The organism is Streptomyces bungoensis (assembly GCF_001514215.1).
Taxonomy (GTDB): Bacteria; Actinomycetota; Actinomycetes; order Streptomycetales; family Streptomycetaceae; genus Streptomyces; species Streptomyces bungoensis.
Window position 1 is genome coordinate 542,116 of sequence record NZ_KQ948853.1, and the last position, 44,394, is coordinate 586,509.

Sequence of the window (44,394 nt, forward strand, 5' to 3'; positions counted from 1 at the left end):
CTGGACTCCTCCGCCGAGCGGATCGGGCGCATGCTCACCGCCGAGCGGCGCCTGGCCGCCGATGCCTCCCACCAGCTCCGCACGCCGCTGACCGCGCTGTCCATGCGGCTGGAGGAGATCACCCTCACCGACGACCCGGACACGGTGAAGGAGGAGGCGAACGTCGCGCTCACCCAGGTCGAGCGGCTCACCGACGTCGTCGAGCGGCTGCTCACCAACGCCCGCGACCCGCGCACCGGCTCCGCCGTCACCTTCGACCTGGACGAGGTCATCCAGCAGCAGCTCGCCGAGTGGCGCCCCGCCTACCGCAGCGCCGGCCGGGCCGTCGTCAGCTCCGGCAAACGGCACCTGCAGGCCGTCGGCACGCCCGGCGCGGTCGCCCAGGTGCTGGCCGCGCTGATCGAGAACTCCCTCATGCACGGCGGCGGCACCGTCGCCCTGCGCACCCGGGTCACCGGCAACCAGGCCGTCGTGGAGGTCACCGACGAGGGGCCCGGCGTCCCCGCCGACCTCGGCGCGCGGATCTTCGAGCGCACCATCAGCGGGCGCAACTCCACCGGCATCGGCCTGGCCGTGGCCCGCGACCTCGCGGAGGCCGACGGGGGCCGCCTCGAACTGCTCCAGGCCCAGCCGCCGGTCTTCGGTCTCTTCCTGTCCCGCACGCCCCCGGCCCGCAGGTCGGAGGAGGACCAGCCGACGGTCCGCTGACGCCCGCCGTCAGCGGACGTGCTGCCTCGGCGCGGGCCGGTGCGGCTCCAGGGCCGGCTCCCCGCTCGCCACCACGGCCTCCCGGGCGGGCATCGCCCGGAACACCCAGCTGCGGTAGGACCAGAAGCGGAACAGGGTCGCCACGCCGATGCCGATGAACTTGAAGACGTTGCTCTGCAGCGGGGTGTCCCAGCCGAACCCGTAGGTCGCCAGGTACAGCAACCCGTTCTCGATGACCAGGCCGATCGCGCTGAACAGCAGGAACAGCGTGAGCTCCCGGGTGCGGCCGCCCTTGTCGCGGTCCCGGTACGTCCAGTAGCGGAAGCCGACGTAGTTGAAGGCGATCGCGACGACCGTCGCGATGATGCTGGCGCGCACCACCGGCAGCTCGGAGACGTGCCGGACCAGGTTGAACACGCCGAGATTGACAAGGACGCCGGCGCCTCCGACGGCGCCGAACTTGGCCACCTCGCGCACGAGACGTCGCAGCCCCGAGGAACGCCGTTCCATGGCTGTACCGCTCCCGTCCGTAGGTTTCGTCACCCGGCCATGCTAGCCAGGCGCCCGCGCCGATGCCTGCGCACCAGGCCACAGCTTGGGAACAGGTCGGGAAGAGGGGGGAAAGTCCCGGGTAAGAGCCGGTGAGAGGGACGCGATCGGGGCAGGCCGGCGCGGCCGATACGCTAGAGGGGTGACGTTCCCGGTAGTCGGCATGGTCGGCGGGGGGCAGCTCGCGCGTATGACGCACGAGGCGGGCATCCCGTTGGGCATCAGGTTCAAGCTCCTCAGTGACACTCCTCAGGACTCCGCGGCTCAGGTCGTGAACGATGTCGTCGTCGGCGACTATCGCGATCTGGAGACGCTGCGCGAGTTCGCGCGCGGGTGCGACGTGATCACCTTCGATCACGAGCACGTGCCCACCGAGCACCTCAGGGCCCTGGAGGCGGACGGCATCCCCGTGCGCCCCGGGCCCGACGCGCTGGTGCACGCCCAGGACAAGGGCGTGATGCGCGCGAAGCTCGACGCGATCGGCATCCCCTGCCCGCGCCACCGGATCGTGACCGATCCGGCCGACGTGGCGGCCTTCGCGGCGGAGGGCGACGGATTCCCCGTCGTGCTCAAGACCGTCCGCGGCGGCTACGACGGCAAGGGCGTGTGGGTCGTGGACTCGGCCGAGGAGGCCGCCGAGCCCTTCAGGGCGGGCGTGCCGGTCCTCGCCGAGGAGAAGGTCGACTACGTCCGCGAGCTCGCCGCCAACGTCGTACGCTCCCCGCACGGCCAGGCCGTCGCCTACCCGGTGGTCGAGTCCCAGCAGGTGAACGGCGTCTGCGACACCGTGATCGCCCCGGCTCCCGGCCTGGACGAGGACCTGGCGCTGAAGGCCGAGCAGATGGCCCTGACCATCGCCAAGGAGCTCGGCGTCGTCGGGCACCTGGCCGTCGAGCTGTTCCAGACCCGCGACGGCCGCATCCTCGTCAACGAACTGGCGATGCGCCCGCACAACTCCGGCCACTGGACCCAGGACGGCGCGATCACCTCGCAGTTCGCCAACCACGTCCGCGCGGTCCTCGACCTGCCCCTCGGCGACCCCCGCCCGCGCGTCCGGTGGACCGTCATGGTCAACGTCCTCGGCGGCGACTTCCCGGACATGTACTCCGCGTACTTGCACTGCATGGCCCGCGACCCGAAGCTCAAGATCCACATGTACGGCAAGGACGTGAAGCCCGGCCGCAAGGTCGGACACGTCAACACCTACGGCGACGACCTGGACGACGCACTGGACCGCGCACGTCACGCAGCCGGCTACCTGAGAGGCACGATCACCGAATGAGCCCCGTTGTTGGCATCGTCATGGGGTCGGACTCCGACTGGCCCGTCATGGAGGCCGCGGCCAAGGCCCTGGACGAGTTCGAGATCGCCTACGAGGTCGACGTCGTCTCCGCGCACCGCATGCCCCGCGAGATGATCGCGTACGGCGAGCAGGCCGCCGAGCGCGGGCTGAAGGCGATCATCGCCGGGGCCGGGGGCGCCGCCCACCTGCCGGGCATGCTCGCGTCCGTCACCCCGCTGCCGGTCATCGGCGTGCCCGTGCCGCTGAAGTACCTGGACGGCATGGACTCGCTGCTGTCGATCGTGCAGATGCCGGCCGGCGTCCCGGTCGCCACCGTCTCCGTCGCCGGCGCCCGCAACGCGGGTCTCCTGGCGGCTCGCATGCTCGCCGCGCACGACGAGGACCTGCTGCAGAAGATGCGCGACTTCCAGCAGGACCTCAACGACCAGGCCACCGAGAAGGGCAAGCGGCTGCGCTCCAGGACCGAGGGCGCGGGCGGCGGCTTCGGTTTCGGGAAGTGAGGCCGGTGACCTCGCTGGACGACGCCCGCGCGCTGCTGCGCGAGTTCCCCGTCGTGGACGGGCACAACGACCTGCCGTGGGCGCTGCGCGAGCAGGTCCGCTACGACCTCGCCGCCCGCGACGTCGCCGTACGGCAGGACGCCCACCTGCACACCGACCTGCCCCGGCTGCGCGAGGGCGGGGTCGGCGCGCAGTACTGGTCGGTGTACGTGCGCTCGGACCAGCCGGGCGCCGTGCCGGCCACGCTGGAGCAGATCGACTGCGTCCGGCAGCTGATCGACCGGTATCCCGGGCAGCTGCGGGCCGCGCTGACGGCGGCCGACATGGAGGCGGCCCGCGCGGAGGGCCGGATCGCCTCCCTCATGGGCGCCGAGGGCGGCCACTCGATCGAGAACTCCCTCGGCACGCTGCGCTCCCTGTACGCGCTCGGCGTGCGCTACATGACGCTCACCCACAACGACAACGTGGACTGGGCGGACTCGGCGACCGACGAGCCCGCCGTCGGCGGCCTGTCCGCGTTCGGCCGCGAGGTCGTCCGCGAGATGAACCGGCTCGGCATGCTCGTCGACCTGTCCCACGTGGCGGCCACGACCATGCGGGACGCGCTGGACGCCTCCGCCGCGCCGGTGATCTTCTCGCACTCCTCGGCCCGCGCCGTCTGCGACCACCCGCGCAACATCCCGGACGACGTCCTGGAGCGGCTGCCCGGCAACGGCGGCATGGCGATGGTGACCTTCGTGCCGAAGTTCGTGCTCCAGGCCGCCGTCGACTGGACGGCCGAGGCCGACGACAACATGCGCGCGCACGGCTTCCACCACCTCGACACCAGCCCGGAGGCGATGGCGGTCCACCGCGCCTTCGAGGAGCGCACCCCGCGCCCGGTCGCCACGGTGGCCACGGTCGCCGACCACCTCGACCACATGCGCGAGGCCGCGGGCGTCGACCACCTCGGCATCGGCGGCGACTACGACGGCACCGCGTTCACCCCGGACGGCCTGGACGACGTCTCCGGCTATCCGAACCTGATCGCCGAACTCCTCGACCGCGGCTGGTCCAGGGCCGACCTGGCCAAGCTCACCTGGCAGAACGCGGTCCGGGTGCTCGGCGCGGCGGAGGACGTGGCCCGTGACCTCCGGGCCACCCGCGGCCCGTCCCACGCCACCATCGAGTCCCTGGACGGCGAGGGGCGCTAGCCGCGCGTCACTCCTGCCCGGCCGGACGCTCGATGCGGCACAGGCAGAAGGGGTGCCCGGCCGGGTCGGCGTACACCTGGAAGTCCTTCTTCTCCCGGTCCTCCAGGTCCAGCGGGCGGGCGCCCAGCGCCAGCACCTTCTCGTGGGCCGCGTCGACCTCGTCCCAGGTCGGGCCCGCGTCGAAGTCCAGGTGGAACTGCTGCGAGTCCCGGTCGGCGCGGGGCCACTGCGGCGGCGTGAACCCCTCGGCCCGCTGGAAGGCGAGCCGTGGCCCGTCCGGCACCTTCAGCACCACCCAGTCGTCGTCCCCGGCCTCGGGCGTGCCGCCCGCGACCGCCGCGTAGAACGCGGCCAGCGCGTGCGGGTCGGGGCAGTCGAGGACGACGGAGCGCAGACGCGCGACCGCAGGCATGGGCCCTCCCGGTATCGGTTCGTCAGCAGGCGCAGAGGCAGAACGGGTGCCCGGCCGGGTCGGCGTAAACCCGGAAGGTGGCCTGCCGGTCCAGCGGCTTGGCGCCCAGCTCCAGCACCCCCTTCTCCGCCGCGTCCAGATCCTCCACCACCAGGTCCAGATGGAACTGCTGGGAGGCGTCGGCCGCGGGCCACTTCGGCGGGACCAGCCCCGGCGCGCGCTGGAAGGCCAGCGCCTGGCCACCGGGCACCTTCAGGTCCACCCATTCCCCGTCGCCCTCCACCGTGCCGCCCAGCACCCCGGCGTAGAAACCGGCCAGCGCGCGCGGATCGGGACAGTCCAGGACGACGACACCCAGCTTCGCGAGAGCCATGACTCCTCCTCGGGTCACCTGTGCAGTTACCCCTAGATGCGGGTAACCAGTAACGGTTACTGCATGCTGCCGTATAAGAGGTAACGTCGCAAGCATGAGTGAGAGATCGGCCGCGCCCGGAGGCCTCGCGCTGGTCGAGGCGCTGGTGAACACGCTCGACATCGAGTCCGGCCACGACTCGCTCGACACGCCGGAGGGCCGCGCCCGCTTCGGGCTCACCGAGGACGAGGTGCCGGCCGCCCGCACCCTGCGCGAGTCGCTGCGCGCCACGCTGCTCGCCCACGCCGGCCACCCGCCGCACCGCCCGGTCACCCCGCTCGGCGCGCTGCTCGCCCACGCCCCCCTGCGCATCGCCGTCGACGAGCACGACGGCTCCGCGACCCTGGCCCCCGCCGACACCGGCCCACTGCTCTCCCGGGTCGCCGCCGCCGTCGCCGAGGCGCTGGTCGCGGGCACCTGGACCCGGCTGAAGGCCTGCGAGGCGGAGACCTGCCACTGGGCCTACTACGACCGCAGCCCCGCGGGACGCGGCCGCTGGTGCTCGATGCAGGTGTGCGGAGCGCGCGCCAAGATGCGCCGGTACCGGGCGAAGGAGGCGTGAACCACAAGGAGTTCACCGGCCACCTGTGTGCCCCGTGGTGCAGAATGCGGGAAGACGCCGGTTCGGCCGACTGAGCCTCGGCCGAACCGGCGTCCCCCGCGATGCGCTCTGCGAGTCGCCCCAGGCCCTGCCGGGCCGCCGTCCCGCCCCGCGCCCGGGCACGCGCGGGAGCACCTCCACCGCCCCGTCCCGGGCCGCGACCGCCCGCGGGCCGCCGACCGCCGGCTTGACCAGGCTCGTGCGGCCACGCAAGGGAGCCTCCGTCGCCCCGGCCCGGGCAGCGACAATCGGCCGGCGTCGCTTCTCCCGCGCTCCGATCGGCCGGTCAAGCCGCGGACGTGGGGTCCGGGCACGGGCATCCGCCCGCGGGCCGTGGGTCGTTGGCTCGGCCAGGCTTGTGCGGGGCCGCCGTCGCGTCCAAGCAAGGGGAGCGTCCACCGCCCCGGCCTGGGCCGGTCGGCCGCCGTAGTTTCTCCCGCGATCTGATCGGCCGGTCAAGCCGCGGACGTTGGGTCCGGGCACGGGCATCCGCCCGCGGGCCGTCGGTCGCCGGTTCCCCAACGCTCGGGTGGGGCCCCGTGGCGCCCGCGTCAGGGCGCCCCCACCGCGCCGGCTCGGGCCGGTCGGCCGCCGTCGCCTTCCCGGGCAGGCCTACGCGTTGGGTCGGCCCATCGCCCGGTACGTCCAGCCGGCCCGGCGCCACAGCTCCGGGTCCAGCGTGTTGCGGCCGTCCAGGAGTACCCGGTCCGCCACCAGCTCGCCCAGCGCCGCCGGGTCCAGCTCGCGGAACTCCCGCCACTCCGTCAGGTGCAGCACGACGTCGGCGCCCCGGACCGCCTCCGACGCCGTATCCGCGTACCCCAGGGTCGGGAACACCCGCCGGGCGTTGTCCATCCCCTTCGGGTCGTACACCGTCACCTGGCCGCCCTGCAGATGGATCTGCCCGGCCACGTTCAGCGCCGGCGAGTCCCGCACGTCGTCCGAGTCGGGCTTGAAGGTGGCGCCCAGCACCGCGACCCGCCGGCCCAGGAACGAGCCGCCGCCGAGGGCCTCGCGCGCCATCTCCACCATCTGCCCGCGCCGGCGCATGTTGATCGAGTCGATCTCCCGCAGGAACGTCAGCGCCTGGTCCGCGCCCAGCTCGCCGGCGCGCGCCATGAACGCCCGGATGTCCTTCGGCAGACAGCCGCCGCCGAAGCCGATCCCGGCCCGCAGGAACTTCTTCCCGATCCGGTCGTCGTACCCGATGGCCTCCGCCAGCCTCGCCACGTCACCGCCGCCGGCCTCGCACACCTCCGCCATCGCGTTGATGAACGAGATCTTCGTGGCCAGGAAAGAGTTCGCCGCCGTCTTCACCAGCTCGGCGGTCGGGAAGTCGGTCACCACGAACGGCGTACCGCCCGCCAGCGGGGTGGCGTACACCTCCCGCAGCAGTTTCTCGGCGCGCTCGCTGCGCACGCCGACCACGATCCGGTCCGGGTGCAGGGTGTCCTGCACCGCGAACCCCTCGCGCAGGAACTCCGGGTTCCACGCCAGCTCCGCGTCCGCCCCAGCGGGCGCGTGCTCGGCCAGGTACGCGGCCAGCCGCTCCGCCGAGCCCACCGGCACCGTCGACTTGCCGACCACCAGCGCGGGACCGCGCAGGTGCGGGGCGAGCGAGGCGACGGCCGCGTCGACGTACGACATGTCCGCCGCGTAGTCCCCGTGCCGCTGCGGCGTGTTCACGCAGACGAAGTGCACGTCGCCGAACTCGGCCACCTCGGCCCAGTCCATCGTGAACCTCAGCCGCCCCGAGGACCCCTCGAAGCCCGCCACGTGCCGGCGCAGCAGATCCTCGAGCCCCGGCTCGTACATCGGGGTCTCGCCGCGCTCCAGCATGGCGATCTTCTCGGGCACGACGTCGAGCCCGAGCACCTCGAAGCCGAGCTCGGCCATGGCCGCGGCGTGGGTGGCGCCGAGATAGCCGGTGCCGATCACGGTGATCTTCAGGCTCATGGGTGCTCCAGAGGGTACGCGTCGGGTGCGAGGGCGAGCATAGCCAAGGCATGCGCGAGGCCTTGAGCGGGCAACTTTCCCGCTGTCGCCAACCTCACGTAGGCGCGTCCCCGGGAGACCCTTAAAATTTGAGTTACTTAACGGTAATTAGCGTCAGTAATCACTGCGTCTTTGGAGCGTGAGAGACCGTGGCCGGATCGGCTGACTTCGACCTGTACCGCCCGTCCGAGGAGCACGACATGCTCCGCGACGCCGTCCGCTCCATGGTCGAGGCGAAGATCGCGCCGTACGCCGCGGCGGTGGACGAGGAGGCCCGCTTCCCGCAGGAGGCGCTGGACGCCCTCGTGGCGGGCGACCTGCACGCGGTGCACGTACCCGAGGAGTACGGCGGCGCGGGCGCCGACGCCCTCGCCACCGTCATCGTGATCGAGGAGGTGGCCCGCGCCTGCGTCTCCTCCTCCCTGATCCCCGCGGTGAACAAGCTGGGCTCCCTGCCGGTGATCCTCTCCGGCTCCGAGGACCTGAAGAAGAAGTACCTGGCGCCGCTCGCCAAGGGCGACGCGATGTTCTCGTACTGCCTCTCCGAGCCGGAGGCGGGCTCGGACGCCGGCGGCATGAAGACCAAGGCCGTCCGCGACGGCGACCACTGGGTCCTCAACGGCGTGAAGCGCTGGATCACCAACGCGGGCGTCTCCGAGTACTACACGGTCATGGCCGTGACCGACCCCGAGAAGCGCACCAAGGGCATCTCCGCCTTCGTCGTCGAGAAGTCCGACGAGGGCGTCTCCTTCGGCGCCCCGGAGAAGAAGCTCGGCATCAAGGGCTCCCCGACCCGCGAGGTCTACTTCGACAACGTCCGCATCCCCGCCGACCGCATGATCGGCGCGGAGGGCACCGGCTTCGCCACGGCGATGAAGACGCTGGACCACACCCGCATCACCATCGCCGCCCAGGCCCTCGGCGTCGCCCAGGGCGCCCTCGACTACGCCAAGGGCTACGTCCAGGAGCGCAAGCAGTTCGGCAAGCCGATCGCCGACTTCCAGGGCATCCAGTTCATGCTGGCCGACATGGCCATGAAGATCGCCGCCGCCCGCGCCCTGACGTACCAGGCCGCGGCGGCCTCCGAGCGCGGCGACGCCGATCTCACCTTCCAGGGCGCGGCCGCCAAGTGCTTCGCCTCGGACGTCGCCATGGAGGTCACCACGGACGCCGTCCAGCTCCTCGGGGGCTACGGCTACACCCGCGACTACCCGGTGGAGCGGATGATGCGGGACGCGAAGATCACGCAGATCTACGAGGGCACGAACCAGGTCCAGCGGATCGTGATGGCCCGCAACCTGCCGTAACGGCCGCGGACTCACGCTCATCGGGAAGGCGCCCTGCGGGGCGCCTTCCGTCCGTTGCGGGCCCTCCTGACCGGTCGGTCACATGCGGGCGGAGGCGGGGCGGCGTAGGACGGAAGCACCCAGGGCCCGCTCCGGGCCCCTGAGCCCCGAGGAGGAGCCATGACCCAGCCCGCAGCCATGACCCCGATGAGCAAGGAGATGCAGGACTGCGTCGAGGCCTGCATGGCGGCGCACACCGTGTGCGAGGAGACCATGAGCTGCTGCCTGCAGATGGGCGGCCAGTCCCAGATGCAGATCATGCGCGCGCTCATGGACTGCTCCGAGACGACCCGGATGTGCGCCGACATGATGATGCGCCGCTCACCCATGTCCCAGGAGATGTGCGCGATGTGCGCCAGGGCGTGCGACATGTGCGCCGAGGCGTGTATGTCCATGCCGGACGACCAGCAGATGATGCGCTGCGCGGACGCGTGTCGGCGCTGCGCCGAGATGTGCCGGACGATGGCGGGCGCCACGATGTGACCCCGCGCGTGTGAGAGCGGTCGAGGGCACCCCTGCCGGGTGCCCTCGATCGTTTGTGCGGCATGCTGGTGCCGTGAACGGGGCGGAAGCGACAACGGCCTTCGACGCGGCCGAGCGGACCATGTGGGCGGGGCGGACCGAGGCGTACGCCGGGAGTTTCGGGCGGCTGTGCGCGTATCCCGTGCCCGCCCTGCTGGACGCCGCCGGCGTCGGCGCCGGGACCCGGGTCCTCGACGTCGGCACCGGCACCGGCACGGCCGCGCTCGCGGCGGGGGAGCGGGGCGCCCTGGTGCGGGCCGTGGACGCCGACCCGGGCATGGTCGCCGAGGCGTGCCGGCGGGGAGTGGCGGCGGAGGTCGCCGTCCTGCCGCGGCTGCCGTTCGCGGACGGCGCGTTCGACGCCGTGGTCGGGAACTTCGTGCTCAACCACGTGGGCCGGCCGCGCACCGCCCTCGCCGAGCTGCGCCGGGTGCTGCGGCCCGGGGGTCGCCTCGCGGTGACGCTCTGGGGTGCCCGGCGCGGGGCCGGGCAGGAGCTGCTCGGACAGGCGTGCGCCGCCGGAGGGGCCGTACCGCCGGCGTACCTGCCGCGCCTCGCCCCGGACGAGGACTTCACCCGGACCCCGGACGGCCTGGCCGCCCTCCTCGCGGAGAGCGGCTTCGGCGGTGCCGAGGCCGCCGAGCTGGAGTGGGACCACCGGGCGACCGTCGAGGAGTGGTGGAGCGGGGTGGCCGCCGGCGTCGGCAACGTCGGCCTGGTCGTCACCTCCCAGGATCCGGAGACCGCCGGCCGGGTCCGGCGGGAGTACGAGCGGCTGAGCGCCCGGTACGACGAAGGGGAAGGGCTGCTGGCCCTTCCCCATGTCGCGCTGCTCGCCTCCGCGGCGGCCTGAGCCGGACCCGAGACCCTAGTTGCCGGAGACGGTGACCTTCTGGTCGTTCTTCAACTCGTCCACCAGCGTCTTCACCTTCGCCTTGTCCCAGACGAGGTTGCCGCCCGTGGAGCCGGAGACCGGCATGTTCATCGAGGTGCCGCCACCGCCGCTGACGCCCTTCATCGCCCAGAACATGGACGCCAGGTCCCACAGGCTCATGTCCTTGTCGACGGTGAGCGTGTCCAGACCGGCGCTCATGGTCGGGTAGAACTTGAAGGGGTTCAGCACGGTCGACGGGGTGGCCACCTGGTGGGCCAGGGCCGACAGGAACTTCTGCTGGTTCTTGGTGCGCTGCAGGTCGGAGGCGGCGAAGGCGTGCCGGGTGCGGACGAACGCCAGCGCCTCCTCGCCGTTCAGGGTCTGCTTGCCGGCCTTGAAGTCGGCGCCCGAGTACTTGTCCTTGAAGCCCTTGTCGATGGTGATGTCGACTCCGCCGACCGCGTCCACGATCTTGGCGAAGCCGGCGAAGCCGATCTCCACGTAGTGGTCGATGTGCAGGCCGGTGTTGTACTCGACGGTGCGCACCAGGAGGGTCGGGCCGTCCTCGGCGTAGGCCGCGTTCAGCTTGGTGTGCCGGCCCTGGTTCGGGTAGACCTTGCCGGACGTCGACCCCTTGTACGAGGGGATCACCACGTCCGAGTCACGCGGCAGCGAGACCAGCGTGTCGCCGTTGTCGCCGACGTGCAGGATCATCATCGAGTCGGTGCGCTGGCCCTGGGCGGAGCCGGTGTGCAGCTTCTTCTTGTCCTCGGCCGTCATGCCCTTGCGGCTGTCGGAGCCGACGATCAGGTAGTTCGTGCCCGCGCCGGCCTCGGGCCGGTCGATGACCTTGGACAGGTCGACGTCCCGGTGCAGCTTGGAGTCGGCCCAGAAGTAGGTGGCCACCGATGTGACGATCAGCACGGTCGCCAGCGTGATCGCGGTCCACTTGATCCGGCGCCGCCAGTTCGGGGCGGGGCGCGGACCCCCGCCGCGGGGCCCCTCCGGGCCGCCGCCGTAGACCTGGCCCGTGTTGTAGCCGCTGTCGTAGCCGTCGTCGTAACCGTCGTGGCCCTGGCCGTCGACGTACGTGGGCTGCTGCGGGACTCCGCCGCCGTACGCCGGCGCCGCCGGGCCGGGGCGGCCGTGGGAACGCTGCCCGGGCGGTACCGGCCCGCGCTGCACCTGGCGCATCACGCGCGGACCTTCCGGCTGTGCGCCGGCGCTGCCGCGTCCGTAGCGCGGGCCGCGGTTGTCGTCGGACCATCCCTGGGGCCAGTCATTCATGGGGCCCAGTGTGCAGGGCGCCGCTACGGGTCTTACAAGGGATGTCGGAAAATCAGAGCGCCGCTGTTGCGAAGCCGACACAAATTCCGCGATTGTCGCTTCGGCATAGGGTGGGGGCCATGACAGACCTGGCCCCCGACGCGGAACCGGACATCCCCGGCAAGCCGACGTCCGCCTCCCGCACCACGCTCAGCCACATCATGACCCACAACGACACCAACCTCCTGGGCACGGTGCACGGCGGAGTGATCATGAAGCTGGTCGACGACGCCGCGGGCGCGGTGGCCGGCCGGCACTCGGGCGGCCCCGCCGTCACCGCGTCCATGGACGAGATGGCCTTCCTCGAGCCGGTCCGCGTCGGTGATCTGGTCCATGTGAAGGCCCAGGTCAACTGGACCGGCCGGACCTCCATGGAGATCGGCGTCCGGGTCCTCGCCGAGCGCTGGAACGAGTCGGCGCCGCCCACCCAGGTCGGCTCGGCCTACCTGGTCTTCGCGGCCGTGGACGCCGACGGCAAGCCGCGCCGGGTACCGCCGGTCGTCCCCGAGACCGACCGCGACCGCCGCCGCTACCAGGAGGCCCAGATCCGCCGCACCCACCGCCTGGCCCGCCGCCGCGCCATCCGCGAGCTGCGTGAACGGCGGACGGCGGAGGGCTTCACGGACTGAGGCCGGTGTGATCCGAACGACAGGGCCTGGCTAGACGGTCCCGGGGCACACCACGTCGGTGCCGCGCACCGCGCCCTGGTCCGGCCTGGCCGGGTCCTCGGCCTTGACCCGGCGCACCTTGCGCGCGTCCTGGAAGTCCGCCCCGGTGGTCACCCTCAGCGTCTGGCCCTGGCCCGGTACCGCGCGCAGTTCGCTGCCGGGCAGGGCCGCCGCCAGGCTGCGGGCGGAACGGTCCCAGCGGGGGTCGTAGGAGATCAGCGTGCGCCGGACGTCGTGGACGGCCGCGGTGGTCGGCCTGTGGGTGACGGCGAAGCCGGCCGTGCCGAGCGCCGCGTCGAGGCGCTTGGCGACACCTTGCGTCGCGGTCCCGTTCTCCACCTGGACCCGGATCCGCCGCGGGTCGACCTCGACCGGCACCGCCACCGGGCCCCGCGGCCGCGGTCGGTCCACGGTGAGCGGCCTGTCGTCGCGCAGGGAGGCGAACAGCCCGGCGGCCGCCGCCTGGTCCCACTTCAGCGTCGAGCCGACGCCCTTGACCGGGAAGTCCATCTGCCCGATGGGCACGGTGGCGAACTCGGAGGACGACAGGGAGAAGTTCCGCATCGCCCGGCCGAGGTCCAGCAGCTCGTCGGTGCCGAAGCCCTTGTCCGCGCGGACCGAGCCGAGCACCGCCCGGGTCACGTCCCGGAACCTGATCGGGTTCAGCAGCACCCCGGAGGAGGTGGCCCGCTCGATCAGCGCCGCCAGGAACCGCTGCTGCCGCTTCATCCGGCCCAGGTCGCTCGCCGCGTCCACGTGCCGGGCGCGCACGTACTGCAGGGCCTGGCCGCCCTTGAGGAGGTGGGTGCCGGGGGAGAGGTCGAGGCCGGTGTAGCTGTCCTTCAGCGGGGCCGGGGTGCAGATCCGCACCCCGCCGAGCACGTCCACCGTGCGCATGAAGCTGGTGAAGTCGACCTCCAGATAGTGGTCGATCTTCAGATGGGTCAGGCCCTCGACGGTGGCGATGGTCAGCTGGGGACCGCCCTCGGCGTAGGCCGCGTTCAGTTTGACGGCGTGCGCGGGGTGCCGCCGCCCGGTGGCCGGGTCGACGCGCTCGGGCACCTCGGCGTAGGAGTCGCGGGGCAGGCTGATCACGCTGGCCCGCTCCCGGTCCGCCGAGATGTGCACGATCATCATCGTGTCGGTGCAGTGGCAGGGCTGACCGCCGAGCCGGAACGCGCGCCGCTCCTCCTCGCTGATCTTGTCGCGGCCGTCGGTGCCGACCAGCAGGACGTTCGTGCCGTGGCCCGCGCGGGGCCGGTTCTTCATGTCCTTGAAGGCGTCGACCCGGGCGATGCCGGCATCCAGGCTGGAGACGACGGCGTGGCCGATGCCGGCCGAGGCGAGGACCACGACGGACAGCGTGGTCACCGCCCGCATGGCCCAGCGCGGCCGCCGGCGCGGCGGGCGCGGTGCGGCCCGCTCGGGCGGCCGTGGCACACGGCGGGGCGGCTGCGGTCGGCGCTGCGGCCGGGCAGGGGACCGTGGCGGGCTGGGCAAAGGGGACACCTCCGGACGACGGCCGTACGTGGGATCCGTGAGCACGGTAGGCCGATACGACCTTCATCCCGCGCCTCCGCCCAGGCGGCGCGCACCGGTGTCCCCCGTTCGCGGTAACGTGATCCCCCTATGAACGCCAAGCCCGACGTGCGGCTCCCCGCCGTTTCTGTGATCATGCCGGTCCTCAACGAGGAGCGGCATCTGCGCGGGGCCGTCCAAGCGATCCTCGCGCAGGAGTACGCCGGCGAGATGGAGGTCGTGATCGCCCTCGGTCCGTCCACGGACCGCACGGACGAGATCGCCGCCGAGCTGGTCTCCGAGACCGCGTCCCGTGCGAACAAGCGCGTGCACACCGTGCCGAACCCGACCGGCCGCACCCCCGCCGCGCTGAACGCGGCGATCAAGGCCTCCCGGCATCCGGTCGTGGTCCGGGTCGACGGTCACGGCATGCTCTCGCCGAACTACATCGCGACCGCCGTCCGGCTCCTGGAGGAGACCGGCGCGCAGAACGTCGGCGGCATCATGCACGCCGAGGGCGAGAACGACTGGGAGCACGCGGTCGCCGCCGCCATGACCTCGAAGATCGGCGTCGGCAACGCGGCCTTCCACACCGGCGGCCAGGCCGGCCCGGCCGAGACGGTGTACCTGGGCGTCTTCCGCCGTGAGGCGCTGGAGCGGCAGGGCGGGTACAACGAGGAGTTCATCCGCGCCCAGGACTGGGAGCTGAACTTCCGCATACGCGAGGCGGGCGGCCTGATCTGGTTCTCGCCGGAGCTGCGGGTGTCGTACCGGCCGCGGCCGAGCGTGCGCGCCCTCGCCAAGCAGTACAAGGACTACGGCCGCTGGCGCCACGTCGTCGCCCGCTACCACGAGGGCTCCATCAACCTGCGCTACCTCGCCCCGCCGACGGCGGTGTGCGCGATCGCGGCCGGGATCGTGGCAGGCGCGGCGCTGACCCCGTGGGCTCTCGTGATCCCCGGGGGCTACCTCGCGGCGATCGTCCTCGGGTCCGTCCCGGCCGGCAAGGGCCTGCCGCTCAAGGCCCGGCTGCAGATCCCGGTGGCCCTGGCCACCATGCACATGTCGTGGGGCTGGGGCTTCCTGACCAGCCCGAAGTCCCTGGCGAGGAAGGTCATCGCCTCACGCCGGCCAGCCGTCCTCGAGCCGCACTGAGCCCAGAGGGAGCACCGGCACAGGGCCCTCCCTCCCCGTCCGCGAGGACGGGGAGGGAGGGCCCTGTGCGTCGGTTCACCACTGGTAGGGCTTGTACACCGGCATGCACGGCGACGTGTCCGCGCCGTTGATGGCGTCGGCGTCGCTCGGCAGGTCCCCGGCCTTCGGGGCGGACGCCTTCGGGTAGGCCGTGCCCGTGCGCCAGTCCGCGCCGACGACCAGGGTGACCCCCGAGACGTCGGTCGACTGCTTGACCTGGTCCATCGGGATGCCCAGCGCCTTCGCGACGGCCTGCGCGTCGCCCTCCAGGTCGGCGCTCGGGTAGCGCACGACCGTCCGGTCCTCGGACAGGGCCGCCGAGGTGTCGGCCGCGGCCCGGCCGTACCCCTTGCCCGCCAGCGCCTGGACGATCGCCCCGGCCCGGTGGGGGACGGGGGCGTCGGTGGCGGACCGCGTGGCGTTCTGCACCAGCACCCCGAGCCGGGCCGCGTCGACCGAGGGCGCCTTGGCCGGCGCGGCCGAGCCCGCCTTCTTCGCGCCGGAGCCGGACGACTTGCCGTTCTTGTCGAGCGCCACGTCGTCGCGGAGCATCTGCCAGATCCGGTCGGCGCCCTTGGCCGGCACCACGTGCTCGCTGTTGCTCGGGTCGTCGACGTTGGGCATCGTCACCGACGTGATGCGGTTCGACGGAACCGACTTCATCTCCATGCCCAGGTCGTACAGCTTCTTGACCGTGCCGATCTCCTCGGAGACCTTCAGCGACTTGGTGGCCGCCTCGGCCAGGTCCATCAGCCGGCCGGTGTCGGTGAAGACGTTCTGCTGCCTGAGCGTGCGCATCATCGAGTTCAGGTACATGTGCTGGGCGCGGGCGCGCATCAGGTCGCTGCCCCAGGCGTGCCGGGTACGCAGCCACTGCAGCGCCTGCACGTCCTTGACCTTGTGCCGCCCGGCAGTCAGCTTCAGCCCGGAGCCGCCGCGCTGGGCGGGCGTCGAGTGGTCCCAGACGTTCTGCTTCACACAGACCTCGACGCCGCCGATGGCGTCCGCCATGTTCACCACGCCCGCGAAGTCGATCATCATCCAGTGGTCGATGTAGACGTGGGTGAGGTTCTCCCAGGTGGCCAGCGTGCAGCCGGCGCCGCCCCGGGCCAGGGTGGTGTTGATGATGTCGTTGGTCGCCGGGTAGACCTTGCCGGTCTTCGGGTCCGTGCACTTCGGGATGTCGACGCGGGTGTCGCGGGGGATGCTCACCATGGCGGCGCTTCTGCGGTCCGCGGACAGGTGGATCAGCATCTGCACGTCGGCGAGCGGCGGACTGCCGACACTGGACCTGCTGCCGCCGAGCTCGAGGTTCCGCGCGGAGTTACGGCTGTCGGAGCCGATCAGCAGGATGTTCAGGGGGGTCTGCCCGGCCGCGTTCGGGCGGGTCCGCAGCGCCTTGGAGTCGTCGCCGCTGCTGCGCGCGCCCTTCTGGATGTTGCCGTTCAGGTGCTGGTAGTACAGGTATCCGGCGCCGGCCGTGCCGAGTATGACCACCGCGAGGACGGTCGCCGACCAGCGCAGCACGCGCCGCCGGCGCCGCGGTCTGCCGGCCGTCGGGCCCCCGCGCCCGCCGCCCCGCCGTCCGCCGCCGTCCGGCGCGTCCCCCGCCCGCGGCGCGAGCGACATCGTGTCCTCGACCGCGGGTTCCCCCCGCACACCGCTCTGCGACAACTCCCTGCCTCCCCACCCTCGCGCCATGACAACGGGTCCGCCCCGCGTCGGGTTAGACGCACGACGGACCCGTTGGGTTACCTACGAGGCGCACTGAACCTTGTCCGCCGTGGACTTGCCGTCGACCTCGGGTGCCTTGGACGGGACGGTGAGGGAGACCCCCGCACCCTTGAAGTCCTTGCCCAGGGTCAGCGTCATCGCCGGCAGCCCCTGGGAGTTGGTGACGCTCTTGCCCGGCTTCAGCGCGGAGCCCGGCAGCCCCATCAGGGAGGCCAGTTCGCGCGCCTGGGCGGCCTGGCCGGGCGCGTACTCGAGAGTGGTCTTGCTCAGCTGCGCCGGGGCGTTGCCCGCGTTCTCCGACTTCAGCACGCCCTTGTCGTTCTGCAGCCACTGCAGCGTCTCCTGCGCGCTGCCCGCCACCGCACCGCCGTTGAGGATCCGCAACCGCACGTCGCCGGGCGCGGACTTGCTGCCCTTGAGCCGCGCGGCCGCCGCGTCCTTCGCCGCCTTCCGCTTCTTCTTCACCTCGGTGAAGGAGACGTCGTTCTTGATGGCGTCGAAGACCTGGGGAGCGGTGTTCGGGTTGACGACGACCGTCTTGTGGACGACGCCGTCGGCCGGGTTGTCGATCACCGGCACGGTGAGGAAGGTGATGTTCTTCGTCGGCACCTTCTTCAGCTCCAGCGCGATGTCCTTGAGCGTGCTCACGTGTCCGATGCCCTTGTCGACGGTGAGCGCCTTGGTGGCGGCCTCGGCGAGGTCGACGAGCTTGCTGGGGCTGGTGAGCGTGTCGCTGGAGGACATCTTGCGCATGAGCGAGGCCATGAACTGCTGCTGCACCTTGATGCGGTCCAGGTCGCCCTGGTTGCCCCAGCTGTGCCGGGTGCGGACGAAGGCCAGCGCCTGCTCGCCCTCGATCTTGTGCGGGCCCTTGCTCAGGTTGAGGTGCGAGTCCTTGTCGTTCACGGAGTGGGCGAGACACACGTCGACCCCGCCGACCGCCGTGGTCAGCGTCTTCACCGCGTTGAAGTCGACCATCATGAAGTGGTCGGGCTGGATGCCGGTGACCGCCTTGACGGTGTTCATGGTGCAGCCCGGGTCCCGGCCCTCCTGGCCGAGACTCGTGTTGAAGCGGACGTTCTCGCTGCCCGGGATGACCTTCTCGGTGCCGTCGGGCTGCTTCGTCTGGCAGTCCGGCACGTTCACGATCAGGTCGCGGGGGATGCTGAGCGCGGTGGCGTTCGTCCGGTCCTTGGAGACGTGCAGCAGGATGTTGGTGTCGGCGTGGCCGATGCTGCCCTTGTCGCCGTAGCCCTCGTTGCCCTTGCCGGTGCGCTTGTCGGTGCCGATGATCAGTATGTTGAAGGCGCCGTCCTTGCTGAAGCCGTCCTTGGCCGCGCCGCCGACGTCCGTCGTGGTGACGTTGCCCTCGAGATGCTTCAGGTACAGGTAGCCGGCCGTGCCGACGGCGACCAGCACGAACGCCGTGCCGCCGGCGGTCCACGCCAGGACCTTCTTGACCTTCGACTTCTTCTTCACCGGCCGCCGGCCGCGGCGCCCCTGCGGCGGCTCGGGCTCGGCGGTGCGGCGCCGGGCCGACCGCGGCGCCGGCACCTGCGCGCCGCTCGCCTGCCGCATCTCCCGCGTCTCGCCCGCTCCCGGGCCCCCGCGGCCGCGCGGCCGGCCGTCGCGCTCACCGGAAGCCGGTCTCCGGGGACCGGGCACCGGCGACTGCGGTCCGGAAGGGGACAGTCGCAGTTCGTATTCGCCGGTCTTCGGATTGAGTACCCACTGGTCTGCGGGGTCGATGTTGTCCGCCCGCCCACGGCCTTGCGCGTCCACGGTTGTCCGAATCCTCCGTCGGGGCCACGCGGCGCCTTCCCCCCAAGGCGCTCGGGTCTCGGTGAATCAGTGCACGACCCCAGGACGGACCTCGCGGCCGGGTGCACCCGATCGCTCACACTATCCGCCCAGTTCAGCGTCCAGCGACGCCGGTGACAAATTCCACCTTCCTACAACTGGGCAATCCCCCTCATACTCCTGAACAGAAGTTCGCCGACTTGGTGAACGTCTTACTCACAGGCGTGTTCGGCGGCGGTGTTTCCGCGAAAGGTCGGAGTGGGCGCGGGGTCGCGCGAGGACCCGCCCCCGGTTCTCCGCCCGTCGCCGTCCGGTGCCACGGCCACCGCCCGGTCCGCCCTCAGCCGTGCGAACAGCCGCTCGGCGTCCGGCTCCACGAGCTGGTCGCGGTTGGAGTCGTAGACGTACGCCTCCCTGGGCACCGTCAGGAACCGCACCTGTTTCGCCGGGATGGTGCGCAACCCCCGTACCAACTGGTACAAGCCGCGCAGACTTGCCAGTTCCGGGTCGGTGGTGAGCGAGGACGTCGCCGCGTCCAGCACCGGATACAGCTTCACCGGGTTCAGCAGCACGCCGTCGCCGCGCACCTTGTCCACCAGCGCGCCGAGGAACCGCTGCTGGCGCTCCATGCGGTCGGTGTCGCTGCCGTCGCCGAGCGACTTGCGCACCCGCACGTACCCGAGGGCCTGTTCCCCGTCGAGCGTGACCCGGCCCGCGGGCAGTCTCAGCTTGGCCGCCTTGTCGTCGATCGGCTCCCGCAGGCACACCTGGACCCCGTCGACGGCGTCGACCATGTCCTTGAACCCGCTGAAGTCGACCACCACGTGGTGGTCGACACGGATGTCCGTCAGCTTCTCGACGGTGCGGATGGTGCAGGCCGAACCGCCCAGTTCGAAGGCGTGGTTGAACATGGCGAACACCGGCTCGCTCCGGCTGCCGTCCTGCTGCCGGCAGCCGGGGATGTCCACCATCAGGTCCCGGGGCAGCGAGACCGCGGTGGCGCTGCGCCGGTCGGCGGCCAGGTGCAGCAGGATCGTCGTGTCGGACCGCTCGCTGCCCACGTCCCGTCCGTAGGCGCCGTTGCCGTCACCGGCCCGGGTGTCCGACCCGATCAGCAGGATGTTCTGGGCGCCCCGCACCAACTCGGTGGGCCGCTCCCGCTCGTACCGGGCCAGTTCGGCCGCCGCCGCCTCGTCGGGGGTGATGTTGGCGCTGAGCCTGGCGTACACCGCCCAACCGGCCGCGGCCGCCGCCACGGCGAGCACCCCCGCCCCGAGCGCCGTCCCCCCGGCCCACCGGCGCCGGCGCCGCCGCGCGAGCCCCCGCCCGGTGGCGGAGGACCCGGGACGCGGACCGAGGGGTGTGCCTGCGGTGTCGGCCACGTCCCTCCCTGGCGTACGAGCGTCTCGTCCTGCTCCTACGACCATGGCGCGCGGGGGGAGGGAAGGCGCCCCGTACTGCTCCAGGCGGGCTACGGCGGCCCGCCGCGGCCGCTCGGCGGTGGCCCGCCGCACCCGTTCAGCGGCGGGACGCGGTCACCCGTTCGCTCTCGATGCGCTGGGCGAGGCGCTCCTCGTCCAGCCGGTCCAGGTTCCGGCACAGCACCACGGACCCTCCGGCGGCGAGCGGCGCGTAGAGCCCCGCGCTGACCCCGTCCCACGAGTCGTACGGCAGCCCCGACAGCAGCCGCGAACCCGGCCCCGTCAGATCGAGCGAGGGGGCGTCGGCCAGGGCCCGCTCCACCACCTCGGCCGCGCTGAACGCGGCCCCGGCCACGACCAGCGCCGGATCGTCCGGATCCACCGGCGCGAACGGCGCGAACCGGTCTCCCTGGCCCGGGACTTCCACGGCGTAGTCCACGAACCCCGCCGGGGGCTGGGGAAAACGCCCGCCGAGCGGCCGCAGCGCCAGCGCGACCCGCTCGCCGCCGCAGGCCCGGGCCGCCTCCAGCGTGTCGGGTCCGCTGACGACGACGTCGGCGGACGCCGGATCGCCGGCCAGGTCCGCCACCGCACCCACTGACGAACACGCCAGCAGCCACACGGCCGTCTGCCAGTGCGCCGGCAGCAGCAGCACGACCCGGTCGCCGGGCCCGGCGGACAATTCACCCTGGAGGAGGTTGGCGGTCTTGGCCACCCAGTTGGCGAAGGTGGCCACGGACAGTTCGACGCGTTCGCCCGTGGCGTCGTCGTAGAAGGTCACCAGCGGGCGGCCGGGATCCGCGGCGAGCGCGGAACGCAGCAGGTCGGCAGGGGTGCGTTCGGTGGCAGTCACCCGCGCAAGAGTACGCCGCGGCGCTTTCGGCACCGGCACCTCGGGCCGATCCGTGGGGGGAGACATATCCGAGGCCGGAAGGTGGGAATCCTCTATACAAAGGGTAAGAACGTACGACTGAACGTCATCTCCGGCCAACGGGACGGATATACAGCCACATGTCCGGGCAATTCAGGGGCGCTGAGGGCCCGCGGCCCGCCGGGACGGGCCGGGCGTATGGGGGAAACCGGACGCCGATCCCGTGGCGCACCGCCCGGCCACCGAGGGCGCCGTCGCACGGTCCGCCTACACTGACCGGCCGAAACGAGTAGAGCGGCCGGTCCCGGCAGGAAGCAGAGACGACAGGTGACAGAAGCGATCCTCCTGGTCGGCGGCAAGGGCACGCGGCTGCGTCCGCTCACCGTGCACACCCCGAAGCCCATGGTGCCGGCGGCCGGGGTGCCGTTCCTCACGCACCAGCTGGCCCGGGCGCGGGCGGCGGGCGTGGAGCACATCGTCCTCGCGACGAGCTACCTCGCCGAGGTCTTCGAGCCCTACTTCGGTGACGGCGCCTCCCTGGGCCTGCACATCGAGTACGTCACCGAGGAGGAGCCCCTCGGCACCGGCGGCGCCATCCGCAACGTCGCCTCGCGGCTGCACTCCGGGCCCGACGACCCGGTACTGATCTTCAACGGCGACATCCTCACCGGGCTGGACATCCGGGCCCTGACCGACACCCACGAGTCGACCGGCGCGGACGTGTCCCTGCACCTGACCAAGGTCACCGACCCCCGCGCCTACGGCCTCGTGCCGACCGACCCGACGGGCCGGGTGCTGGCCTTCCTGGAGAAGCCGCAGACGCCGGAGGAGATCGTCACCGACCAGATCAACGCGGGGGCGTACGTCTTCCGCCGCTCGGTCATCGACACGATCCCGGCGGGCCGCCCGGTCTCGGTGGAGCGCGAGACGTTCCCCGAACTGCTGGCCTCCGGCGCCCACCTGCAGGGCATGGTCGACTCGACCTACTGGCTGGACCTCGGCACGCCCGCCGCGTTCGTCCGCGGCTCGGCGGACCTCGTCCTCGGCCGTGCCCCCTCCCCGGCCGTGCCCGGCCGCTGCGGTGACCGCCTCGTCCTGCCCACCGCCACGGTGGCGCCGGACGCGAAGCTGACGGGCGGCACGGTGGTCGGCGAGGGCGCCTTCGTCGCCGAGGGCGCGCGCGTCTCCGGCTCGACGATCCTCGCCGGCGCCGTCATCGAACCCGGCGCGGTCGTCACCGACTCCCTCGTCGGCGCCCGCGCCCGCGTCGGCGAACGCTCCGTCCTCACCGGCACCGTCATCGGCGACGGCGCGGTGATCGGCCCGGACAACGAACTCCGCGAGGGCGCCCGCATCTGGTGCGACGCCCACATCCCGGCGGGCGCCGTGCGCTTCTCGTCCGACCAGTAGCGGCGGGGACGGCTGTCCCGGCGTCGCTGCGGGCAGTCGTCCCTCCCCCAATGTCTCAAGCGCCTGGGGGACCCCAGGCGCACGGGAGGGCGCAGCGGCACCCCGCGAGCGCGGGTACGTGAACCCACCCCGGCCGGCACCGGCCCAGGGCGCCGTCACAGCAGCCCGATGTCCACCCGAGGCATCTTCGGCGCCCTCCGCGCCGGCGCCTGCCCGCTCAGCAGGATCAGCCGGGCCGCCCGGTGCCGCTGCCCCGCATACGGCTCGAGCAACTCCAGCATCACGGAGTCGTCCGCATGCCGGTTCCCCGCCAGCGCCCATCCCACGATGCCCGGCAGATGCAGGTCCCCCACCGTCACCGCGTCCGCCGCGCCGTGGCTGCGCTGCACCACCTCCGCCGACGTCCACGGCCCGATCCCCGGCACGACCTCCAGCCGCGCCCGGGCCTCCGCCGCCGGCATCGCCACGGCCTGCTCCAGCCGCGCGGCGACCCGCACCGCGCGCAGGATCGTCGAGGCCCGCTTGTCGTCGACCCCCGCCCGGTGCCACTCCCAGGAGGGAATCAGCGCCCAGGTCCGCGGCGCGGGCATCACCCACATCGGCCGCTCGAACGCCCCCGCGGGCCCCGGTGCCGGCTCCCCGAACCTCCGCACCAGCAACCGCCACGCCCGGTACGCCTCGTCGGTCGTGACCTTCTGCTCCAGCACCGACGGGATCAGCGACTCCAGCACCAGCCCGGTCCGGGTCAGCCTGAGCCCCGGCCTGCGGTGCCGCGCCAGCGCCACCAGCCGGTGCCGGGGCACGAACGCCTCCGGGTCGTCGGCGGCGCCGAGCAGCTCGGGCAGCTGCTCCAGCAGCCAGTCCGCCCCCGGCCCCCAGGCCTGCGCGCACACCTCACCGCCGTGGCCGTACACCCGTAGCGTCCCCGGCCCGGCGGGCGTCCGGACGGCCCGCCACACGGAGCCGTCGCGCGTCGCGCGGAACGTCGGATCGCCGGGCCCGCGCCGCAGCGGACCCAGCACCAGCCCGAGATCCAACGGCCCGCCGGGCACGTACCGCCGCGCCCGGGCGGGTCCGGCCACCTGCCGAGGCACCCCGCCGGGCAGCGCCACGTCCCCGCCGCGCACGGTCGTGGGCGTGGGCCGGGGAGCGAAACGTCCTGCCACGAATGAGGTCCTCAGGCTTCCGGTTCTGCCGGCCCCGGGCTGTGGTCGGGCCGCTGCCCCTAGAGACTAGGCCAGACCGGCCGCCCGGCACCCGCTCGTGCGGCCCCTCACCGCACCTCTCACCGGACCTCGATGAAGGCCTCCGGGTCCCGCTCGGGCCGGGGCCCCGGTTCCTGCGCCGGATGCCCGACCGCGACCGCCCCCATGGGCTCCCAGTCCGCCGGCAGCCCGAGCACCTCGCGCACCACGTCCCGGCAGAACATCGTCGACGACACCCAGGCCGACCCCAGCCGCTCCCCGGCCAGCGCGACCAGCAGGTTCTGCACGCCCGCGCCCGTCGCGACGACGAACATCTCCCGCTCGGCACCGTCCCGCCGCGGGTCCCCGTAGTGGTGCGAGCCGTCCATGACGAGGCAGGGCACCACCAGGTAGGGCGCGTTGCGCAGCACGTCGCCGCGGCGGATCCGCCGGGCGACGGACTCCTCGCTCTTGCCGTCCCGCCGCAGGTCCGCGATCCACGCGTCCCGCATCGCGTCGAGCAGCCGCTCCCGCGACTCCCGCGACTCCAGCAGGACGAACCGCCAGGGCGTCGTGTGGTGCGGGGCGGGAGCGGTCACGGCGGCGGCCACCGCGCGGCGCACCGCGCCGGGGTCGACGGGCTCGTCGGTGAACGCCCGGACGGTACGGCGCCGGGTCACGGCCTCCCGGACCGCCTCGGAGGTGCCGAGCCGGAACATGTCGTCCCGCGCGGAGCGCACCAGCGCCCGCGCCCCCTCGCCGTCCTCCCGCGCCACCACGTGCGGCAGACCCCGCACCACGGCGACCGGCCGTCCCGCCGCCTTGCCCTTGACCAGGTCGCCGGCGGCGGCCAGCTCGTCCGCCGTGGCGACGACGGTGGCGCTGAGCGGGTTGCCGTGCGCGTCCGTGCCGCCGCGCAGATCGTCCACCACGCGCACGCCGGCCGCGCCGATCGCCACGTCGGTGAGCCCCGCCCGCCAGGGCCGCCCGAAGGTGTCGGTGACGACGACACCGACGTCGACGCCGAGGGCGTCGCGCAGCCCCGCGCGGAGGGCCCGCGCGGACGCGTCCGGGTCCTCGGGCAGCAACAGCACGGTCCCGGCGGGGGTGTTGGAGGCGTCGACCCCGGCGGCGGCCATGACCAGGCCCTGCCGGTTCTCGACGATGCGCAGGGCGCCGCGCCGGGCGACCACCCGCACGGTCTCGGCGTCGATCGCCGCCTCCCGGTCGGCGGCCCGGACGATCCGGCCCTCCGCCTTGGACACGATCTTGGAGGTGACGAGCAGCACGTCCCCGTCGGCGAGACCGGGTCCGGCCGCGGCGATCAGCTTGGCCAGGTCGTCGCCCGGCTGCACCTCGGGGATGCCGGGCAGGGCCCAGACCCGGAATCCGGTCCGCTCGTCCGGCGTCCCGGCGGAGGCTGCCCCGGTCACGCTCCCCGCACCTCCTCGGCCAGCGCCAGCGCCTCCCGCGCCATCTGCGCGGCCGCGTCCACGTCGGTCATCATCAGCGGCACGGCCCGGCAGCGGATCCCGTCCGCCTCGACCCGCTCGACCGCGCCCGCGTCGACGGTGTCGACGAGCCAGCCGTCCAGCAGCCCCGAGCCGTAGTGCTCGGCGACCGCGGCGGCCGTGGACTCCACGCCCACCGCGGCGAGCACCTTGTCGGCCATCCCGCGCACGGGCGCGTCCCCGACGATGGGGGACAGGCCGACCACCGGCACCCCGGCGTCCGCGATCGCCTCGCGGATCCCGGGGACGGCCAGGATGGTGCCGATGGACACGACCGGGTTGGACGGCGGGAAGAGGATGACGTCCGCCTCGGCGATGGCCTCCAGGACCCCCGGCGCGGGCTTGGCCTGCTCGGCGCCCACCGGGACCACCGCCTGGGCGGGGACGGAGGCGCGCAGCCGCACCCAGTACTCCTGGAAGTGGATGGCCCTGCGCTCGCCGTCCGTCTCGACCGCCACGTGGGTCTCCACCCGGTCGTCGGTCATCGGGATCAGCTTCACGCCGGGCTCCCAGCGGTCGCACAGCGCCTCGGTGACCGCGCTCAGCGGATAGCCGGCGCCGAGCATCTGCGTCCGCACGACGTGCGTGGCGAAGTCCCGGTCGCCGAGCCCGAACCACGCCGGGCCGGCCCCGTAGGCCGCCAGCTCCTCCTTGAGATGGAAGGTCTCGTCGGCCCGCCCCCAGCCCTGCTCCTCGTTGATGCCGCCGCCCAGCGTGTACATCACCGTGTCGAGGTCCGGGCAGACCTTCAGCCCGAAGAGGTGGATGTCGTCGCCGGTGTTGCCGATCACCGTGACGTCCGCGTCCGGCACGGCCCTTCTCAGACCGCGCAGGAACCGGGCACCACCGATGCCGCCTGCCAGAACCACAATGCGCATGGGCCAAGTCTCGCAGGCGGGTACGACAACACGTCAGCCCGGCACCGGACGCGGACCGGCCGGTATCAGACGGTGCCGGTGTCAGAGGGTGCCGGTGTCAGACGGTCGCCCCGCGCGGCTCGGTGCGCGCCTCGCAGTGGGGGGAGATGGGGGTCCCCCCGGTCGAGCGGAGCCGAGACTGGGGGAGCATGGGCATCTCGGTCAGGCCCGGGTAGTAGACGTGCAGGCTGACGGCCGGCTCCAGCGCGTCGTTGACCACCTCGTGGACGTACCCCGGGGCGAACACCCGCTGGGCGCCCGCCGCCAGCGCGCGCGTGCCCCGCCCGGTGCGCTCGGTCAGCGTGCCGTCCAGGACGGTGAGGACACCGGAGGAGCGGCCGTGGTCGTGCGGCCCGCTGCCCTGCCCGGGCACCCAGGACAGCAGCCACACCTCGTAGCCGGGGCCGGTGCGCAGCCGGTGGTACCAGCGGGTGGTGGCGTCGTAGCGGACCAGGTGCGCCCACTGGGAGCGGTCGGCGGCGATGGCGCGGGCGAGGCCCGCGAACTCGGCCACGGTGGCCGGGTGCTCGCGCGGCGGCTGGAGCAGGTGCGGGACTTCGAGGATGTCGCCGGCGATCTGGAGGTCGTTGTCGCTGTTCATGGGATGCGGGAGTTCCTCGGCGGAAGAAGGGGTCCCTGCGGGGGAGTGCGACCCGAGGGGAGGGCGTTCTGCGAAGGAGGGAGCGGCCGGGCCGTGGAGACGGGCTCGGCGCCGGCTGGAGCGGGGGAAGGCTCAACAGCCGGGACAGCAACAACAGCTACAGCGAGACCGGGCAGCACCGTGGGACCCGGCGGTGCGGGTCGAGGTGGGCGCCAAGTTCGCGAGCATGCCCACTAGGACAGCGGCTCACACCCGCAGTGTCAACTCGACGCCCGGTATGTGGGACATGTTTCACCTCTTCCGGTTCCTCTCGCGGGTGAAAGGTTTGCTCACCGGGGTGTCGGGACACATGGGGCACAACCGAGCGGCGCCGGCCTCGCGGAACGCGATCGAACGCCGGGGCGTCTGTCTACGTACGGAGACCTGTACGGGTCCGACGCCCTTCCCGGGCCTCGTCTGCGTGTCTGGGTTTATGGCGATTTGAACACTTTCCGCATGGCCTTGGTTCCGCAGAGTGAATAACGGGCTCAATAGCAGATCTCGGCTTGACTCGCCCGGAGCAGCACACTTGTAATTTCACTCGTGTCGTTCAGCCGGGATCGGTAACGGCCACGCACGGGGACGTGAAAGACAGACGAGGGGCGCACATGACCGAGCTGGTGCAGCAACTGCTGGTCGACGACGCGGACGAGGAACTCGGCTGGCAGGAGCGCGCGCTGTGCGCCCAGACCGACCCCGAGTCCTTCTTCCCCGAGAAGGGCGGCTCCACCAGAGAGGCCAAGAAGGTCTGCCTCGCGTGCGAGGTCCGCTCCGAGTGCCTCGAGTACGCCCTCGCCAACGACGAGCGGTTCGGCATCTGGGGCGGTCTGTCCGAGCGGGAGCGCCGCCGGCTGAAGAAGGCCGCCATCTGAACGGCGCAGGTGCCCGTACCTCGCGCACACAGGGTCCGAACGGCCCGTCACCCGTGGGTTGTCCACAGGGGGCGGGCCGTCTTCGTGGTCAGCCGATAGTGTGGGCGCTCGTCCGAGACGCCCCGCTGTCCCCTCCGGACACGAGGAGGCACAGGCGTCCACCGCAGTCCATCGAACCGGGGCCCGTACCTCGATGTCCGTGCACAGCCATACGGCAGCCCAAGACGGAGCTGCCCACCCTGAGTTCCCGCGCCATGTGGTGACCGCGGTCCTCGTCTCCCACGACGGCGCCCGCTGGCTGCCCGACGCGCTCGCCGGGCTGCTCGGCCAGGAGCGCCCCGTCCAGTACGCGGTGGCGGCCGACACCGGCAGCGGGGACGACTCCGCGCGCCTGGTCACCGAGGCCCTCGGCGACGACCGGGTGCTGCACCTCGCCCGGCGCACCGGCTTCGGGCAGGCGGTCGAGGAGGCGATGCGCATCGCCCCGGTGCTCACCCCGGAGGAGCTGCCGTACCTCAGGCGCCCCAGCGGCTGGGACCCGGTCACCCGCAGCTGGCGCGACGACGCCTACGACCTGCCCGAACTGCCGTACGGCGAGCCCGTCCAGTGGCTCTGGCTGCTGCACGACGACTGCGCCCCCGAACCCGACGCCCTCGCCCAGCTGCTGCGGGTCGTCGACAACGAACTCGAACTCGGCCGGGACGACGTGGCCGTCGTCGGCCCCAAACTGCGCGGCTGGTACGACCGCAGGCAGCTGCTGGAGGTCGGCGTCTCCATCGCCAACTCCGGCCGCCGCTGGACCGGCCTGGACCGCCGCGAACAGGACCAGGGCCAGCACGACCACGTCCGCACCGTCCTGTCCGTCTCCTCCGCCGGCATGCTGGTCCGCCGCGACGTCTTCGAACAGCTCGGCGGATTCGACCGCCGGCTGCCCCTGATGCGCGACGACGTCGACCTGTGCTGGCGCGCCCACCGGGCCGGCCACCGCGTCCTCGTCGCCCCCGAAGCGGTCGTACGGCACGCCGAGGCGGCCTCCCGCGAGCGCCGCACCGTCGACTGCGTGGGCCGCACCGCGGCCTCCCCGCACAAGGTCGACAAGGCGGGCGCCGTCTACACCCTCCTCGTCAACACGCGCGCGGCCGCGCTGCCCTGGATCCTGCTGCGGCTCGTCCTCGGCACGCTGCTGAGGACCGTCGCCTACCTCGTCGGCAAGGTCCCCGGGCAGGCCGTCGACGAGATCCGCGGCCTGCTCGGCACCCTGCTGCGGCCCGAGCGGATCCTCGCCGGGCGCCGCCGCCGCGGCCCCTCGCAGGTCGACAAGGCGGAACTGCGCCCGCTCTTCCCGCCGCCCGGCGCGACCGTCCGCGCCACCGTGGAACAGGTCGCGGGCAACTTCTCCGGCGGCTCCGACAGCGACACCTCCTCGGCCGGCCGGCACGGCGGCGCCGTGGAGTCCGGACCCGGCGGCGACGACGCCGACTTCCTGGAGATCGAGCAGTTCGCCCGGCTCAAGCGCATCGCACGCAGACCCGGACCGGTGCTCTTCCTGGCCCTGCTCGCCATCTCCCTCGTCGCCTGCCGCGCCCTGCTCGGCGGCGGCGCCCTCGCGGGCGGCTCCCTGCTCCCGGCACCGGCGAGCGCCGGCGACCTCTGGTCGAGCTACGGGGCCGCCTGGCACCCCGTGGCCGCCGGCGGCACCCCGGCCGCACCGCCCTACCTCGCCGTCGTCGCCACCCTCGCCTCGCTCCTGTTCGGCTCCACCGGACTCGCGGTCACCGTCCTGCTGGTCGGCTCGGTCCCGCTGGCCGGCTTCACGGCGTACTTCGCCTCCCGTCCGCTGGTCACCTCCCGGCTGCTGCGCGCCTGGGCGGCCATCGCCTACGCCTTCCTGCCCGCCGTCACCGGCGCCCTGGCCGGCGGCCGCATCGGCACCGCCGTCCTCGCCGTCCTGCTCCCGCTCATCGCACGCGCGGGCATCGCGGCCGCCGGCCTGGCCAACCGCTCCAAGGCACCCGGCAGTTGGCGCGCCACCTGGGCCTACGCGCTGCTGCTCACCCTCGCCACCGCCTTCACCCCGATCGTCTGGCCCCTCGCGCTGATCCTCGGCCTCGGCGTCCTGGTCCTACGCCGCGGCGACCTCGTCCCCCAGGCCCTGCGCTTCCTCGCGCAGCTCGGCACCCCGCTGCTGGTCCTCGCCCCCTGGTCGCTGACCCTGCTGCCGACCGGCTTCTTCACCGAGGCCGGCCTGGAGTACGGCGCCTCCTCCGCCTCCGCGACCGACCTGCTCGGCGCGAGCCCCGGCGGCCCCGGCACCGTGCACGGCCTGATGCTCGTCGGCATCGTCCTGGCCGCCCTGGCCGCCCTCCTGCGCTCCGAACGCCGGCTGGGCATCCTGGCCGCCTGGGCGGTCGCCCTGGTCGGCCTGGTCTTCGCCGCCGTGTCCAACCACTCCGCATGGGCCGGGCCGGCCACCCTCGTCTACGGCATCGCCCTGCTGACCGCCGCCGCGCTCGGCGCCGACGGCGCACGCGCGCGCGTGGCCGAGCAGAGCTTCGGCTGGCGCCAGCCCGTCGCCGCCCTGATCGCCCTCGCCTCGGCCGCCGGCCCGCTCCTCGTCGCCGCCGGCTGGATGATCGGCGGCGCCGACGGCCCGGTGGAGCGCCGGGACCCGGTGCAGGTGCCCGCCTTCGTCGCCGAGGACGCCGGCACCGCCGACCGGGCCCGCACCCTGATCCTCGACAGCGACTCCACCGCGCGCGTGCGCTACAGCCTCGTCCGCGGCTCCGGCGCCCGCATGGGAGACGCCGAACTCGCCGCCGCCGACGGCGAGAACGCGCGGCTCGACAAGGTCGTCGCCAACCTCGTCGCGGGCTCCGGCGCCGACCAGGCCGGCCAGCTCGGCGGCTTCGCCGTGCGCTACGTACTCGTCCACAAGGGCGCGCCCCGCGAGATCACCCGCGTCCTGGACGCCACCCCCGGCCTGAGCAGACTCAGCCAGCAGGACGGCAGCGCCCTGTGGCGGGTCGACCAGCAGGTCTCCCGCGCCACCCTCGTGCCCGGGGGCGGCTCGGGCACCGCCAGGCCCGTCGCCGCCGGACCGGTGGAGATCCACACCACCATCCCGTCCGGCTCGGGCAGCCGCGTCCTGCGGCTGGCCGACACCGCCTCCGACGGCTGGACCGCCACCCTCGACGGCAGAGCGCTCACCCGCACCACGGTCGACGGCTGGGCCCAGGGCTTCCAGCTGCCCGCCGCGGGCGGCCGGCTGGACGTCACCTACGAGGCTCCTCTCGCCCACACCGCCTGGCTGTGGGCCCAGGGCGCGCTCGCGGTCGTCCTCGTCGTCCTCGCCCTGCCCGGCCGCCGCCGCGACATCGACGACGACCTGCCCGAGGAGCAGCCGGTGCCCGCCGAGGCCGGCGCCGGCGAGGGCCGCCGCGCCCGCCGCCTGCGCGCCCAGGCCGAGGAAGCCGAGGAGCCGGCCGCCCCGGAGGAGCCCGGCGCGCCCCCCGTGCCGGAGCAGCCCCCGGCCGCCGCCGTCCCGCACCAGGCGCAGTACGGCGAGTGGGACGCCACCGCCTACCAGGGCGCCGACTACACCGGCTACGCCACCGACCCGCAGCAGCACGAGTACCACCAGGACCAGTACCAGGCGGCCGGCTACGACCAGCAGGGGTACCAGACCGACCCCTACCAGAACGGCCAGTACGACCCCTACGCCTACGGCGGCACGGACGAGCAGATGCCGTACGACCCGACGGCCTACCAGCAGGGCTACGACCCGGCCCAGCAGCCCTACGGCACCGGCAGCGAGCGCCCCGACGGGAGCCAGCAGTGAACCGCACCACCCTGTCCCTGATCGCCGCCACGACCGCGCTGGCCGCCGTCACCGCGTTCGCCGCGCTCGACACCCCTTCCGCGTCCGGCGCGTCCCCCGCCAAGGCCGCCGCCGAGCTGCCGGTGGAGCGCACCAGCCTGCTGTGCCCCGCGCCGAGCAACTCGGAGATCGCCGACACCTCGTACACGTCGTTCACCCCGGTCACCAAGGGCACGGCGAGCGGGGGCAAGGCCGAACTCCGGGCCGCCTCCGAGCAGTCGGCGGACGGCACCGGCGCCGCCGAGAAGGGCAAGGGCACCGGCAAGCAGGCCGACAAGCAGCCGGTCCTCGCCCCGAAGGAACCGGGCACCCCGGCCACCGGCGACACCTCCGGCGCGGACACGCCCGCGCTGGTCGGCACCGCCGACGGGAAGTTCGCGCCCGGCTGGACCGTCCAGGAGACCACCGAGGTCGTCGCGGGCACCGGCCGCGGCCTGCAGGGCGTCAACTGCACCGCCCCCGACACCGAGTTCTGGTTCCCGGGCGCGAGCACGGCCGCCGGCCGCACCGACTACGTGCACCTCACCAACCCCGACGACTCCGCCGCGGTCGTCGACATCGAGCTGTACGGCAAGGGCGGCGCGATCAAGTCCGCGGTGGCGGACGGCTTCACGATCCCGCCGCACGCGAGCGAGCCGGTCCTGCTGTCCACCCTCACCGACGAACGGCAGACCGACCTCACCGTGCACGTCAGCGTGCGCAGCGGACGGGTCGGCGCGGCCGTGCAGGCCCTGGACGACAAGGTGGGCGGCGACTGGCTGGCCGCGGCCGCCGACCCGGCCCCCGACGTGGTCCTGCCGGGCATCCCGAAGGACGCCACCGACGTCCGTCTGATCGCCTTCACACCCGGCGACGCCGACGCGGACCTGAAGGTCCGCCTGGCCTCGCCGAGCGGCCTGATCACCCCGGCCGGGCACGAGACCCTGCACGTCAAGTCCGGCATGACGACCTCGGCCGACCTCGGCGACGTCACCCGGGGCGAGGCGGGCTCCCTGGTCCTGACGCCCACCGACCGGTCGGTGCCGGTGGTGGCGGCCCTGCAGGTGATCCGCGGCAAGAGCGGCAAGCAGGAGACGGCCTTCATCCCCGCGACGGTCCCCGTCGGCACGCGCGCGACCTCGGCGGACAACAGCGGCAAGTCCACGACTCTCGCCCTCGCGGCCCCCACCGCCACCGCCACGGTCAAGGTCACCGCCTCGGCGGGCAGCGACGCGGGCAGCACGGTCTCGAAGACCTACACCGTCAAGGCCGGCACCACCCAGAACGTCGACGCACCCGTCCCCACGGGCCTGAAGGGCACCTACGCCCTCACCGTGGAAACCCTCTCCGGCGGCCCCCTCTACGCCTCCCGCACCCTCGTCGCCACCGAACAGGGCGTCCCGGGCTTCACCGTCCAGACCCTCCCCAACGACCGCTCCCTGATCTCGGTCCCCCGCGCGGACCAGGACCTGTCGGTCCTCCAGCGGTGACCGGACGCCGAGGCCGCCGCCCGCTCGGGGCGGCGGCCTCGGCACCGACCGGCGCCCTCAGTCCTCCCCGTACCGGGGATCCACCGTCTCGGGAGTCAGCCCCAGCAACTCCGCCACCTGCTCCACGACCACCTCGTGCACCAGCGCGGCCCGCTCGTCCCGCCCCTTGGTCCGGATCTCCACCGGCCGCCGGTACACCACGACCCGCGCCCGCCGCCCGTCCCGCGCGGGAATGATCCCGCCCAACGGCACCGCCTCGTCGCTCCAGGCCGCCACCCCGCGCCCGTCCAGCCGAGGTACTTCGAGCACCAGGAAATCGACCTCGGCCAGCTGCGGCCACCGCCGCTCGAGACGCTCCACGGAGTCCTGCACCAGGTCCGCGAACACCTCGGCACGGCTCGCCGCCAGCGGCACCTGCGGCGGCGCGATCGGCCCCCGCATGCCCCTCCCGTGACGATCACGGCGACGGGGCCCGGGGCCGGCGGTACGGGGCGGTACACGGTTGTCCATCACCGGTGAAGCCTAGTCCCCGCACGTCCCGCCCGCCCGGCCCCACGCGGCGGCCACCCCCCTGACACCCCCGTGTCGCCAGGTGACCGTTCCAGCCAAGGTGTGGCTCGTTTCCGTAACCCTCCGAGACCGCCGAACTCAAGCCAATTGACGTTATTTGTACCGACTCATGACCGGACGCGCCCCCGCGCGGGCCGCCGCCGGAACCCGTACTCGCAGGTCAGCAGGGGCTGTTCGGAAGGCCCTGTGGGGCGTTTCACAGCACGACACGGGGGAGTGACCTGGTGGAGAGTCGTCGCGGCCCGCTCAAGAGTGCGGTACCGTCCAACGTCGTGAGCCCTGTACGTCGCTGTTCGCGCACCGCCTGCGGCCGACCCGCCGTCGCGACGCTGACGTACGTCTACGCCGACTCGACCGCGGTCCTCGGCCCGCTCGCCACCTACGCCGAACCCCACTGCTACGACCTGTGCGCCGAGCACTCCGAGCGCCTCACCGCCCCCCGCGGCTGGGAGGTCGTCCGCCTCCTCGACGGCTCCGCCCCCGCGCGGCCCAGCGGAGACGACCTGGAAGCGCTGGCCAACGCCGTGCGCGAAGCGGCCCGCCCCCAGCAGCGCGCGGCCGAGGCCGGCGGCGGGGGAGCCCGCGCCGCGGACCCCATGGAGGTCGCCCGCCGCGGCCACCTGCGCGTCCTGCGCTCCCCGGACAACTGAGCCGCCCGGCGACCGAGCGCCGTCCCACCTGGTGTCCGCACACCCGCCCCTTACCCCTGACGGGTACTTTGTGGGCACCCATAGGACTTTCAGGAGGGTTGGCCGTGGCTGCTGATCTGTCGCAGATCGTGAAGGCGTACGACGTACGCGGAGTGGTACCGGACCAGTGGGACGAGACCCTGGCCGGCCTCTTCGGTGCCGCCTTCGCCGAGGTGACGGGTGCGGCGGCCATCGTCGTCGGCCACGACATGCGCCCCTCGTCCCCCGGCCTGTCCCGCGCCTTCGCGCGCGGTGCGGCCGAGCGCGGCGTGGACGTCACCGAGATCGGCCTGTGCTCCACGGACCAGCTGTACTACGCCTCGGGCGCCCTGAACCTGCCCGGCGCGATGTTCACGGCCTCCCACAACCCGGCGCAGTACAACGGCATCAAGATGTGCCGCGCGGGCGCCGCCCCCGTCGGCCAGGACACCGGCCTGGCCGAGATCCGGGAACTGGTCGAGCGACGGCTGGCCGAGGGCGCCCCGGAACCGGCCGCCGCCACGGGAACCCTCACCACCCGCGACACGCTGGAGGACTACGCGGCGCACCTGCGCTCGCTCGTCGACCTGACCTCCATCCGCCCCCTGAAGGTCGTGGTCGACGCCGGAAACGGCATGGGCGGCCACACCGTCCCCACGGTCTTCGCCGGCCTGCCCCTCACCCTCGTCCCGATGTACTTCGAACTGGACGGCACCTTCCCCAACCACGAGGCCAACCCGCTCGACCCGGCCAACATCGTGGACCTGCAGAAGCGGGTCCCGGCGGAGGGCGCCGACCTGGGCATCGCCTTCGACGGCGACGCCGACCGCTGCTTCGTCGTGGACGAGAACGGCGACCCGGTCTCCCCGTCCGCGATCACCGCCCTGGTCGCCGCGCGCGAGCTGGCCCGCAACGGCGGCGAGGGCACGGTCATCCACAACCTGATCACCTCCCGCACCGTCCCGGAGGTGGTGCGGGAGAACGGCGGCACCCCGGTCCGCACCCGCGTCGGCCACTCCTTCATCAAGGCCGAGATGGCCCGCTCCGGCGCGATCTTCGGCGGCGAGCACTCCGCCCACTACTACTTCAAGGACTTCTGGAACGCCGACACGGGCATGCTGGCCGCCCTGCACGTCCTCGCCGCCCTCGGCGGCCAGGACGCCCCCCTGTCCTCCCTCGTGGCCCAGTACGACCGTTACGCGGGCTCCGGCGAGATCAACTCCACCGTCGCCGACCAGACCGCCCGCCTCGCCGCCGTGCGCGCCGCGTACGAGGGCCGCCCGGGCATCACCCTGGACGAACTCGACGGCCTCACGGTGGCCGCCGCCGACTGGTGGTTCAACGTCCGCCCGTCCAACACGGAACCGCTCCTGCGCCTGAACGCGGAGGCCAAGGACGCGGCCACCATGGCCAGGATCCGCGACGAGGCCCTGGCCATCATCCGGGCCTGAGCCGGGCTTCCGCCCTCCGGCCGGCCGGGCCCTCGCGCCCGGCCGGCTGAGCGCGTTCTCCCGCCCGCCCGGCGGTACGCTGACCAGCACAAGCCCACACCCGCCCGAAGGGACCCGCCATGCCGCTCGAAGCCGGCCTCCTGGAGATCCTCGCCTGCCCGGCCTGCCACGCCCCCCTCAAGGAGCAGGACACCGAGCTGATCTGCACCTCCCAGGACTGCGGTCTGGCCTACCCCGTCCGCGACGGCATCCCGGTCCTGCTCGTCGACGAGGCCCGCCGCCCGGCGTAACGACGCGCCGCGCCTCGTCACGACGAGGCACCCACCTCAAGGACCCCCGGCGATCGGAGTCTGCCGCCCATGCTCGACGAATCGCTGCTCGACACCCCGGAGGGCCTCGCCGAGGCGGACCGCCGGGGTCTCCTGCGCGGCGCCGCCGAGGCCGGCGCCCGCGTCCGCACCGCCGCCCGGCACGCCGCCGAGGCCGGTGTCGGCGACCTCAAGCCCGACGGCCGCCCCCGCTCGGTCCTCATCGCGGGACCCGGGGCCGCCGCCACCCACACCGCGGACCTCCTGGGCACCCTGGCCGGGCCCGGCAGCCCCGTCATCCGGCTGGCACCCACCGGCGTCGCCCCGGCCGCCGGCGCCCTGCGCTGGGAGCTGCCGGGCTGGGCCGGCTCCGTGGACCTGCTGCTGATCGCCACCCCGGACGGCACCGAACCCAGCCTGTCCCTGCTCGCCGAGCAGGCCTACCGCCGCGGCTGCTCGGTCGTCGCCGTGGCCCCGGCCCGCACCCCGCTCGCCGACGCTCTCGCCGCCGCGCACGGGCTCTTCGCGGCGATGGCGACAGCGCCGTACGACCAGGAGGAACCCCTCGCCGCGTCCTCCCCGGGCGTCTTCTGGGCGCTGCTCACCCCGCTCCTGGCGGTCCTGGACCGGATCGGCCTGGTCAGCGCTCCGCCGGACGCCCTGGAGAAGGTCGCCGACCGCTTGGACGGTGTCGCCGAACGCTGCGGTCCGGCCATCGCCACCTACAGCAACCCGGCCAAGACGCTCGCTGCGGAACTCGCCGACGCGCTCCCCGTGGTGTGGACCGAAGGCACCTCCGCGGGCCCCGCGGGGCGCCGTTTCGCCGCCGCCCTCGCCGAACTGGCCGGCCGGCCCACCCTGGTCGCCGAACTCCCGGAGGCACTGGCCGCGCACAGCGCCCTCCTGGCCGGCCCGCTCGCGGCCAGCGCCGACCCCGACGACTTCTTCCGCGACCGCGTGGAGGAGCCGCCCGCGCTGCACGCGCGCGTGGTGCTCCTGCGCGACCGCCCGATCGGCGGCATCAGCGCCGCCCCCGCCGCCCGTGACCTGGCCCTCAGCCACGACACGCCGATCAGCGAACTCGAACCGGAGGAGGGCGGCGAACTGGAGACCCTCGCGGAACTGATCGCCGTCACGGATTTCGCCGCCGTTTACCTGGCGCTCGCTTCCGGCGCCTGATCTAGCTCCAGACCGCCGCGCCGGGCACGCCCGGCCGCCCGGGCCGACCGGGCGGCGGCCGGCGCCCGCCACCGGCACCCGACCCGGCAACGGCGCCGGCCGAGCAGCGCACGTACGGAGACAGAGAAGAGACATGGACCGCCTCGACAACACCGTCCGCCCCTACGCCTGGGGTTCCCCCACCGCCATCCCGCACCTCCTCGGCGTCGAGCCGACCGGCGAACCGCAGGCGGAGATGTGGATGGGCGCCCACCCCGGCGCACCCTCGCGCACCGCGCGCGGGACGCTCGTCGAGGTCGTCGACGCCGGCCCCGAACGTGAACTGGGCGCGAAGGCGGTCGCGAAGTTCGGCCCCCGGCTGCCGTTCCTGCTCAAGATCCTCGCCGCCGGCGCCCCGCTCTCCCTCCAGGTGCACCCGGACCTGGCGCAGGCCAGGGAGGGGTACGCCGACGAGGAGCGCCGCGGCATTCCCGTCGACGCCCCGCACCGCAACTACAAGGACGCCAACCACAAGCCCGAACTGATCTGCGCCCTCACCGAGTTCGACGGCCTGTGCGGATTCCGCGACCCCGCCCAGGCGGCCGACCTGCTCGCCGGCCTGGGCGTCGACTCCCTCAAGCCGTACGTCGACCTGCTGCACGCCCACCCCGAGGACGCGGCGCTGCGCGAGGTCCTCACCGCCGTGCTCAGCGCCGACCCCGAGGAGATGGCCCGCACCGTCGCCGAGGCCACCGCCGCCTGCGCCCGCCTGGGCGGCGCCTACGCCCCGTACGCCGGCCTCGCCCACCACTACCCGGGCGACCCCGGCGTCATCGCGGCCATGCTGCTCAACCACGTCCGCCTGCAGCCGGGCGAGGCACTCTTCCTCGGCGCCGGCATCCCGCACGCCTACCTGAGCGGCCTCGGCGTCGAGATCATGGCCAACTCCGACAACGTCCTGCGCTGCGGCCTGACCCCCAAGCACGTCGACGTCCCCGAACTCCTGCGCGTCGTCCGCTTCGAGGCCCGCGACGCGGGCGTCCTGCGCCCCGAGGCCTCCCCGGACGGCGAGGAGGTCTACGAGACCCCGATCGACGAGTTCCGGCTCTCCCGGTACGTCCTCCCCGAGGGCGGCGCCACCCACGACCTCACCCGGGAGACCCCGCAGATCCTGCTGTGCACCGCCGGTGCCGTCCGGGCGGGCGAACACGAGCTCGGCCCCGGTCAGTCGGTGTTCGTCCCGGCGAACGAGAAGGCCGAGCTGTCGGGCACCGGAACCGTCTTCCGCGCCACTGTGATCGTATGACCGCGACTGTGGACGCCTGACGCGTCGCCGTCCGGCCGGGCTGCAAGAATGGCCCACCGGCAAGGCAAAAGCGCGGCAAAAACGGGCACACGCCTGGACGGCGTAGACGGACGACGGCGAAGGGACAACGCGGAGACATGAGCGCGTCAGGCGGGACCAGGGCGATCGTGGCGGCACTCGGCGCCAACCTCGCGATCGCGGCATCGAAGTTCGTCGCGTTCGCCTTCAGCGGCTCCTCCTCGATGCTCGCCGAGGGCGTCCACTCGCTCGCCGACTCCGGCAACCAGTTCCTGCTGCTGATCGGCGGCAAGAAGGCCCAGCGTGAGGCGACCCCGCAGCACCCCTTCGGTTACGGCCGCGAGCGGTTCATCTACGCCTTCCTCGTGTCGATCGTCCTGTTCTCCATCGGCGGCATGTTCGCCATCTACGAGGGTTACGAGAAGATCGCCCACCCGCACGAACTGAAGAACTGGTACTGGCCGGTGGGCGTCCTGCTGTTCGCCGTCATCGCCGAGGGCTTCTCCTTCCGCACGGCCATCAAGGAGTCCAACGAGCTGCGCGGCAAGCTCTCCTGGGCCCAGTTCATCCGCCGCGCCAAGGCGCCCGAGCTGCCCGTCGTCCTGCTGGAGGACTTCGGCGCGCTCATCGGTCTGGTCCTCGCCCTCCTCGGCGTCGGCCTCGCCGTGCTCACCGGCGACGGCGTCTGGGACGGCATCGGCACCGTCTGCATCGGCGTCCTGCTCGTCCTCATCGCCCTCGTCCTGGCCGCCGAGACCAAGTCGCTCCTGCTCGGCGAGGCCGCCGGCGCCGACGTGGTCAAGCGGATCGAGAGCGCGACGGTCGACGGTGACACGGTCACCGGCGTCATCCACATGCGCACCCTGCACCTCGGCCCCGAGGAGCTGCTGGTCGCCGCCAAGATCGCCGTCCAGCACGACGACACGGCCGCCGAGGTGGCCCAGGCCATCGACGCGGCCGAGGCCCGCATCCGCGCCGCCGTCCCGATCGCCCGCGTCATCTACCTCGAGCCGGACATCTACAGCGAGGCCGAGGCCGTCAAGGGCCCGGACCGGGAGGCGACCCCCGGCGGTCCCACCCCGCACGCCACCGGACACTGAGCTCCGCGTGACGTGCCCCGGATCACCTGATCGACGCGAACCGTTCGCAGGCGGACTGGGGGCCGCCCGGCCCTCCGGTGTAGCTTGGGACGGAGCCAGACGTCGCTGCTGATGGCGGTCGGGCGGTCCCGGAGTGGGGACCACCGAGGGAGAGAGGGCCTCCGACGGACTGCGCTGCGCGTACGCGGGCATGCCTGTGTCCTCTTCTCGGGCACCCCTGTGTCCGCCGCCGCGCAGACCAGCCGTACCCACCTCGACCCAACCCCGAGGAGCAGCTCGCATGACGACTGTCGACAACCGACAGGACTTCAAGGTCGCCGACCTCTCCCTGGCCGAGTTCGGCCGCAAGGAGATCACCCTCGCCGAGCACGAGATGCCGGGCCTGATGGCGATCCGCAAGGAGTACGCCGAGGCCCAGCCCCTCGCCGGCGCCCGCATCACCGGCTCCCTGCACATGACCGTGCAGACCGCCGTCCTCATCGAGACCCTGGTCGCCCTCGGCGCCCGGGTCCGCTGGGCCTCCTGCAACATCTTCTCCACCCAGGACCACGCGGCCGCGGCCATCGCCGTCGGCCCCGACGGCACGCCCGACAACCCGCGGGGCGTCCCGGTCTTCGCCTGGAAGGGCGAAACCCTGGAGGAGTACTGGTGGTGCACCGAGCAGGCGCTGACCTGGCCCGACAGCGCCACCGGCGGCCCGAACATGATCCTCGACGACGGCGGTGACGCCACCCTCCTCGTCCACAAGGGCGTCGAGTACGAGAAGGACGGCAAGGTCCCCGGCCTGGAGACCGCCGAGTCCGACGAGCACCGCGTCATCCTCCAGCTGCTGCACCGCACCCTGGGGGAGAACCCCCAGAAGTGGACCCAGCTCGCCTCGGAGATCCGCGGCGTGACCGAGGAGACCACCACCGGCGTCCACCGCCTGTACGAGATGCAGCGCGACGGCGCCCTGCTCTTCCCGGCGATCAACGTCAACGACTCCGTCACCAAGTCGAAGTTCGACAACAAGTACGGCTGCCGCCACTCCCTGGTCGACGGCATCAACCGCGCCACCGACGTCCTGATCGGCGGCAAGACCGCCGTCGTCTGCGGCTACGGCGACGTCGGCAAGGGCTGCGCGGAGTCCCTGCGCGGCCAGGGCGCCCGCGTGATCATCACCGAGATCGACCCGATCTGCGCCCTGCAGGCGGCGATGGACGGCTACCAGGTCACCACCCTGGACGAGGTCGTCGAGACCGCCGACATCTTCATCACCACGACCGGCAACAAGGACATCATCCTGGCGTCGGACATGGCGAAGATGAAGCACCAGGCGATCGTCGGCAACATCGGTCACTTCGACAACGAGATCGACATGGCCGGCCTCGCCAAGATCCCGGGCATCGTCAAGGACGAGGTCAAGCCGCAGGTCCACACCTGGAAGTTCCCCGACGGCAAGGTCATCATCGTGCTGTCCGAGGGCCGCCTGCTGAACCTGGGCAACGCCACGGGCCACCCGTCGTTCGTGATGTCCAACTCCTTCGCGGACCAGACCCTGGCCCAGATCGAGCTGTTCACCAAGCCCGACGAGTACCCGACCGGCGTCTACGTGCTGCCCAAGCACCTCGACGAGAAGGTCGCCCGCCTCCACCTGGACGCGCTCGGCGTGAAGCTCACCAAGCTCCGCCCCGAGCAGGCCGCGTACATCGGCGTGGAGGTCGACGGCCCCTTCAAGTCGGACCACTACCGCTACTGAGCCGCACCCGCGTCTCAGCCAGGTCCCCGAGGCAGGCCCCCGCACCCCCGTGCCGGGGGCCTGCCCCTTTGGCCGGACCGACCGCCGCGCCCGCCGGGCCGGCCGTCACACCGACCCGACCGATCCGCGGCGGCGACCCGACCCGCCCGTCACGACCCAGGACCCCCATGCCCCGCGGCCGATATTCGCTCCACGATCCGCACGATCACACCCCCCTCTACGAAGAGCACTTCCAGTGCGCCCCAGGCCCCTCCGGCTGGCGCTACGTCTCCCAGATCACCACCCCCACCGGTGACCACCACGGCTCCGTCGACCTCGCACTCGACGAACTCGGCCGCCCGCTCCGGCTGGAACTGCACGCGGGCGGCTGGCAGGTGCGCGGCGCCGCCCTCGACGGCGTCACCTGGGTCCGTACCGACCCCACCGGCACCGATGCCACCGAAGGCAATGTGCGCGCCCACGCCTTCACCGGCACCTCCCCCGCGTTCCTCGTCGCCACCGCCCGGCTCCTGCGCCTCACCCCCTCCGCCGCCGCGACCCGCGTACGCCTCGTCGCCTTCACCGACCCGGTCCTCGCCCCCCGCACCGTGGACCAGTCCTGGGCCTTGGTGAAGAGCGAAGCACACGCCACTGACAACGGCCCCCTGACCGTGGACGAATACCAGGTCACAGCCCTGGACACCGGGGAACGGCAGACCGTGCACATCGCCGGGGACGTGGTCCTGGCGGCGCCCGGAATCGAGCTGGAGGACCTTCAGTCACCGCCGTCGAGCTTCGCCTGAGCACCGAAGCCGGCCGCGCCGACGCGACACCGGCCCCGCCGCTCTAGGCGGGCGGCGCAAACCCCGTGGAGCCGGAGCCGGAGCCGGAGCCGGGACCAGAACCTGATCCGGAACCGTTGGCCGGGCGAGCGGACGGCGGCTGGGGCTGAGTCCGGGGCAGGGGCGCTTGCTCCTGGTGCTGCGGCTGGGACCAGGCAGGCGGACGAGGGCCGGACGGAGCCGCAGCCGGCGTGACACCGGAAGGCGCCCCGCCCACCGGGGCCTGAGCCGCTCCGCCGAACGCCTGCCGGGCATCGCGCGTCTGCCGCTCGTGGACCACCGCTGCCAGGAAGGCGGCCGGGTGCACGCCCTGCGGCGCCGGAGCCCCCGTACGGGCCGCGACGTCGGCCGCGAGCCGCTGCGCCATGTCCCAGGACACCTGCGGATCGAGCTGCTGCATCCGCGTCAGGTACTGCCGGACCGCGAGCCACAGCGGGTCCGGGACGGCAGACAGGTCCAGCGAGGAGAACTGCCCGGCCAGCCCCGGAGGCGGCGGAGGCACGAGACCGACCCGCGCCACCGGTACCCGCTCCCGGACGACGAGCGTCCCCGCGAACACGTCCCCGAGACGCCGCCCCCGTGCCGACACCAGCGAGGCGATGCAGGCCACCACACCGAACGTCATCAGGATCTCGACCACCCCGATCGCGCCCCGCACCAGGGCGTGCCGGAACCGGATGGGCCCGCCGTCGTCCCGGACCACCCGCAGCCCGAACGCCAGCTTCCCCAGCGAACGGCCGTGGCTGAGCGTCTCCACCGCGACCGGCCCGCCGACCAGCACCAGCAGGAAGGTGGCGATCGACAGGGCGACCTGAGCGGCGTCGTCCAGGGAGGAGGTCGTCGCGACCAGCGCGATGCTCAGACCGATGTACACGACCATGGCCACGATCAGGTCGAGCAGGACGGCCAGCGCCCTGCTCGGCAGCTTGGCAGGCCGCAGTTCGAGCGCCACCGCCTCGCCGGTCACCAGCTCACTCACGCCTGCCGCCCTTCCCCGCGTCTGCCCCGTGGACCGCAAGTCTGCCAAGCTGAGGGCGCATCGCGTCGCAGTAGGACAAGCTGACAGCATCACGAGCATCCACGACGAGCAGTGGAGACCAGCCGAGGAGCAGGCAGACCCGATGGACCTGGACGTCTTCGTCTCCGCCCACCGAGCCGAGTGGGACCGCCTCGACGCCCTGCTCCGCCGGCGGCGCCGTCTCACCGGCGCCGAGGCCGACGAACTCGTCGCGCTCTACCAGCGCACCGCGACCCACCTGTCCCTCATCCGGTCCAGCGCCCCCGACCCGCAGCTGACGGGCCGGCTCAGCCAACTCGTGGCCCGCGCGCGCAGTGCCGTCACCGGCACCCGCCGGGCCTCATGGCGCGACGTGACGCGCTTCCTGGGCCAGGGTTTCCCCGCCGCGGTCTACCGCGCGCGTCACTGGTGGGTGCCCACCGCACTCGTCTCCACCGCCGTGGCGATCCTCCTGGGCTGGTGGATAGGCACCCACCCGGAGGTGCAGTCGACCATCGCGGCCCCCAGCCAGCTGCGCGAGCTGACCCGCCCGGGCGGCGAGTACGAGACGTACTACTCCAGCCACCCGGCGGCCTCCTTCGCCGCCCAGGTGTGGACCAACAACGCCCAGGCCGCCGCGATGTGCCTGGTCCTGGGCATCTTCCTGGGCCTGCCCGTCCTGCTGATCCTCTTCACGAACATGCTGAACCTGGGCATCGGCATCGGGCTGATGTCCTCCGCCGGCCGCCTGGACACCTTCCTGGGCCTGGTCCTCCCGCACGGCCTGCTCGAACTGACCGCGGTCTTCGTCGCGGCCGGCACCGGCCTCCGCCTCGGCTGGACCCTCATCGACCCGGGCCCCCGCACCCGCCGCGCCGCACTCGCCGAGGAGGGCCGAGCCGCGGTGGGCATGGCGATCGGCCTCGCGCTGGTCCTCTTCGTCTCCGGTGCGATCGAAGGCTTCGTCACCCCCTCCGGTCTGCCCACCTGGGCCCGCATCGGCATCGGCGTGACCGTCGAGCTGGCGTTCCTGGCGTACGTCTACGTCCTCGGCGGACGCGCGGTACGCGCCGGCGAGACGGGCGACGTCGAAGCAGCCGAACGCAGCTCCGCCGCACCGACGGCCGCCTGATGTGCATCGGGGCCCCGTGAGCTGCTACTGTCCTCTTCGCCCCGGAAGAGCCGTTGACACGGACCGACTGGGGAGGTAGATTCAAACAGTTGCCTGGAGCTGGACAGGTCCGGGCCGATCGTGAGAATCTACGTAGCTTCCAAGAAGTCGCGATGCGCTTCCAGAGAAGCACCTTCCGAAAACTCAGAATTGAGTGGCTGGTCAGACCGGCCGAGAACTTCTGATAAAGTCGGAACCGCCGGAAAGGAAACCGCGAAAGCGGAAACCTGGAAAGCACCGAGGAAATCAGGTCGAGAAAAG

At 72.9% G+C, this 44,394-nt stretch carries 39 protein-coding genes (1 of these 39 only partly in view); 23 read left to right on the top strand and 16 right to left on the bottom strand.

Annotation, left to right across the window (positions count from 1 at the left end; genetic code table 11):
* Positions 1-708, top strand: the 3' portion of a protein-coding gene (locus AQJ66_RS10035) for an ATP-binding protein (RefSeq protein WP_061919260.1). 564 nt of this gene lie to the left of the window's left edge; only the last 708 of its 1,272 coding nucleotides appear in the window; its start codon lies beyond the left edge, outside the window; it ends in the stop codon at positions 706-708.
* 9 nt (positions 709-717) lie between these two features.
* Here the strand turns inward: AQJ66_RS10035 and AQJ66_RS10040 are convergent, their stop codons facing one another.
* Positions 718-1,218 (bottom strand): GtrA family protein, encoded by a 501-nt coding sequence (locus AQJ66_RS10040; RefSeq protein WP_061919262.1) that lies wholly within the window; start codon positions 1,216-1,218, stop codon positions 718-720.
* Positions 1,219-1,399: 181 nt separating this feature from the next.
* Here AQJ66_RS10040 and AQJ66_RS10045 point away from each other — a divergent pair, with 181 nt between their 5' ends.
* The 3 genes from AQJ66_RS10045 to AQJ66_RS10055 are packed head-to-tail and all read left to right on the top strand — an operon-like array spanning position 1,400 to position 4,253.
* Complete coding sequence (locus tag AQJ66_RS10045) at positions 1,400-2,539, top strand: 5-(carboxyamino)imidazole ribonucleotide synthase (protein WP_079060159.1); 1,140 nt, start codon at positions 1,400-1,402, stop codon at positions 2,537-2,539.
* Entirely contained in the window at positions 2,536-3,060 is a 525-nt protein-coding gene (gene purE, locus AQJ66_RS10050) for a 5-(carboxyamino)imidazole ribonucleotide mutase (protein WP_079060160.1), read from the top strand. The genes AQJ66_RS10045 and purE overlap by 4 nt, the downstream gene beginning before the upstream one ends.
* Before the next feature lie 5 nt (positions 3,061-3,065).
* Entirely contained in the window at positions 3,066-4,253 is a 1,188-nt protein-coding gene (locus AQJ66_RS10055) for a dipeptidase (RefSeq protein WP_061919266.1), read from the top strand.
* 7 nt (positions 4,254-4,260) lie between these two features.
* On the opposite strand, the gene AQJ66_RS10060 is transcribed toward AQJ66_RS10055, so the two are convergent.
* Positions 4,261-4,665, bottom strand: a complete 405-nt coding sequence (locus AQJ66_RS10060; protein ID WP_061919268.1) for a VOC family protein — start codon at positions 4,663-4,665, stop codon at positions 4,261-4,263.
* A gap of 22 nt (positions 4,666-4,687) precedes the next feature.
* Positions 4,688-5,038, bottom strand: coding sequence for a VOC family protein (locus AQJ66_RS10065; protein WP_061919270.1), 351 nt, complete (start codon positions 5,036-5,038; stop codon positions 4,688-4,690).
* A gap of 94 nt (positions 5,039-5,132) precedes the next feature.
* On the opposite strand from AQJ66_RS10065, the gene AQJ66_RS10070 reads away from it, so the two are divergent.
* A complete protein-coding gene (locus AQJ66_RS10070) occupies positions 5,133-5,639 on the top strand; it encodes a CGNR zinc finger domain-containing protein (RefSeq protein WP_061919272.1) in 507 nt (168 codons plus the stop codon).
* 651 nt (positions 5,640-6,290) lie between these two features.
* Here the strand turns inward: AQJ66_RS10070 and AQJ66_RS10075 are convergent.
* Positions 6,291-7,634: a UDP-glucose dehydrogenase family protein gene (locus AQJ66_RS10075; RefSeq protein ID WP_061919274.1), complete on the bottom strand. Its 1,344-nt coding sequence runs from the start codon at positions 7,632-7,634 to the stop codon at positions 6,291-6,293.
* A gap of 188 nt (positions 7,635-7,822) precedes the next feature.
* Here AQJ66_RS10075 and AQJ66_RS10080 point away from each other — a divergent pair, with 188 nt between their 5' ends.
* The 3 genes from AQJ66_RS10080 (at position 7,823) to AQJ66_RS10090 (ending at position 10,394) form a co-directional block, all read left to right on the top strand.
* Positions 7,823-8,980 carry an acyl-CoA dehydrogenase gene (locus AQJ66_RS10080; protein WP_061919276.1) on the top strand — a complete coding sequence of 386 codons (1,158 nt, stop codon included), beginning with the start codon at positions 7,823-7,825 and terminating at the stop codon, positions 8,978-8,980.
* 159 nt (positions 8,981-9,139) lie between these two features.
* On the top strand, positions 9,140-9,502 hold the full coding sequence (locus AQJ66_RS10085) for a four-helix bundle copper-binding protein (protein WP_061919277.1): 363 nt from the start codon (positions 9,140-9,142) through the stop codon (positions 9,500-9,502).
* A gap of 121 nt (positions 9,503-9,623) precedes the next feature.
* On the top strand, positions 9,624-10,394 hold the full coding sequence (locus tag AQJ66_RS10090; RefSeq protein WP_061919424.1) for a class I SAM-dependent methyltransferase: 771 nt from the start codon (positions 9,624-9,626) through the stop codon (positions 10,392-10,394).
* Between the two features lie 15 nt (positions 10,395-10,409).
* Here AQJ66_RS10090 and AQJ66_RS10095 read toward each other — a convergent pair whose 3' ends face one another.
* Positions 10,410-11,702: an LCP family protein gene (locus tag AQJ66_RS10095; protein WP_208611324.1), complete on the bottom strand. Its 1,293-nt coding sequence runs from the start codon at positions 11,700-11,702 to the stop codon at positions 10,410-10,412.
* Positions 11,703-11,821: 119 nt separating this feature from the next.
* Here AQJ66_RS10095 and AQJ66_RS10100 point away from each other — a divergent pair, with 119 nt between their 5' ends.
* Complete coding sequence (locus tag AQJ66_RS10100) at positions 11,822-12,370, top strand: acyl-CoA thioesterase (RefSeq protein WP_061919281.1); 549 nt, start codon at positions 11,822-11,824, stop codon at positions 12,368-12,370.
* A 30-nt stretch (positions 12,371-12,400) separates the two neighbouring features.
* Here the strand turns inward: AQJ66_RS10100 and AQJ66_RS10105 are convergent, their stop codons facing one another.
* Positions 12,401-13,909 carry an LCP family protein gene (locus tag AQJ66_RS10105; protein WP_435833439.1) on the bottom strand — a complete coding sequence of 503 codons (1,509 nt, stop codon included), beginning with the start codon at positions 13,907-13,909 and terminating at the stop codon, positions 12,401-12,403.
* Positions 13,910-14,038: 129 nt separating this feature from the next.
* On the opposite strand from AQJ66_RS10105, the gene AQJ66_RS10110 reads away from it, so the two are divergent.
* Positions 14,039-15,082 carry a glycosyltransferase family 2 protein gene (locus AQJ66_RS10110; RefSeq protein WP_061919285.1) on the top strand — a complete coding sequence of 348 codons (1,044 nt, stop codon included), beginning with the start codon at positions 14,039-14,041 and terminating at the stop codon, positions 15,080-15,082.
* A 75-nt stretch (positions 15,083-15,157) separates the two neighbouring features.
* On the opposite strand, the gene AQJ66_RS10115 is transcribed toward AQJ66_RS10110, so the two are convergent.
* The 4 genes from AQJ66_RS10115 to AQJ66_RS10130 form a co-directional block, all read right to left on the bottom strand.
* Positions 15,158-16,795 carry an LCP family protein gene (locus tag AQJ66_RS10115; RefSeq protein ID WP_425264271.1) on the bottom strand — a complete coding sequence of 546 codons (1,638 nt, stop codon included), beginning with the start codon at positions 16,793-16,795 and terminating at the stop codon, positions 15,158-15,160.
* Between the two features lie 81 nt (positions 16,796-16,876).
* Positions 16,877-18,637 carry an LCP family protein gene (locus AQJ66_RS10120; protein WP_061919287.1) on the bottom strand — a complete coding sequence of 587 codons (1,761 nt, stop codon included), beginning with the start codon at positions 18,635-18,637 and terminating at the stop codon, positions 16,877-16,879.
* Between the two features lie 230 nt (positions 18,638-18,867).
* Positions 18,868-20,037, bottom strand: a complete 1,170-nt coding sequence (locus AQJ66_RS10125; protein ID WP_061919290.1) for an LCP family protein — start codon at positions 20,035-20,037, stop codon at positions 18,868-18,870.
* Between the two features lie 136 nt (positions 20,038-20,173).
* Positions 20,174-20,929 (bottom strand): TIGR03089 family protein, encoded by a 756-nt coding sequence (locus AQJ66_RS10130; protein ID WP_061919292.1) that lies wholly within the window; start codon positions 20,927-20,929, stop codon positions 20,174-20,176.
* A 345-nt stretch (positions 20,930-21,274) separates the two neighbouring features.
* On the opposite strand from AQJ66_RS10130, the gene manB reads away from it, so the two are divergent.
* Positions 21,275-22,357: a mannose-1-phosphate guanylyltransferase gene (gene manB, locus AQJ66_RS10135; protein WP_061919294.1), complete on the top strand. Its 1,083-nt coding sequence runs from the start codon at positions 21,275-21,277 to the stop codon at positions 22,355-22,357.
* A gap of 155 nt (positions 22,358-22,512) precedes the next feature.
* On the opposite strand, the gene AQJ66_RS10140 is transcribed toward manB, so the two are convergent.
* The 4 genes from AQJ66_RS10140 to AQJ66_RS10155 all read right to left on the bottom strand — a co-directional run bounded on the left by AQJ66_RS10140 (position 22,513) and on the right by AQJ66_RS10155 (position 26,570).
* Positions 22,513-23,523 carry a DNA-3-methyladenine glycosylase family protein gene (locus tag AQJ66_RS10140; protein WP_208611326.1) on the bottom strand — a complete coding sequence of 337 codons (1,011 nt, stop codon included), beginning with the start codon at positions 23,521-23,523 and terminating at the stop codon, positions 22,513-22,515.
* A 119-nt stretch (positions 23,524-23,642) separates the two neighbouring features.
* Positions 23,643-24,974 carry a coenzyme F420-0:L-glutamate ligase gene (locus tag AQJ66_RS10145; protein WP_061919295.1) on the bottom strand — a complete coding sequence of 444 codons (1,332 nt, stop codon included), beginning with the start codon at positions 24,972-24,974 and terminating at the stop codon, positions 23,643-23,645.
* The gene (gene cofD, locus AQJ66_RS10150) at positions 24,971-25,930 is read right to left on the bottom strand and encodes a 2-phospho-L-lactate transferase (RefSeq protein WP_061919297.1); all 960 of its coding nucleotides are present in this window, start codon (positions 25,928-25,930) and stop codon (positions 24,971-24,973) included. Before cofD ends, AQJ66_RS10145 begins: the two co-directional genes overlap by 4 nt.
* Positions 25,931-26,027: 97 nt before the next feature.
* On the bottom strand, positions 26,028-26,570 hold the full coding sequence (locus AQJ66_RS10155) for a cysteine dioxygenase (RefSeq protein ID WP_061919299.1): 543 nt from the start codon (positions 26,568-26,570) through the stop codon (positions 26,028-26,030).
* Positions 26,571-27,217: 647 nt separating this feature from the next.
* Between AQJ66_RS10155 and AQJ66_RS10160 the strand changes: the two genes are divergently transcribed.
* The 3 genes from AQJ66_RS10160 to AQJ66_RS10170 all read left to right on the top strand — a co-directional run bounded on the left by AQJ66_RS10160 (position 27,218) and on the right by AQJ66_RS10170 (position 32,827).
* Positions 27,218-27,481, top strand: a complete 264-nt coding sequence (locus tag AQJ66_RS10160; protein ID WP_010986447.1) for a WhiB family transcriptional regulator — start codon at positions 27,218-27,220, stop codon at positions 27,479-27,481.
* A 193-nt stretch (positions 27,482-27,674) separates the two neighbouring features.
* On the top strand, positions 27,675-31,319 hold the full coding sequence (locus AQJ66_RS10165) for a glycosyltransferase family 2 protein (RefSeq protein WP_107118905.1): 3,645 nt from the start codon (positions 27,675-27,677) through the stop codon (positions 31,317-31,319).
* Entirely contained in the window at positions 31,316-32,827 is a 1,512-nt protein-coding gene (locus AQJ66_RS10170) for a DUF5719 family protein (protein ID WP_061919303.1), read from the top strand. Before AQJ66_RS10165 ends, AQJ66_RS10170 begins: the two co-directional genes overlap by 4 nt.
* Positions 32,828-32,884: 57 nt before the next feature.
* Here AQJ66_RS10170 and AQJ66_RS10175 read toward each other — a convergent pair whose 3' ends face one another.
* A complete protein-coding gene (locus AQJ66_RS10175) occupies positions 32,885-33,268 on the bottom strand; it encodes a metallopeptidase family protein (RefSeq protein WP_061919305.1) in 384 nt (127 codons plus the stop codon).
* 353 nt (positions 33,269-33,621) lie between these two features.
* Between AQJ66_RS10175 and AQJ66_RS10180 the strand changes: the two genes are divergently transcribed.
* From AQJ66_RS10180 to AQJ66_RS10210, 8 genes are all read left to right on the top strand, one after another.
* Positions 33,622-34,047 (top strand): DUF3499 domain-containing protein, encoded by a 426-nt coding sequence (locus AQJ66_RS10180; protein WP_063804030.1) that lies wholly within the window; start codon positions 33,622-33,624, stop codon positions 34,045-34,047.
* Between the two features lie 104 nt (positions 34,048-34,151).
* The gene (locus tag AQJ66_RS10185; protein ID WP_061919309.1) at positions 34,152-35,516 is read left to right on the top strand and encodes a phosphomannomutase/phosphoglucomutase; all 1,365 of its coding nucleotides are present in this window, start codon (positions 34,152-34,154) and stop codon (positions 35,514-35,516) included.
* Between the two features lie 119 nt (positions 35,517-35,635).
* Complete coding sequence (locus AQJ66_RS37125; protein ID WP_079060162.1) at positions 35,636-35,806, top strand: Trm112 family protein; 171 nt, start codon at positions 35,636-35,638, stop codon at positions 35,804-35,806.
* Positions 35,807-35,875: 69 nt separating this feature from the next.
* Positions 35,876-37,003 carry an SIS domain-containing protein gene (locus AQJ66_RS10190; protein WP_061919311.1) on the top strand — a complete coding sequence of 376 codons (1,128 nt, stop codon included), beginning with the start codon at positions 35,876-35,878 and terminating at the stop codon, positions 37,001-37,003.
* Positions 37,004-37,136: 133 nt separating this feature from the next.
* Positions 37,137-38,288: a mannose-6-phosphate isomerase, class I gene (manA, locus tag AQJ66_RS10195; RefSeq protein ID WP_061919314.1), complete on the top strand. Its 1,152-nt coding sequence runs from the start codon at positions 37,137-37,139 to the stop codon at positions 38,286-38,288.
* Positions 38,289-38,425: 137 nt separating this feature from the next.
* Positions 38,426-39,406 carry a cation diffusion facilitator family transporter gene (locus tag AQJ66_RS10200; RefSeq protein ID WP_061919316.1) on the top strand — a complete coding sequence of 327 codons (981 nt, stop codon included), beginning with the start codon at positions 38,426-38,428 and terminating at the stop codon, positions 39,404-39,406.
* 280 nt (positions 39,407-39,686) lie between these two features.
* Positions 39,687-41,144, top strand: coding sequence for an adenosylhomocysteinase (gene ahcY, locus AQJ66_RS10205; RefSeq protein WP_061919318.1), 1,458 nt, complete (start codon positions 39,687-39,689; stop codon positions 41,142-41,144).
* Between the two features lie 167 nt (positions 41,145-41,311).
* A complete protein-coding gene (locus tag AQJ66_RS10210; protein WP_061919320.1) occupies positions 41,312-41,926 on the top strand; it encodes a hypothetical protein in 615 nt (204 codons plus the stop codon).
* 43 nt (positions 41,927-41,969) lie between these two features.
* Here the strand turns inward: AQJ66_RS10210 and AQJ66_RS10215 are convergent, their stop codons facing one another.
* Positions 41,970-42,944: an RDD family protein gene (locus AQJ66_RS10215; RefSeq protein ID WP_061919322.1), complete on the bottom strand. Its 975-nt coding sequence runs from the start codon at positions 42,942-42,944 to the stop codon at positions 41,970-41,972.
* Between the two features lie 142 nt (positions 42,945-43,086).
* Between AQJ66_RS10215 and AQJ66_RS10220 the strand changes: the two genes are divergently transcribed.
* A complete protein-coding gene (locus AQJ66_RS10220) occupies positions 43,087-44,094 on the top strand; it encodes a stage II sporulation protein M (protein ID WP_061919324.1) in 1,008 nt (335 codons plus the stop codon).
* The last annotated feature ends 300 nt before the right edge of the window (positions 44,095-44,394 follow it).

What these genes read in the sequence shown, in the direction of transcription:
- AQJ66_RS10165 (WP_107118905.1), top strand. Translation starts at nt 27,675, where the DNA reads ATGTCCGTGCACAGCCATACGGCAGCCCAAGACGGAGCTGCCCACCCT.
- AQJ66_RS10220 (WP_061919324.1), top strand. Translation starts at nt 43,087, where the DNA reads ATGGACCTGGACGTCTTCGTCTCCGCCCACCGAGCCGAGTGGGACCGC.
- ahcY (WP_061919318.1), top strand. Translation starts at nt 39,687, where the DNA reads ATGACGACTGTCGACAACCGACAGGACTTCAAGGTCGCCGACCTCTCC.
- AQJ66_RS10190 (WP_061919311.1), top strand. Translation starts at nt 35,876, where the DNA reads ATGCTCGACGAATCGCTGCTCGACACCCCGGAGGGCCTCGCCGAGGCG.
- AQJ66_RS10210 (WP_061919320.1), top strand. Translation starts at nt 41,312, where the DNA reads ATGCCCCGCGGCCGATATTCGCTCCACGATCCGCACGATCACACCCCC.
- AQJ66_RS10075 (WP_061919274.1), bottom strand. Translation starts at nt 7,634, where the DNA reads ATGAGCCTGAAGATCACCGTGATCGGCACCGGCTATCTCGGCGCCACC.
- purE (WP_079060160.1), top strand. Translation starts at nt 2,536, where the DNA reads ATGAGCCCCGTTGTTGGCATCGTCATGGGGTCGGACTCCGACTGGCCC.
- AQJ66_RS10110 (WP_061919285.1), top strand. Translation starts at nt 14,039, where the DNA reads ATGAACGCCAAGCCCGACGTGCGGCTCCCCGCCGTTTCTGTGATCATG.
- AQJ66_RS10040 (WP_061919262.1), bottom strand. Translation starts at nt 1,218, where the DNA reads ATGGAACGGCGTTCCTCGGGGCTGCGACGTCTCGTGCGCGAGGTGGCC.
- AQJ66_RS10065 (WP_061919270.1), bottom strand. Translation starts at nt 5,038, where the DNA reads ATGGCTCTCGCGAAGCTGGGTGTCGTCGTCCTGGACTGTCCCGATCCG.
- AQJ66_RS10200 (WP_061919316.1), top strand. Translation starts at nt 38,426, where the DNA reads ATGAGCGCGTCAGGCGGGACCAGGGCGATCGTGGCGGCACTCGGCGCC.
- AQJ66_RS10070 (WP_061919272.1), top strand. Translation starts at nt 5,133, where the DNA reads ATGAGTGAGAGATCGGCCGCGCCCGGAGGCCTCGCGCTGGTCGAGGCG.
- AQJ66_RS10095 (WP_208611324.1), bottom strand. Translation starts at nt 11,702, where the DNA reads ATGAATGACTGGCCCCAGGGATGGTCCGACGACAACCGCGGCCCGCGC.
- AQJ66_RS10160 (WP_010986447.1), top strand. Translation starts at nt 27,218, where the DNA reads ATGACCGAGCTGGTGCAGCAACTGCTGGTCGACGACGCGGACGAGGAA.
- manA (WP_061919314.1), top strand. Translation starts at nt 37,137, where the DNA reads ATGGACCGCCTCGACAACACCGTCCGCCCCTACGCCTGGGGTTCCCCC.
- cofD (WP_061919297.1), bottom strand. Translation starts at nt 25,930, where the DNA reads ATGCGCATTGTGGTTCTGGCAGGCGGCATCGGTGGTGCCCGGTTCCTG.
- AQJ66_RS10100 (WP_061919281.1), top strand. Translation starts at nt 11,822, where the DNA reads ATGACAGACCTGGCCCCCGACGCGGAACCGGACATCCCCGGCAAGCCG.
- AQJ66_RS10175 (WP_061919305.1), bottom strand. Translation starts at nt 33,268, where the DNA reads ATGCGGGGGCCGATCGCGCCGCCGCAGGTGCCGCTGGCGGCGAGCCGT.
- AQJ66_RS10090 (WP_061919424.1), top strand. Translation starts at nt 9,624, where the DNA reads ATGTGGGCGGGGCGGACCGAGGCGTACGCCGGGAGTTTCGGGCGGCTG.
- AQJ66_RS10155 (WP_061919299.1), bottom strand. Translation starts at nt 26,570, where the DNA reads ATGAACAGCGACAACGACCTCCAGATCGCCGGCGACATCCTCGAAGTC.
- AQJ66_RS10085 (WP_061919277.1), top strand. Translation starts at nt 9,140, where the DNA reads ATGACCCAGCCCGCAGCCATGACCCCGATGAGCAAGGAGATGCAGGAC.
- AQJ66_RS37125 (WP_079060162.1), top strand. Translation starts at nt 35,636, where the DNA reads ATGCCGCTCGAAGCCGGCCTCCTGGAGATCCTCGCCTGCCCGGCCTGC.
- AQJ66_RS10060 (WP_061919268.1), bottom strand. Translation starts at nt 4,665, where the DNA reads ATGCCTGCGGTCGCGCGTCTGCGCTCCGTCGTCCTCGACTGCCCCGAC.